Source organism: Bacteroidota bacterium, assembly GCA_016706865.1.
GTDB lineage: Bacteria > Bacteroidota > Bacteroidia > Chitinophagales > BACL12 > UBA7236.
Map to the genome: position 1 here is coordinate 2,400,001 of JADJIS010000003.1, position 57,671 is coordinate 2,457,671.

The 57,671-nt window shown below is 34.5% G+C and carries 65 protein-coding genes (2 of these 65 only partly in view); 31 read left to right on the forward strand and 34 right to left on the reverse strand.

All coding sequences use genetic code 11. From position 1 onward, the window contains the following. Positions 1-611, forward strand: the 3' portion of a protein-coding gene (locus IPI31_19460; protein ID MBK7569991.1) for a 3-phosphoglycerate dehydrogenase. Its footprint begins 310 nt before the window's first position; the window shows 611 of its 921 coding nt (coding positions 311-921); its start codon lies beyond the left edge, outside the window; the stop codon is at positions 609-611. Between the two features lie 72 nt (positions 612-683). On the opposite strand, the gene IPI31_19465 is transcribed toward IPI31_19460, so the two are convergent. Further along, positions 684-1,532 carry a T9SS type A sorting domain-containing protein gene (locus IPI31_19465; GenBank protein MBK7569992.1) on the reverse strand — a complete coding sequence of 283 codons (849 nt, stop codon included), beginning with the start codon at positions 1,530-1,532 and terminating at the stop codon, positions 684-686. A 176-nt stretch (positions 1,533-1,708) separates the two neighbouring features. Between IPI31_19465 and IPI31_19470 the strand changes: the two genes are divergently transcribed. From IPI31_19470 to IPI31_19495, 6 genes are all read left to right on the forward strand, one after another. Beyond that, a complete protein-coding gene (locus IPI31_19470; protein MBK7569993.1) occupies positions 1,709-2,953 on the forward strand; it encodes a DUF1015 domain-containing protein in 1,245 nt (414 codons plus the stop codon). 62 nt (positions 2,954-3,015) lie between these two features. Next, the gene (locus tag IPI31_19475; GenBank protein MBK7569994.1) at positions 3,016-4,155 is read left to right on the forward strand and encodes a cystathionine gamma-synthase; all 1,140 of its coding nucleotides are present in this window, start codon (positions 3,016-3,018) and stop codon (positions 4,153-4,155) included. A gap of 100 nt (positions 4,156-4,255) precedes the next feature. After that, positions 4,256-5,035 carry a PrsW family intramembrane metalloprotease gene (locus tag IPI31_19480; protein ID MBK7569995.1) on the forward strand — a complete coding sequence of 260 codons (780 nt, stop codon included), beginning with the start codon at positions 4,256-4,258 and terminating at the stop codon, positions 5,033-5,035. Positions 5,036-5,043: 8 nt separating this feature from the next. After that, a complete protein-coding gene (locus tag IPI31_19485) occupies positions 5,044-5,829 on the forward strand; it encodes a TIGR02757 family protein (GenBank protein ID MBK7569996.1) in 786 nt (261 codons plus the stop codon). A gap of 29 nt (positions 5,830-5,858) precedes the next feature. Continuing rightward, positions 5,859-6,215 carry a hypothetical protein gene (locus tag IPI31_19490; GenBank protein MBK7569997.1) on the forward strand — a complete coding sequence of 119 codons (357 nt, stop codon included), beginning with the start codon at positions 5,859-5,861 and terminating at the stop codon, positions 6,213-6,215. A gap of 59 nt (positions 6,216-6,274) precedes the next feature. Further along, positions 6,275-7,750 carry a glycosyltransferase family 39 protein gene (locus IPI31_19495; GenBank protein ID MBK7569998.1) on the forward strand — a complete coding sequence of 492 codons (1,476 nt, stop codon included), beginning with the start codon at positions 6,275-6,277 and terminating at the stop codon, positions 7,748-7,750. Here the strand turns inward: IPI31_19495 and IPI31_19500 are convergent. Beyond that, positions 7,726-8,208: a DUF456 domain-containing protein gene (locus tag IPI31_19500; GenBank protein ID MBK7569999.1), complete on the reverse strand. Its 483-nt coding sequence runs from the start codon at positions 8,206-8,208 to the stop codon at positions 7,726-7,728. The two genes, IPI31_19495 and IPI31_19500, sit on opposite strands and share 25 nt — an antisense overlap. 62 nt (positions 8,209-8,270) lie before the next feature. Between IPI31_19500 and fahA the strand changes: the two genes are divergently transcribed. Together fahA and IPI31_19510 are read left to right on the forward strand one after the other, a co-directional pair. Further along, a complete protein-coding gene (gene fahA / locus IPI31_19505; protein MBK7570000.1) occupies positions 8,271-9,545 on the forward strand; it encodes a fumarylacetoacetase in 1,275 nt (424 codons plus the stop codon). Between the two features lie 54 nt (positions 9,546-9,599). Then, positions 9,600-10,472 (forward strand): flavin reductase family protein, encoded by an 873-nt coding sequence (locus tag IPI31_19510; GenBank protein ID MBK7570001.1) that lies wholly within the window; start codon positions 9,600-9,602, stop codon positions 10,470-10,472. 21 nt (positions 10,473-10,493) lie between these two features. Here IPI31_19510 and IPI31_19515 read toward each other — a convergent pair whose 3' ends face one another. The 4 genes from IPI31_19515 to IPI31_19530 form a co-directional block, all read right to left on the reverse strand. Then, a complete protein-coding gene (locus tag IPI31_19515; protein MBK7570002.1) occupies positions 10,494-11,015 on the reverse strand; it encodes a DsrE/DsrF/DrsH-like family protein in 522 nt (173 codons plus the stop codon). A gap of 21 nt (positions 11,016-11,036) precedes the next feature. After that, positions 11,037-11,348, reverse strand: coding sequence for a TusE/DsrC/DsvC family sulfur relay protein (locus IPI31_19520; GenBank protein ID MBK7570003.1), 312 nt, complete (start codon positions 11,346-11,348; stop codon positions 11,037-11,039). A gap of 43 nt (positions 11,349-11,391) precedes the next feature. Continuing rightward, positions 11,392-12,642, reverse strand: coding sequence for an NAD(P)/FAD-dependent oxidoreductase (locus tag IPI31_19525; GenBank protein MBK7570004.1), 1,251 nt, complete (start codon positions 12,640-12,642; stop codon positions 11,392-11,394). A 492-nt stretch (positions 12,643-13,134) separates the two neighbouring features. After that, positions 13,135-13,728: a carboxypeptidase-like regulatory domain-containing protein gene (locus tag IPI31_19530; GenBank protein ID MBK7570005.1), complete on the reverse strand. Its 594-nt coding sequence runs from the start codon at positions 13,726-13,728 to the stop codon at positions 13,135-13,137. An 89-nt stretch (positions 13,729-13,817) separates the two neighbouring features. Between IPI31_19530 and pdxH the strand changes: the two genes are divergently transcribed. The 5 genes from pdxH (at position 13,818) to IPI31_19555 (ending at position 16,679) form a co-directional block, all read left to right on the forward strand. Beyond that, entirely contained in the window at positions 13,818-14,462 is a 645-nt protein-coding gene (gene pdxH / locus IPI31_19535) for a pyridoxamine 5'-phosphate oxidase (protein ID MBK7570006.1), read from the forward strand. Between the two features lie 229 nt (positions 14,463-14,691). Further along, on the forward strand, positions 14,692-14,970 hold the full coding sequence (locus IPI31_19540; GenBank protein ID MBK7570007.1) for an ATP-dependent Clp protease adaptor ClpS: 279 nt from the start codon (positions 14,692-14,694) through the stop codon (positions 14,968-14,970). Between the two features lie 6 nt (positions 14,971-14,976). Further along, the gene (locus IPI31_19545) at positions 14,977-15,690 is read left to right on the forward strand and encodes a leucyl/phenylalanyl-tRNA--protein transferase (protein MBK7570008.1); all 714 of its coding nucleotides are present in this window, start codon (positions 14,977-14,979) and stop codon (positions 15,688-15,690) included. A 105-nt stretch (positions 15,691-15,795) separates the two neighbouring features. Further along, positions 15,796-16,233 carry a DUF4442 domain-containing protein gene (locus IPI31_19550; GenBank protein MBK7570009.1) on the forward strand — a complete coding sequence of 146 codons (438 nt, stop codon included), beginning with the start codon at positions 15,796-15,798 and terminating at the stop codon, positions 16,231-16,233. A gap of 2 nt (positions 16,234-16,235) precedes the next feature. After that, on the forward strand, positions 16,236-16,679 hold the full coding sequence (locus IPI31_19555) for a hypothetical protein (protein ID MBK7570010.1): 444 nt from the start codon (positions 16,236-16,238) through the stop codon (positions 16,677-16,679). A gap of 297 nt (positions 16,680-16,976) precedes the next feature. On the opposite strand, the gene IPI31_19560 is transcribed toward IPI31_19555, so the two are convergent. Both IPI31_19560 and IPI31_19565 read right to left on the reverse strand, forming a co-directional pair. Then, the gene (locus tag IPI31_19560) at positions 16,977-18,263 is read right to left on the reverse strand and encodes a citrate synthase (protein MBK7570011.1); all 1,287 of its coding nucleotides are present in this window, start codon (positions 18,261-18,263) and stop codon (positions 16,977-16,979) included. Positions 18,264-18,455: 192 nt separating this feature from the next. After that, positions 18,456-18,770 (reverse strand): hypothetical protein, encoded by a 315-nt coding sequence (locus IPI31_19565; protein MBK7570012.1) that lies wholly within the window; start codon positions 18,768-18,770, stop codon positions 18,456-18,458. Between the two features lie 165 nt (positions 18,771-18,935). Between IPI31_19565 and IPI31_19570 the strand changes: the two genes are divergently transcribed. Next, a complete protein-coding gene (locus tag IPI31_19570; GenBank protein MBK7570013.1) occupies positions 18,936-19,571 on the forward strand; it encodes a hypothetical protein in 636 nt (211 codons plus the stop codon). An 11-nt stretch (positions 19,572-19,582) separates the two neighbouring features. Then, the gene (locus IPI31_19575) at positions 19,583-20,167 is read left to right on the forward strand and encodes a hypothetical protein (protein MBK7570014.1); all 585 of its coding nucleotides are present in this window, start codon (positions 19,583-19,585) and stop codon (positions 20,165-20,167) included. A gap of 8 nt (positions 20,168-20,175) precedes the next feature. On the opposite strand, the gene IPI31_19580 is transcribed toward IPI31_19575, so the two are convergent. After that, positions 20,176-21,612, reverse strand: coding sequence for a sigma-54-dependent Fis family transcriptional regulator (locus tag IPI31_19580; GenBank protein MBK7570015.1), 1,437 nt, complete (start codon positions 21,610-21,612; stop codon positions 20,176-20,178). After that, complete coding sequence (locus IPI31_19585; protein ID MBK7570016.1) at positions 21,590-22,021, reverse strand: response regulator; 432 nt, start codon at positions 22,019-22,021, stop codon at positions 21,590-21,592. The genes IPI31_19580 and IPI31_19585 overlap by 23 nt, the downstream gene beginning before the upstream one ends. Positions 22,022-22,279: 258 nt before the next feature. On the opposite strand from IPI31_19585, the gene IPI31_19590 reads away from it, so the two are divergent. The 6 genes from IPI31_19590 (at position 22,280) to IPI31_19615 (ending at position 26,186) form a co-directional block, all read left to right on the forward strand. Continuing rightward, positions 22,280-23,965, forward strand: a complete 1,686-nt coding sequence (locus tag IPI31_19590; GenBank protein MBK7570017.1) for a CHASE3 domain-containing protein — start codon at positions 22,280-22,282, stop codon at positions 23,963-23,965. Positions 23,966-24,207: 242 nt separating this feature from the next. Then, positions 24,208-24,483 carry a hypothetical protein gene (locus IPI31_19595; protein MBK7570018.1) on the forward strand — a complete coding sequence of 92 codons (276 nt, stop codon included), beginning with the start codon at positions 24,208-24,210 and terminating at the stop codon, positions 24,481-24,483. Between the two features lie 23 nt (positions 24,484-24,506). Then, positions 24,507-25,043, forward strand: a complete 537-nt coding sequence (locus tag IPI31_19600) for a hypothetical protein (protein MBK7570019.1) — start codon at positions 24,507-24,509, stop codon at positions 25,041-25,043. 35 nt (positions 25,044-25,078) lie between these two features. Further along, positions 25,079-25,525, forward strand: coding sequence for a PA2169 family four-helix-bundle protein (locus IPI31_19605; GenBank protein ID MBK7570020.1), 447 nt, complete (start codon positions 25,079-25,081; stop codon positions 25,523-25,525). 78 nt (positions 25,526-25,603) lie between these two features. Then, positions 25,604-25,819, forward strand: coding sequence for a hypothetical protein (locus IPI31_19610; GenBank protein ID MBK7570021.1), 216 nt, complete (start codon positions 25,604-25,606; stop codon positions 25,817-25,819). Positions 25,820-25,844: 25 nt separating this feature from the next. Continuing rightward, positions 25,845-26,186, forward strand: a complete 342-nt coding sequence (locus tag IPI31_19615) for a hypothetical protein (GenBank protein MBK7570022.1) — start codon at positions 25,845-25,847, stop codon at positions 26,184-26,186. A gap of 123 nt (positions 26,187-26,309) precedes the next feature. Here the strand turns inward: IPI31_19615 and IPI31_19620 are convergent, their stop codons facing one another. The 3 genes from IPI31_19620 to IPI31_19630 are packed head-to-tail and all read right to left on the reverse strand — an operon-like array spanning position 26,310 to position 27,455. Further along, positions 26,310-26,756 carry a hypothetical protein gene (locus IPI31_19620; protein ID MBK7570023.1) on the reverse strand — a complete coding sequence of 149 codons (447 nt, stop codon included), beginning with the start codon at positions 26,754-26,756 and terminating at the stop codon, positions 26,310-26,312. Continuing rightward, the gene (locus tag IPI31_19625) at positions 26,743-27,108 is read right to left on the reverse strand and encodes a phage holin family protein (protein MBK7570024.1); all 366 of its coding nucleotides are present in this window, start codon (positions 27,106-27,108) and stop codon (positions 26,743-26,745) included. Before IPI31_19625 ends, IPI31_19620 begins: the two co-directional genes overlap by 14 nt. Then, positions 27,105-27,455 carry a YtxH domain-containing protein gene (locus IPI31_19630; protein MBK7570025.1) on the reverse strand — a complete coding sequence of 117 codons (351 nt, stop codon included), beginning with the start codon at positions 27,453-27,455 and terminating at the stop codon, positions 27,105-27,107. The genes IPI31_19625 and IPI31_19630 overlap by 4 nt, the downstream gene beginning before the upstream one ends. A gap of 312 nt (positions 27,456-27,767) precedes the next feature. Between IPI31_19630 and IPI31_19635 the strand changes: the two genes are divergently transcribed. The 3 genes from IPI31_19635 to IPI31_19645 all read left to right on the forward strand — a co-directional run bounded on the left by IPI31_19635 (position 27,768) and on the right by IPI31_19645 (position 28,956). After that, positions 27,768-28,385 (forward strand): PorT family protein, encoded by a 618-nt coding sequence (locus IPI31_19635; protein ID MBK7570026.1) that lies wholly within the window; start codon positions 27,768-27,770, stop codon positions 28,383-28,385. 159 nt (positions 28,386-28,544) lie between these two features. Then, complete coding sequence (locus IPI31_19640) at positions 28,545-28,715, forward strand: DUF1328 domain-containing protein (GenBank protein ID MBK7570027.1); 171 nt, start codon at positions 28,545-28,547, stop codon at positions 28,713-28,715. Between the two features lie 7 nt (positions 28,716-28,722). Then, positions 28,723-28,956 (forward strand): hypothetical protein, encoded by a 234-nt coding sequence (locus IPI31_19645; GenBank protein ID MBK7570028.1) that lies wholly within the window; start codon positions 28,723-28,725, stop codon positions 28,954-28,956. A 111-nt stretch (positions 28,957-29,067) separates the two neighbouring features. Here IPI31_19645 and IPI31_19650 read toward each other — a convergent pair whose 3' ends face one another. Further along, entirely contained in the window at positions 29,068-30,225 is a 1,158-nt protein-coding gene (locus tag IPI31_19650) for a DUF748 domain-containing protein (GenBank protein ID MBK7570029.1), read from the reverse strand. Between the two features lie 63 nt (positions 30,226-30,288). On the opposite strand from IPI31_19650, the gene IPI31_19655 reads away from it, so the two are divergent. Together IPI31_19655 and IPI31_19660 are read left to right on the forward strand one after the other, a co-directional pair. Then, positions 30,289-31,236, forward strand: coding sequence for a YihY/virulence factor BrkB family protein (locus IPI31_19655; protein ID MBK7570030.1), 948 nt, complete (start codon positions 30,289-30,291; stop codon positions 31,234-31,236). 63 nt (positions 31,237-31,299) lie between these two features. Next, positions 31,300-31,455 (forward strand): lmo0937 family membrane protein, encoded by a 156-nt coding sequence (locus IPI31_19660; GenBank protein ID MBK7570031.1) that lies wholly within the window; start codon positions 31,300-31,302, stop codon positions 31,453-31,455. 6 nt (positions 31,456-31,461) lie between these two features. Here the strand turns inward: IPI31_19660 and IPI31_19665 are convergent, their stop codons facing one another. Next, entirely contained in the window at positions 31,462-32,955 is a 1,494-nt protein-coding gene (locus tag IPI31_19665) for a hypothetical protein (GenBank protein ID MBK7570032.1), read from the reverse strand. A gap of 142 nt (positions 32,956-33,097) precedes the next feature. Here IPI31_19665 and IPI31_19670 point away from each other — a divergent pair, with 142 nt between their 5' ends. After that, positions 33,098-35,071, forward strand: coding sequence for a T9SS type A sorting domain-containing protein (locus tag IPI31_19670; GenBank protein ID MBK7570033.1), 1,974 nt, complete (start codon positions 33,098-33,100; stop codon positions 35,069-35,071). Between the two features lie 69 nt (positions 35,072-35,140). Here IPI31_19670 and porV read toward each other — a convergent pair whose 3' ends face one another. Together porV and IPI31_19680 are read right to left on the reverse strand one after the other, a co-directional pair. Then, entirely contained in the window at positions 35,141-36,217 is a 1,077-nt protein-coding gene (gene porV, locus IPI31_19675) for a type IX secretion system outer membrane channel protein PorV (protein MBK7570034.1), read from the reverse strand. Between the two features lie 10 nt (positions 36,218-36,227). After that, the gene (locus IPI31_19680) at positions 36,228-38,060 is read right to left on the reverse strand and encodes a hypothetical protein (GenBank protein MBK7570035.1); all 1,833 of its coding nucleotides are present in this window, start codon (positions 38,058-38,060) and stop codon (positions 36,228-36,230) included. Between the two features lie 113 nt (positions 38,061-38,173). Here IPI31_19680 and IPI31_19685 point away from each other — a divergent pair, with 113 nt between their 5' ends. Beyond that, the gene (locus IPI31_19685) at positions 38,174-38,611 is read left to right on the forward strand and encodes a hypothetical protein (protein MBK7570036.1); all 438 of its coding nucleotides are present in this window, start codon (positions 38,174-38,176) and stop codon (positions 38,609-38,611) included. A 366-nt stretch (positions 38,612-38,977) separates the two neighbouring features. Here the strand turns inward: IPI31_19685 and IPI31_19690 are convergent, their stop codons facing one another. Further along, entirely contained in the window at positions 38,978-39,526 is a 549-nt protein-coding gene (locus IPI31_19690) for a hypothetical protein (GenBank protein MBK7570037.1), read from the reverse strand. Positions 39,527-39,696: 170 nt separating this feature from the next. Here IPI31_19690 and IPI31_19695 point away from each other — a divergent pair, with 170 nt between their 5' ends. Then, a complete protein-coding gene (locus IPI31_19695) occupies positions 39,697-41,358 on the forward strand; it encodes a T9SS type A sorting domain-containing protein (protein MBK7570038.1) in 1,662 nt (553 codons plus the stop codon). Positions 41,359-41,407: 49 nt separating this feature from the next. Here IPI31_19695 and IPI31_19700 read toward each other — a convergent pair whose 3' ends face one another. The 3 genes from IPI31_19700 to IPI31_19710 all read right to left on the reverse strand — a co-directional run bounded on the left by IPI31_19700 (position 41,408) and on the right by IPI31_19710 (position 45,553). Beyond that, positions 41,408-43,192, reverse strand: coding sequence for a Xaa-Pro dipeptidyl-peptidase (locus tag IPI31_19700; GenBank protein ID MBK7570039.1), 1,785 nt, complete (start codon positions 43,190-43,192; stop codon positions 41,408-41,410). Positions 43,193-43,361: 169 nt separating this feature from the next. Further along, positions 43,362-45,227: a DUF2075 domain-containing protein gene (locus IPI31_19705; protein ID MBK7570040.1), complete on the reverse strand. Its 1,866-nt coding sequence runs from the start codon at positions 45,225-45,227 to the stop codon at positions 43,362-43,364. Further along, entirely contained in the window at positions 45,224-45,553 is a 330-nt protein-coding gene (locus IPI31_19710) for a nucleotide pyrophosphohydrolase (protein MBK7570041.1), read from the reverse strand. The genes IPI31_19705 and IPI31_19710 overlap by 4 nt, the downstream gene beginning before the upstream one ends. A gap of 246 nt (positions 45,554-45,799) precedes the next feature. Between IPI31_19710 and IPI31_19715 the strand changes: the two genes are divergently transcribed. Continuing rightward, positions 45,800-46,093 (forward strand): hypothetical protein, encoded by a 294-nt coding sequence (locus tag IPI31_19715; GenBank protein MBK7570042.1) that lies wholly within the window; start codon positions 45,800-45,802, stop codon positions 46,091-46,093. A gap of 463 nt (positions 46,094-46,556) precedes the next feature. Here IPI31_19715 and IPI31_19720 read toward each other — a convergent pair whose 3' ends face one another. The 13 genes from IPI31_19720 to IPI31_19780 form a co-directional block, all read right to left on the reverse strand. Then, a complete protein-coding gene (locus IPI31_19720; GenBank protein MBK7570043.1) occupies positions 46,557-46,784 on the reverse strand; it encodes a hypothetical protein in 228 nt (75 codons plus the stop codon). A gap of 29 nt (positions 46,785-46,813) precedes the next feature. After that, positions 46,814-47,161, reverse strand: a complete 348-nt coding sequence (locus tag IPI31_19725) for a hypothetical protein (protein MBK7570044.1) — start codon at positions 47,159-47,161, stop codon at positions 46,814-46,816. A gap of 200 nt (positions 47,162-47,361) precedes the next feature. Beyond that, positions 47,362-48,207 carry a hypothetical protein gene (locus IPI31_19730; protein ID MBK7570045.1) on the reverse strand — a complete coding sequence of 282 codons (846 nt, stop codon included), beginning with the start codon at positions 48,205-48,207 and terminating at the stop codon, positions 47,362-47,364. 20 nt (positions 48,208-48,227) lie between these two features. Further along, entirely contained in the window at positions 48,228-48,773 is a 546-nt protein-coding gene (locus tag IPI31_19735; GenBank protein ID MBK7570046.1) for a hypothetical protein, read from the reverse strand. A 68-nt stretch (positions 48,774-48,841) separates the two neighbouring features. Next, the gene (locus IPI31_19740; GenBank protein MBK7570047.1) at positions 48,842-49,141 is read right to left on the reverse strand and encodes a DUF4062 domain-containing protein; all 300 of its coding nucleotides are present in this window, start codon (positions 49,139-49,141) and stop codon (positions 48,842-48,844) included. Between the two features lie 10 nt (positions 49,142-49,151). Then, entirely contained in the window at positions 49,152-49,646 is a 495-nt protein-coding gene (locus tag IPI31_19745; GenBank protein MBK7570048.1) for an HNH endonuclease, read from the reverse strand. Positions 49,647-49,978: 332 nt separating this feature from the next. After that, positions 49,979-50,869: a putative phage abortive infection protein gene (locus IPI31_19750; GenBank protein MBK7570049.1), complete on the reverse strand. Its 891-nt coding sequence runs from the start codon at positions 50,867-50,869 to the stop codon at positions 49,979-49,981. 407 nt (positions 50,870-51,276) lie between these two features. After that, the gene (locus IPI31_19755) at positions 51,277-52,041 is read right to left on the reverse strand and encodes a hypothetical protein (protein ID MBK7570050.1); all 765 of its coding nucleotides are present in this window, start codon (positions 52,039-52,041) and stop codon (positions 51,277-51,279) included. A gap of 163 nt (positions 52,042-52,204) precedes the next feature. After that, a complete protein-coding gene (locus IPI31_19760; GenBank protein MBK7570051.1) occupies positions 52,205-53,152 on the reverse strand; it encodes a hypothetical protein in 948 nt (315 codons plus the stop codon). Then, on the reverse strand, positions 53,142-53,561 hold the full coding sequence (locus IPI31_19765) for a hypothetical protein (protein MBK7570052.1): 420 nt from the start codon (positions 53,559-53,561) through the stop codon (positions 53,142-53,144). Before IPI31_19765 ends, IPI31_19760 begins: the two co-directional genes overlap by 11 nt. A gap of 385 nt (positions 53,562-53,946) precedes the next feature. Next, complete coding sequence (locus IPI31_19770; GenBank protein ID MBK7570053.1) at positions 53,947-54,504, reverse strand: hypothetical protein; 558 nt, start codon at positions 54,502-54,504, stop codon at positions 53,947-53,949. Positions 54,505-54,634: 130 nt separating this feature from the next. Further along, positions 54,635-57,148 carry a site-specific DNA-methyltransferase gene (locus IPI31_19775; protein ID MBK7570054.1) on the reverse strand — a complete coding sequence of 838 codons (2,514 nt, stop codon included), beginning with the start codon at positions 57,146-57,148 and terminating at the stop codon, positions 54,635-54,637. 180 nt (positions 57,149-57,328) lie between these two features. Next, positions 57,329-57,671, reverse strand: partial view of a hypothetical protein gene (locus IPI31_19780; GenBank protein ID MBK7570055.1) — the 3' portion only. It continues 893 nt past the right edge of the window; the window shows 343 of its 1,236 coding nt (coding positions 894-1,236); its start codon lies beyond the right edge, outside the window — the gene reads right to left on this strand; it ends in the stop codon at positions 57,329-57,331.

Consider the following 57,671-nt stretch of genomic DNA (forward strand, 5'->3'; position numbering starts at 1 on the left):
CAAATGCAGTTGCAGAATGTGCTTTTGGTATGATGATATATATGGCTCGCAAACAATTCAGCGGTAGTTCCGGATCAGAACTTCGCGGAAAAAAATTAGGTATAATTGGTTATGGAAATATTGGCAGATATATGGCGCAAATTGGCCGTGGTTTTGGAATGGAAGTATTTGCATATAAAAGAAATATGGACAGGCTTGCTCTTCAAATTGATGGAGTAACCCCTGCAAATAGTTTTGAGGATATATTTGAACACTGCGAATTTATTTCTCTCCATATTCCATCTACTCCTGAAACAAAAGGTGTAATCGATTATCACTTACTTAAACTATTACCAAAAGGTGGAATGCTTGTAAATACAGCCCGACTTGATGTTGTAAATGAGGATGATCTTTTAAAATTGATGGAAGAAAGAAATGATATTACTTATGTAACCGATTTTGTTCCTAAAAAAGAAAGTGATTTTAAAGAGAAATTTTCTAAACGCGTTTTTTATCCGGCAAAAAAAATGGGTGCACAAACAGAGGAAGCAAATGTTAATGCCGGGATTGCTGCAGCAAAACAAATAATTGATTTTCTTGACAAAGGAATAGATACATTCCGGGTGAATTAAAGAACATTGTTCAATTGAAACAAAAAAAAATGCGAGGTTTTCACCCCGCATTTTTTTTATTTTTCTGATGTATTAATTAATATAAACTTCTTTCGTGCTTACACCATCTTTAGCATCAATTTTAACAATATAATTTCCAGATGTAAAAGCACTCATGTCAACTTGTGTTGATCCGGTATTTAACATTTGGTTAATGATCATTTTACCTGACATGTCAAACACGGTAATGTTTGCATCAAGAATATTTGCATTGTTGATCACATTCAGAGTACTTCCAAAACTATAGATATTTACAGCTCCGGTAGGTAATTCTGTTACCCCAACACCACCACCAGTAGTAGCACCTGATTCAATTGCGATTTCAGGAACACTTTCATACGCGAAATCAAAAACAGTTACAAATACAGTATTTAGATCGCTCTCAAGGCGGATCCAACCGTAATGTAGATTGCCACTTATTTCAAATTGCACTCCTATTGCACCTTCTCCCGCACCTGGGAAATGTCCAAAAACATATCCATAATAATTGGAACCAAGAACCGCAGAACTAACGAAATCTTCATCTGAACCGATATTATCACCGGCATCTAATACACTTGCGTAGTTGTACGCAGCACCCTCAGTTCCCATAACAAGGTTAGAAGGACCACCAACACCTAAAGCTGTTACACTGCCAAAAGCTGTAGCGAATGACCATGTTCCATTAACTCCTGTCAAGCTGGAAGCTGCGATAAGGAAGTCGATAGTTCCATCGCCATCAAGATCAATTTCAAACATTTCGCCAATACCAATGGTGGCATCTGTAATGTCTGTATAAACTACCTCTGCATTCATTGTGGCAGTTCCGGCAGTTAATACAGCAGCCATTGCTGAATATGCCTTTAGTTTTGAACCAGTTAAATTTTTGTAAATCTTATTCATAATATTTTTTTTATTTGATTGCCCAAATATACAATTTTTTTATTATTTCAATTTTGACCACCGCATTTTTTAACAGAATTTAGGATATTTACCCTAATACCACTACTTTTTCACAATTGGCTTCAATTTAAAAACAAAGACGAAACACTTTCTATCTTTGCAAAAAAATTTGATTTATGGCAATCATTAACCCTTTTAAAGGATGGCGTCCTAAACCGGAACTGGCAGAATTAGTGGCGAGTCGCCCATATGACGTTTTAAACAGCGAAGAAGCAAGAGAAGAGGCTGCGGGAAATGCAGTGAGTTTTTTGCATGTTTGTAAACCCGAGATTGATCTTCCGGAGAATATTGATCATTACGCCGATGCAGTATATGCCAAGGCTGCTGAAAACTGGAAACGTTTTCAAACTGACGGAACTTTTAACCAGGACAATAAACCTTGTTTATATGCCTACCGTCAGATCATGAACGGTCATGCTCAAATTGGGTTAGTAGCTAATTCAAGTATTGAGGATTATTTTAACGATATCATCAAAAAACATGAATTTACACGACCTGACAAAGAAAATGACCGCATAAGACATATGTTTGAATTACAATGCCATCCGGAACCGGTTTTTTTAACCTATCCTGATGTGGCTGCCATTGATACTATAATTAATGAGGTTGTAAGTACCAATGCACCAATAAATGATTTTACTGCTGAGGACGGAATACAACATACTTTTTGGGTAATTGATAATGATCAGCATATTGCTGAACTTGTAAATTTATTTCAACAATCTGTTCCATTTACTTATATCGCTGATGGTCATCACCGCAGTGCATCCAGTGCAAAGGTTGGAAAACGTATGGGAGAGGCAAATCCAGATCATACCGGCAAAGAGGAATATAATTTCTTTTTAAGTGTGATCTTTCCTGCAAGCCAGTTAATGATAATGGATTATAATAGAGTAATCATTGACCTGAACGGACATTCCAAACATGATATCATTGCTGCTTTAGAAAATAATTTTATTGTGGAACGAAGTGTTTCTACCTATAAACCGGAAAATCTTCACAACTTCGGAATGTATATTGATAATGAATGGTATAAACTTACTGCAAAAGAAAACACTTACGATAACAATGATCCTATCGCAGTGCTTGATGTTACTATTTTATCAAATCATATTTTAGATCCCATCTTTAATATTAAAGATCAGCGAACAGATAAAAGAATTGATTTTGTTGGTGGAATAAGAGGATTGGGTGAACTCGAAAAAAGAGTGAACAGCGGAGAAATGAAGATCGCATTTAGTTTATATCCCGTTTCAATTCAACAATTAATAAATATTGCAGATTCCGGAAATGTAATGCCGCCTAAAAGTACTTGGTTTGAACCGAAGTTGAGAAGTGGTTTGGTAGTGCATACTTTTTGAAGGAATGAAGGGATGAGAGAATGAAAGAATGAAAGAATGAATACTATAATTTTTAATTAATTATGAAATTTAATACGAAGGTTATACATGCGGGGATAGAACCGGATCCATCTACAGGGGCCATTATGACTCCTATTTTTCAAACATCTACATATGTGCAGAATGCACCGGGTGATCACAAAGGCTATGAATATGCCCGGACACAAAATCCAACAAGGGATGCATTGCAGAAAAATCTTGCGGCATTGGAAAATGGAAATTTCGGGATTTGTTTTGCAAGTGGATTAGCAGCTACCGACGGTATAATTAAATTATTCAGTCAGGGAGATGAAATAATTTCCACCAACGATCTTTATGGTGGATCGTACAGGGCTTTTACAAAGGTGTATGCACGATTCGGAATGAAATTTCATTTTGCAGATCTTACAGATCCGGAAAGTATAATTCCGCTTATCAATCCAAATACTAAAATGATCTGGATAGAAACACCCACAAATCCAATGTTGCGTATAATAGATATTGAAGCAATTTGTAAAATTGCAAAGGCACACAATATATTGGTTTGTGTGGATAATACTTTTGCTTCGCCATATTTACAAACTCCACTTGATCTTGGTGCTGATATTGTGATGCATTCTGCAACTAAATATTTAGGTGGACATAGCGATGTAATTCACGGTTGTGTAATTGTGAAGGATAAAGCGCTCGCTGATCAATTATATTTTTTACAAAATGCAACAGGCGCAGTACCTGGTCCGCAGGATTGTTTTTTAATATTACGCGGAATTAAAACATTGCATTTACGTGTTCAAAGAAGCTGCGAGAATGCCGAAAAAATTGCACATTTCCTCCGTAGCCATTCCAAAATAGAAAAGGTATATTGGCCTGGATTTACTGATCATCCTAATCATGATATTGCAAAAAAACAAATGCGCATGTTCGGTGCTATGGTTTCCTTTACTTTAAAGGGAGATGATTTTACAGAAGCCACCAAAATTTTATCCTCCACACATTTATTTTCACTTGCCGAAAGTTTAGGTGGAGTGGAAAGTTTGATTGGACATCCTGCAAGTATGACACACGCATCCATTCCAAAAGAGGAACGCTTAAAAAACGGATTAGTTGATTCCCTGATAAGATTAAGTGTTGGTGTTGAAGATGTTGAGGATCTGATACAGGATCTCGAGAATGCTTTAAGTTAAAATTGCAACCCGGTTTTCTTGATCTTAAAACCGGAAAAATTATTATTGGGTCTAAATTATTTGTTTATTTTTATTTATTCTTGTTACCTATTTAACGATCATGAATCTAAATACACTTGCACTTTTTTTTCTTGCAGTTGGACCTGCCGCTGCCATTATAATTTTTTTCTATGCAAAGGATAAACACGACAGAGAGCCTTTTGGCGTTTTGTTGCGCAGTTTCCTTGCAGGATGTTTTAGTGTGCTACCGGCAATTGTTCTGGAAAGTGCACTGCCAATGTTTGTTCCGGGAAGTACAGGGCCCTCGTTAATTTCCATTGCAATATATACTTTCATCATAATTGCAGCGAGTGAAGAATTTTCAAAATATATTTTCCTACGCTATTATGCATATAAAAAACCATCTTTTAACGAACCTTACGACGGAATTATTTATGCTGTAATGGTGGGAATGGGTTTTGCCACCGTGGAAAATCTTATGTATATTTTTGGTGCAGACACGCTCGGTGCAGCATGGGGCACTGCAGGATTAAGAGCGGTTACAGCAGTTCCGGCACATGCAACTTTTGCTGCTATCATGGGATATTTTATGGGGCTTGCCAAATTCAACCATGCAAACGAAAAATCATTAATGTTTCGCGGGTTTTTAATGGCAACTATTTTACATGGATTTTACGACTTTTTCTTATTCCAAAATTTAACAGTGGGTTTATATATTGGCGCTGTTGCTTCCCTCATAATTGGTTTGCGTTTTACAATTAGAGCGATGAAATTGCACAAACAAAATCCGAATTCCTTTAAACAAACTACTAATACTCTTGATTCTGTTTTATTTGAAGAACCTGATCGTGGATTTGATTCGCCAACAAGGCCAAAATAGGCGAAAACATGACACATGAAGAACTCAAGGAATTTTTAGATCGCCAATTTAATTTATTTAATAGACCTGATTTTATCATCAATGATCCGGTATCTGTTCCGCATAAATTTACTAAATTACAGGACATTGAGATCATTGGTTTTTGGACAGCAATACTTGCATGGGGTCAACGCGTTACCATTATCAACAAAGCGAATGAACTTATTCAATTACTGGAAAATGCTCCCTTTGATTTTATAGTAAATCATGAGGAAAAACATTTGAAGAGATTTGAAAACTTTAAGCACCGCACATTTAATTATACTGATACTTTATATTTTATTCATGTTTTAAAAAAGATTTATACTACACATAAATCTTTAGAGGAAACGTTCCTGTTTTCCGGCTACGAAAAGGAAATTACTGTGGAGAATATGCTCATAAATTTCCACAAAAACTTTTTTGATGATGCGGTTGCTCCGCACAGAACCAAAAAACATGTCCCGACTCCCGCCTCCAAAAGCACCTGCAAAAGATTGAATATGTTTTTGCGTTGGATGGTGCGGAAAGATGATAAAGGCGTGGATTTCGGTGTGTGGAATTCCATACGTCCAGATCAACTGATATGCCCGCTTGACGTGCATGTTGAGCGAATTGCAAGAAGATTGCAACTCATCAGCAGAAAACAAAACGACTGGCAGACCGCTAAGGAATTAACCTTAAATTTAAAAAAATTTGATGCATCCGATCCTGTAAAGTACGACTTTGCGTTATTTGGAACAGGGGTGATGGAAAAAAATGGCATGATATTTTAACCAATTCGCCAATACAAATCACATTATAAATGACCTCAACAAAAAACTGGATGGAATGCATGATGTACGACATTGCTGAAATGGGCGAAATTGACATCGTGGAAAACACTCTCCAAATTAATGATCAGAATGTATTGCGTACTAAACTCATTGAGGTTATCAGTTACCTGATAGATCATAATTTTGAAAAATTACTTCTTATTTTATACCGTATTGATGTAGATGAAGAAAAAGCAAAAACATTGCTTTCCAAACATCTTCCCTCTGCTGCACCTGAAATTTTAGCAGATCTTATCATCCAACGCCAGATCAAAAAGGAAGAGGTGAAAAAATCGTTCACACAATATGCAGCTGAATTTACCGATGATGAGGATCTGAGGTTGTAAACTTTGTTTTGGATTTTATTTTGGTGAAGGGTATAATTATATTTACCTCACATTTAAAGATGAGATCCTTTACAATCTATCTCCGCTCACATCCATATATAATAGCAATATCCCTAATCGCTATTATCCAAATTTCTATTATATTGATATATGATTTTAATGGATATTTTGGTCAGGACAGTTACGAGTACCTTAAAACAACCCGCGAGTTAATTACCTTTTATAAAAGCGGTATTTTACCTTCCTATTCAGTATTTCCCGGAATGTACCCATTCATTTGCAGTTTGATAGGTTTAGTGATTCCGAATACACTTTTTGTGTTGCAATTTGTTTCCATTCTTTCCTTGTTGATTTCATATATTTTGTTGCGACAGATCGCAATAATGATCTACAAAACTGATAATAATATTGATGTATATTTATTTAGCTTTTTTGCCCTCTCTCCCTACATTCTGCGTTTCGGGATCATAAGCATGAGTGATCTTTCAGGAATTGTTTTATGGTTGACAACACTTTATCTGAGTTTATTATTTCAATCGCGTGGAAAGTTAAAATTTTTATTATTTGCTTGTTTATTTGGAGGATTTGCGGTAATGACACGCTATACTGCGATCGTAATCCTATTAATGCCCGCAATAATATGCATCAGACAGATATTAAAACAAAAAAAATATCATTATTTTTTAATTGCTCTGCTATTTTTTAGTTTAGGAAGTCTGCCTGATTATTTGCTTCGCGGGCGCTTCTTTTTTTGGGAATTAAAAAACAATGGAAACGCATTTCCATACTTCTATTTTGTAGATCAATATTCCATTTCGAATGTATTTAAAAGAGATTTTCACAATTTGGATGGTTGGCAAAATTATAGGTTCCCCAATATTATTCATGTGATCCAGGTGTTTATCCACCCGGCCTTTATATTTGTTGGAACCTTTTTCCTGATTTTTATACGGAAAAAATATCTGCTTATAAAAGAACTACAACTTGCGCTTTTAACAACACTCATTTACCTTCTTTTTTTGGCGGGCAATGCATACCAGAGCAACCGCTATTTGATGTTTGTATTACCACTTATTCTTTTGTTTTATTACGGGGCCTTTCTGGAAATTACAAGCAGGATTAATTTTCAGAATTCAAAAAAAATACTTATTATATTGATGGTTTGTTCTATCCAGCTTTTTCTTTTTATCTATTCTTTCAAAGCAACCTTAGAAATGAACAGGAATGAAAAAGCGATCACCCGTGAAATTTCTAAATTGCCGGAGGGATCCACGATATATTCGTTTTCTATTAATGGAGCATTAACAGCTTATATACCCACAATAAATATTTATGATATCTATTTAAATAAAGTAGAAGACTTATCAATAAATAATGGTTATTTTTTATTTAATTACGAATCCTTTTCAAAACAATTCGAAGGTTTGTTGCCAATGGAAAATTATCAGTTTATTAATTCAAACTACAAGCTTAAAACAGTGTCGAAATTTGAAAATGGTTGGGAATTATATCAAATAATTTCTCTCACAAAATAAAAGGTCATCACTATAACGGTTACCAGTTTTATAAAAGTTCCTGCAAGAAATCCGATAAAACTTCCCCATGCGCTTCTCATAGCTCTTTTTTTATTTTTATTGTCGTGTAATATCTCTCCTAAATATGCCCCGGCAAAGGGTCCAATAATCAAACCTAAGGGTTGTGGAGGAATAAATATCCCTACCAGAGTTCCAACCATAGCACCTTTTTGTCCTGCTTTAGTACCACCATATTTTTTGGTCCCCCAACTAGGAATATAATATTCGAGTATTCCTTGAATTATTACTACAATAGCCCATATAATTAGAAATTCATTAGAAAATTCACCAAATCTGGAGAAATGCAGTAAAATAAATCCTCCATAACAAAGAGGTGGCCCGGGCAAAATCGGCAAAACACTGCCGAGTATTCCCACCAGCATAAAAATTATGGCCAATATCAATAAAACGATATCCAAAGCATTCAAAATTAATAGTTGAAAGCCACTGTTGTTGTATTTTTGTGAAATAAATAAGATTTATGGAAGTGGATTCTAATGACCCAAAACTTTCGTCCTGGGTTCCTGTTGATGCAAATAGTGATTTTCCAATACAAAATCTGCCTTTTGGAATTTTTAGAAAGGAGGATGAACATCCACGTGTTGGTGTTGCCATCGGAAATTTCGTACTCGACCTTTATGCCTTGAATAAGGAAGATTTTTTCGGAGCATTATTACTTGACGATAATGTTTTCTACAACTATTATTTAAATGACCTGATAAAAACCGGGAAATACAAGATCAGAGCATTGCGATTTGCAATTTCACTTTTATTACGAGAAGGAAATACTTCTTTAAAGAACAGAACAGAGGATTATAATAAATTTTTAATTCCCATGGAGGAAGTAGAAATGTTGCTTCCAATAAATCCGGGAGATTATACTGACTTTTATTCCAGTGAACAGCATGCTACCAACATTGGTAAAATGTTTCGTCCCGACAATCCCTTATTGCCAAATTGGAAACATATGCCAATTGGTTATCACGGAAGATGTTCTTCCATTGTTAAAAGTGGAACAGAAATAAGAAGACCAAAAGGGCAAACAATTACCAAAGATGGAGATTCACCCACTTTTGGGCCATCAAAACAGTTGGATTTTGAATTGGAAATGGCATTTATTACACATGAAGGCAAACCTCTAGGTGAAAGTATCACTACCGAAGAAGCTGATGATTATATTTTCGGGATGGTGATCTTCAACGATTGGAGTGCACGTGATATTCAGCGATGGGAATACGTTCCATTGGGACCATTTTTGGCAAAGAATTTCGCATCTTCTATTTCTTCCTGGGTTGTTACACTGGATGCATTGGAACCATATAGAATACCAGGAACAAACCAAGTTCCGGAAGTTTTGGATTATTTAAAATTTGAAGGAAATAAAAATATAGATATTAACCTTGAAGTTTATATTTCTCCCGAATTTACCGAGGCTAGTTTAATAAGCAGTTCTAATTATAAATATATGTATTGGAACATGGCACAACAGCTTGCACACCAAACATGCAATGGATGTAATGTTCGCGCTGCAGATATTTATGCATCGGGTACAATTAGCGGCAATGAACCAAATACTTACGGTAGTATGATGGAACTTACCTGGCGTGGTGAACGACCTATCACAATGAACGACGGAACAGAAAGAAAATTTATTAATGATTACGACACTGTAATTATGAAAGCCTGGTGTGAAAAAGACGGCGTTCGTATCGGATTTGGGGAGGTAAGAAATAAAATATATCCCGCCTTAAAATAAAATTAAGTCAATTTACATCTACAATCATTTATTAAATACTAATAAACTCATCCTATGTTAAGAATAAATCCTTCAGAAACTCCGATGCCAAAAATGCATCAATATATTTTAGGATCAGTTTCACCCCGGCCTATAGCATTTGCAAGCACAATGGATACAGAAGGTAATCCTAATCTTGCACCATTCAGTTTTTTTAATGCAGTTGGATCAAATCCTCCAACTGTTATTTTTTCACCTGCAAGAAGTGGAAGGGATAATAGTACAAAAAACACTTTAGACAATGTGGAAGCAACGGGTGAAGTGGTGATCAATATTGTTAACTACGCCATTGTACAGCAAATGAGTCTCGCAAGTTCCCCTTATCCCAAAGGTGTAAATGAATTTATTAAATCAGGACTCACACCAATAGCATCTGAAATGGTTAAGCCCTTCAGGGTTAAAGAAAGCATTATACAAATGGAATGCAAGGTGAAGGATATTTATTATACCGGGAAAACCGGAGGTGCCGGAAATATTATAATAAGTGAAATCATATTAATGCACATAAACGAGGAAATTCTTGATGAGAATGGCAGAATGGATCCGCATAAAATGGATCTGGTTGCGAGGATGGGTGGAGATTATTATTGCCGAGTAATACCAGAGTCTTTATTTCTTTTACCGCAACCTAAAGATACTTGTGGTATTGGTGTAGATGTTTTGCCATTTTCTGTAAGAAACAGTAAAATATTATCGGGTAATGATCTTGGGCAACTAGGTAGTTTATTAGAGTTACCTGAAAAAGAAGAAGTTGAAAAAATTATAGCTCAATTTTCCCCTGATGCAACAGAAGAGGAATTGCATCAACTTGCAAAAAATAAATTGCAACAAAAAGAAGTAAAGGAAGCTATTAAAATTTTACTTCTAAAAGAATATAAATTTATTTAATAACTTCCATTTATAACAAAACTATACAAACACTATATGTGTACCTTTACCAGCTGCTCTCTGATAAAAATCGCCGATGGTAATTATATCATCTACACCTTCGTATAGATCATCTTTAGTAATTTTAAACATATCGGCTGCTAATTTGCATCCATGTAAGGTTACGCCGGATGCTGTAAGAATATCTAAAAATTCGTGAATTGTTGGCAGATCCATTGCCTCCATTTGTTTTTTCATCATTCTGGATGCATAACTTTCCATACCTGGCAATCCACCTAAGAAAGTTGGAATATGCATTCCCGGATTACCAACTGTTGCTATGTGTAAATGTTCAAGGCGTTTTTTATGTACAGCATCTAAACCGAAAAATGTAAAAAATATTTCTGCTTCAATTCCTTCCATTCTGGCGCCATTTGCCATAATAAAACATGCATATACACTTTCGATGCCTGCTTTTGATAAAATGAAACACATTTTTTTAACGGTTTCCTTTGATTCGACGCCATTTGTTACAGGTGCGTCTTTTATTAATAAGTCTTCCATAAATTTGATTTTATCCGTGAATTAAATACAACTTACAGGTTTTGGAATTCCTGCAATTTTAGATGCTTTTTTTAAAGGGCCATTGGGGAATAACGAATAAAATTCTTTAATATCCGTAATTCCACTTGAACCCACTTTGCGAATTGTTATTGGAACATTATTTTTGTGTTGTTCCTGTAAATAATTGATAACAGCCCAGTGTTTTGTGTCAAGAGCATTTACACCTTCCTGCTTGGCTATTTCTTCTGCAATGGTTTTATTCCATTGTGAGAAATCGGTGAGATATCCTTCTTCATTCACCTTTATTGTTGCTCCATTGATTACCTTTTCCATTGTATTATTTATTAGTTTGTTAATTTATTAGTTTGTTAATTTATTAGTCGTGCACAGGAATATGTTTTCCGGCGGTGGACATTTGAGGATGTATAAAAGGAATAGATCTTCCGTGCATTAAAACATTCCAATATATCCATTTAAATCCAAGTTTTCCCATATGGTTGAGCATGGATTCTTCCATCAGCGACATTGGACCAATTCCAGGGAAAGGGAATGACCCATCCACAGGTTCCTGATCATAATTAAAATCGATCAATAATGCTTTGTGATTTCCTGTTTCAACAAAACAATTCGCATGTCCATCAAAATGTGCTTTTAATTCTTCTCCATTGATATAATGCAGAATATTTTCGGTCAGTATTTCCGATTCAAAATGAGCTACGGACCCGGCTTTTGATGCCGGCAAACTGGTGGCATCGCCGATGGCAAAAATATTATCCTTAATTGTTGACTGTAAGGTAAATTTATTTGTTGAAACATAATTCAATTCATCTCCCATACCTGATCTTGCAATAAATTCCGCTCCTTTATTCAAAGGTACTGTAACAAGCAGGTCGAAATGCACTTCGGTTCCACCATAATCAATCAATTTTTTTGTTTCATTATCAATTTTTTCTACATTAAAATCTGTAACGAGGTTTATATTTTTTTCTTCAATAAGATGACCAAGTTTTTTTGATGCAAAAGGTTTGGTAAATGCACCGCTCAATGGTGTTACATAAGTTATTTCCACCTCATCTCTCATTCCCTTGTGCTTAAAATAATCATCGGCAAGAAATACAAATTCCAAAGGCGCAACGGGACATTTAATTGGTAATTCTGTGATATGCACCACAAGCTTACCTCCTTCCCAACTTTTTAATTTATCATGTAAAGCTTTTGCACCTTCAAAAGAATAAAAATCGAAAATATCTTTATACCATAATGGTCCTTTCATGCCTTCTGTTTCCTCCGGTGCAATGCTGCAACCCGAAGCGATAATGAGAATATCATATGGAATTTTAATACCATCATTTAACAGAACAACATTGTTTTCATGTTCAATTTTTTGAATTTTTGAAGATATAAATTCCACTCCATGAGGAATAAATTTTGTTATTGGTTTTTGAATTTCATGTTCATCATAAATTCCAAACGGAAGAAATAAAAAACCAGGTTGATAATAATGTGTTGTAGCTTCATCTATTATCGTTACTTTCCAATCATGATCATGTAATTTATGTTTGAGGTGATTTGCCATCATCGTGCCGGCAGAGCCTGCACCAAGTATTACTATATTACGAGTTGCCATATTTTTAAATTATACCCCAAAAGTAGTATTGATGTTAGCATAGGAAATATGAGATAAGTTGGAGATTGGGATGATATTTATCACTGTTTGGGAACCTGTAGGTGAGTGGGGAGTAGGGAGGGGTGAATATGCTCCACGAAAGCCGGATTTATTTACTCCTGACTAATGGCTCCTGACAATGGTGTGTGTTGAGTATACTCCAACTTGGAAAAAAGTTTCAGGTCAAAATACAAAACTCCAATGTTAACAGTACCGGGCTCACGCCTCACGATTGACGATTCACGAAAATGAGTAATGAGTAATGAGTAATGAGTAGGTAGTCGAAAGCATTTTAATTTATCCTCCGAAATGAACTTTTAATGTTGAAATCAAGATTTAGATCCACAGTCAAGGTAAACTCATTACTCATAACTCATCACTCATTCAATCATGGCGTAATCAAAATTCCCATCCAAACTCGAAGTTAACTCACTACTCCCCGCTCCCCTCTCACTATTTCCATTCCGGAAGCTTTGCGGGCATATTTCGTTTTCTTTTTTGCCATTGAATGGGTTTTATCACCTCTTCATAAAAGAAAGAAATAGGGTTCATAATTGGAGAAGGAGCTTTAGGAACGGTATCAATTTCACCGGGAGATTTTAATCCGGGAATAGGAGCAACAGTATATTGTCTGTTTTCCTGGTAAGCGAGAAAAGCATCTCTGAAATCTTCCGGACTTGGCCAGGGATATATTTCAACTGCATCCAACGTTATAGTGTCTTTTTTTAGAAACACTGCAATGGATGCGATATTATCGGTTCCGGTGTCAGGAACTATATAATATTTTGGTTTATAGCCTAAAGCAGAAAATTGAATTGTATCCCTGCGGGCAACAACAATGGAAAAAAATCCTTCCATGCTGGCATTCACACCTCTGAACTCATTTTCAACTATAACCGTAGCATAAGATACAGGTATATTTGTTTGTTCATCGGTTATGATACCGGAAAGCTGTATTAAATTATTTTGAGCAGATACAGAGTATTGTGAAAAACAGATCAATAAAATTGGGATCAGAAACCAGGGCCTTCTTGTGTGCAGCGACATTAATTTAGTTAACGAATATTGACGCAAGTTATGATTTGTTAGCGAATATTTGCTAAAATTTGCACAGAAATTAACTTAACTTAACCGATATGGAACCTGTTGAAGGAAATATACATCACCTGAGAGAAAATTATGAAAGTGGGACTTTGGATATCAATAATATGTATCCCTCCCCTTTATTACAATTTGCCTCCTGGTTCGAGGAAGCCGGTAAGGCGGGAATTTCAGAGCCCAATGCGATGGTTTTATCTACAGTTTCGCCGGAAGGCAAACCTTCATCAAGAGTAGTGCTTTTGAAAGAATTTAACGGGAAAGGATTTATTTTTTTTACAAACTATCTCAGTAAAAAAGGGCAGGAACTTTCTCAAAACCCGTACGCCTGTTTAAACTTCTGGTGGGGACCCCTGGAACGCCAGATTAGAATTAGCGGAGTGATCACTAAAATTTCTGAAAAAGAATGTGATGAATATTTTTATTCACGACCGATCGGAAGTCAGGCTGGAGCTGTTATTTCCCCACAAAGCTCAGAGATTGAGAGCAGAGAATGGCTGGAACAAAAATTTATTGAAATTCAACTTAAGGGCGAAATAAAACGACCTGATCATTGGGGTGGTTATATTCTTATTCCCGAAACACTGGAATTCTGGCAAGGCAGAAGTAACAGGTTACACGACCGCTTAGTTTATGATAAAACTGAAAACGGCAACTGGAAAATTAAACGCCTTGCACCGTAACTAAGAATATAGTATTTAGTATATAGTATTTAGAGTGCTCCGGCTCGAACGTAGAACCCTGCTACTGCCTACTGCCACTGCCACTGCCTACTGCCACTGCCTACTGCCACTGCCCACTGCCCACTGCCTACTGCCACTGCCTACTACTCTACCAACTACCACTGCCAACTACTCCAAACCTTCCCTGTTTGGCAAAAATTCAGTACCTTTGCACTAAATTACTGCTACTATGGGAGCAATTTTAACAGACGTACGAATTGATGTTGATGAATTTATCGGTGATATTACCGGTGCAAGATTGGTTGTACATAATGATGATGTAAACACCTTTGAATGGGTGATTGAAAGTCTGGTGGAAATTTGCAAACACACTGCCGAACAAGCAGAACAATGCGCTTTTATCATACATTTTAAAGGAAAATATGCCGTTCAACAAGGAATGCGCGAAATTTTAAGACCAATGCGTGAACAGCTGGTTGACAGAGGAATTAATGCTACAATTGAATAATTTCTTATGCCTGTTTGGCAATTAGATGAACGATTACTTTTTCCTGATCCTCAATTTGCTAATGAGGATGGACTTTTGGCAATAGGTGGAGACCTTTCCAGGGATCGTTTGATACTTGCGTATGTTTCAGGGATATTTCCATGGTTTATTGAAAATGAAGAAGCCTATTGGTTTAGTCCTGACCCGAGATGTGTCTTAATTCCCGAAGAACTTAAAATTTCAAAAAGTATGCAACAGCTGATCAAAAAACAAGTTTTTCGGGTTAGTTATGATCAGGATTTTATTAAGGTGATAAAAAGTTGTAAAACCGTAAAAAGAAAAGGTCAGAAAGAAACCTGGATAGATAAAAATTTTATTGCTGCCTATTCGAATTTATTTAAAGAAGGTTTAGCGCATTCGGTGGAAGTATACGAAAATGAAAAACTTGTTGGCGGACTTTATGGCGTGAGTTTAGGCAAGTGTTTTTTTGGAGAAAGCATGTTCAGCAAGGTTAGTAATGCGAGTAAATATGGCTTTATTTTTTTGGTAAATGCACTTAAAGAACAACAATTCACCATGATAGATTGTCAGGTTTATAACGACCACCTTGCTACCCTTGGTGCAAAAAAAATGGAACGAAATTATTTTCTTCAATTACTAAAAATAGGATTACAAGAAAAAACAATTACCGGCGATTGGAATTTAATTTTGAATCACAACATCAGTCCGGCTGTTCTCTAACTACTAAATACTAACTACTAAATACTAATTACAAAATACTCACGTGTGGGACCACAATTAAATAAAAAACAAAATACATTCAGATCCAAACTCACAAATAAATGGATGTTCAAATTATATCTGTTTCAAAAAATGCCCATTGCTTTATTGGCAGGTTTACAGATAAGAGAATTGAACTTGGAAAAAAGTGTGGTGAGTGTTCCTTTTAAATGGTTTTCCCAAAATCCTTTTAAGAGTGTTTATTTTGCAACGCAGGCAATGGCTGCCGAAATGAGTACAGGGATATTGGGACTGATGGCAATTCAGGGAGCACCTAAAAAAGTTTCAATGCTGGTATTAAAAATTGAAGGTAATTTTATTAAAAAGGCTACTGAAAGGATCTATTTTACCTGCGAAAGCGGAAACGAAATTTTCCGGGCGGTTGACGAGGCTGTTAAAAGCGGGGAAGGTGTCACAGTTAACGCAAATTCAACAGGTAAATTAAAAGACGGCACTATTGTGTCGCAGTTTTCCGTTATATGGTCGTTCAAATCAAAACATTGAGTATGGTAAAATTTTTTTCATGCGTATTATTGCTATCTGGTTTTGTTTTTTTCAGCTGCAACAGAACCACATCTAAAACAGAAAAAGAAGAAGAAGAATATTCTTCCGGTGACTTTCTCGATAATTCAGATCCATCTAATATTACTGAATCGGAACCGTTTAGAAATCAACCAAATGAATTCTGTACCATCATCCGGAAAATGGAAGTTGAATTATATGCTCCCGAAAAAAAATTGGATGAAAATAAATCTTACCCAAAAAAATATTGTCTGCTTGATGTTTGCCTTGATAAAATAACTAACGACGGATTAATAATAAACCTTGGCGACAGCACCCAAACTGCTAATGCTACCTATGCAATAATTAAAATTTTCGAAACCGTAGAAGAAACAAGGGCGTATGAAAATAAGTTTGCAATAAAGGATGTGCTGTATGAGGAGGAGTGAGGAGAAAGGAGAGAGGAGAGAGGAGTTTAAATTTCTTGCGAAATTTTACCGGATTCCACTATTTGTTTTCCTGATACATGATACCCGATACTTGATACTCAAAAGAAAGGAGTTTAAATTTCTTGCGAAATTTTACCGGATTCCACCGTTTGTTTTCCGATACATGAATGCTGATACTCGTTTAATGCATTGGAAATTTATCATGCATTAGTAGATAACCCGGACTCACGATTGACGATTCACGAAACCCGAAGGGTTCCATTCTCAATTATCAATTCTCAATTCTCAATTGCTCCTTCAGCGTATCGCAATATTCATATAATCGCGCTGAGTTTTGCCTGTATAAATTTGGCGAGGGCGACCGATGGGTTCGTTTGCTTCACGCATTTCTTTCCATTGTGCTAACCACCCGGGTAAACGTCCTAATGCAAAAAGCACAGTGAACATTTCGGTTGGAAAGCCCATTGCACGATAAATAATTCCGCTGTAAAAATCTACATTGGGATATAATTTTCTTTCCACGAAATAACTGTCTTTAAGTGCTACTTCTTCCAATTGTTTTGCAATATCGAGAACCGGATCGTGCACACCTAATTTATTTAAAACGTTGTCACAGGCCTCTTTAATAATTTTAGCTCTTGGGTCGAAATTTTTATATACTCTGTGACCAAATCCCATCAATCGGAAATTGTCATTTTTATCTTTAGCCTTTTCAACAAATTTTCCAACATTTCCTCCATCCGATTTAATTATTTCCAACATTTCAATTACTTGTTGATTTGCTCCGCCATGAAGTGGTCCCCATAAGGCAGCCACACCGGCGGCAACACTCGCATAAGTATTTGCCTGCGATGAACCAACCATTCTAACTGTGGAAGTGGAACAATTTTGTTCGTGATCGGCATGTAAGATCAAAAGCTTATCCAGTGCATCAACAACAATTGGATCCGGAGAATATTCTTCGGTGCGCATTCCAAAAGTCATGTATAAGAAATTGGTTACATAATCGTATTTGTTCTGTGGGTACATGATAGGATGTCCTACCGATTTTTTATGTATCCAGGATACAAGTGTTGGCATTTTTGCAAGAATGCGTACCAATGTAAGGTCAATTTCCTCTTTTGATGCATTTGGATTGAGGGAATCGGGATAAAAACTGGATAAAGTGCACATCAAAGAACACAACTGCCCCATAGGATGCGCAAAGGATGGGAAACCATCGAAGAATTTTTTTACATCCTCATGAACCAGGGTATGATTGGAAATATTCTCACTGAAAGCAACATATTGATCGTTTGTTGGCAATTCACCATATAATAACAGATAACTGACTTCAAGAAAATTGGATTTTTCGGCCAATTGCTCAATTGGATAACCGCGATAACGCAGTATTCCCTGTTCGCCATCCAAAAAAGTTATAGCGCTTTTTGTGGCTCCGGTATTTTTATAACCACTATCGAGCGTCACGAAGCCGGTAAGATCGCGTAATTTATTGATATCAATGGACTCCTCTCCTTCGGTGCCTACGTAGATTGGTAATTCAACTTCTTTTTCACCGAGTTTAATAAACGCTTTATCTGACATATTTCTGTTTTGTCGTGATTATAATTGAATGCAACTTATAGCACAAAGATAAATAATGTCTACACACATTTGTAATTTAGACCCTATAGAATGCTGTATTTTTTACAAATAAATAACATGAAGGGCATTCAATTGCTTTTATTGCAAAAAACTACCAAACCCGAAACAACTAAATTAGGAATAAATGAAAACTCACATTGCAAAATGATGCATATTGTCGATCAGATAATAGATCATGATCGCATACAAAACGGCCACAACTGCAAATTTCATCCAGGAAGCGGCATTTTTGAGTAGTTTGTAGGCGAAAACACCACAAATTAAACCCACAACACCATAGGTTATCAGTGCTAATGGATAATATCTGTCGAAAGAAAGGGATTTAGGCGTATAGGGAATCAATACAATACAGAAGAATACGAAAAAGGAAAGATAAATAAACCCTTCCCAAAACATATTGGGATGAAATGGCTGTTCTTCCTGTAATTCCTCTTGTTTATCTTCCATCAGTACAAAGGTAATACAAGGTTTTAAAATAAGTAAAATTGATATAAGGAACTTACCGATTTAATAAAAAATCTGTGAAGAAAGTTACAGCACGCATTGCCTTTTAGGGTCAACACCTTTGCAGGTAGCCTCAAAATAAAAAAATTGCCTTAATTTGGCGCAGATATGAAGGTATGCTTACAATGCAAAAAGGAAAATCCTGATGACTTTAAACATTGCCGATATTGCGGTGCCGAATTGAGTGGTGCTACAAAACTGAATTCGAGGTCATTTTGGAATAGATTGCCTTCCTGGGCGTGGATCCTGATCATTGTTGGAGCATTAATTATCGGAATTGGATTGATAATCGGCTCCTTTGTCGCCCTTGCAACAATAGAAGGTGTTGCAAGTCTTGTGTTACTTACTTTGGGGATGATAGGTTTTGGGATTCTGCCACTCCGCAAACCACAACCCACCGGTGCTATATCCAGAGCAATCGGAATTAGTTTTTTCGCCTTAATGGGAGCAACTGTTGATCAAACGGGAAATTACATTTATAATAAACCTGTGGAGATTTGTTTTTGCAACGATGGAACATCTTTAAACAGGATAGATAATGTTTCTAACCCAATGCCAGGCACTACGATAATTCAACAGGATTTCACCTGCTACGATAAAGCAGGTGCTCCGGTTAAAACGATAAACATGTTTGCAGTTATGGGTATTCGGTTCGTTGAATATGTTTTACTTGGCTACATTTTATTGGGTGTACGACGTTTTCTTTGGAATGTAAAAAATAAGGAAAGGAGAGATTACGTTTGAATAATTTATCTATGAAAAAAATCCGCTTCACACTATTATTTATCATTTTAGGGCAGGTATGTTTTGCTCAATTTATTACTGTGCGCGGTACACATTCGTCGCAAATATTAAACGACAATTTATTTGACACTGATATTTCCACCGTGTATGGTGTGGAATCTTATTACAGTAAATCAATTAATTTTATTCCTCTGCCAATAAATTACAATATTGGACTTGACTATAAATTAAATGCAGAAATTCAGGAATTATTTATTGTTACGGGACTTACCTATGTAACACTAACTCCTTCCGGTTTTAGTGCGGCTAATGCTGAAAGTGTTACCTACACAACCAGCAATTGGTTAAACTATGCAGATATAAATATGTATAATGGATTACGGTTTTCCGATTCCACCATGCAATATAAATTGGCTGGAGAAATCTGTTATAATGTTGGATATGTATTTGGGAAAAGCTTTTTTATTCACAGTGGTTTCGGTGGAAGATATAATTTAATTCCCGCTAATAAAGGAACTGAATTCCAAAGCAGTTCGCTGGATCTTATCCTGAAATTTGGAATTCTTTGGAAATTTAAGAAAAAATATAAACCCTAAAACAGTTGTTAATCTTTTTCTTCTTGTTCTATTCTGATATTATATTGTTTCATTTTATTATAAAGTGTTTTCCTATCCACGTTTAACATCCGTGCAGCTTTGGATTTATTATACTTCACTTTTTTAAGCGTTTCAGAAATTACCTTATGTTCTGCATCAAATGCTGCAGCTTTAAGATTATTGGGTTCTATTGTAGTATTATAGGTATCCTTATCGGTGAAATTATATTTTTCCGAATGAATCAATTCTTGTGGAAGGCTTTCCAATTCAATTATTTTACCATCAGTTAACAACGCCCCTCTCCTAACCACATTATTTAATTCTCTTAAATTTCCCGGCCAGGTATATTTCAAAAATACTATTTCCACCTCTTCGGAAAATGCATGTATTCTTTTATTCAATTCTACACAGGCATTTTTCAAAAAGAAATTTGCAAACTCCATAATATCTACATTCCTGTCACGCAAACTAGGCATTACTATAGTAAATTCATTGAAACGATGATATAGATCTTCTCTGAATTTGCCTTTATTTACAGCTTCCATCAAATTTTCATTAGAAGCCACGATCAAACGTACATCAAGGTCAATATCCTTTACACCACCAATTCTTTTCATTTTTCTTTCCTGCACAACCCTGAGCAGCATGATCTGAACATCATAACTTAAATTCGCTACTTCATCCAATAAAAGTGTTCCACCATTCGCCAATTCAAAACTTCCCATTTTACTATTTAATGCGCCGGTAAAAGCCCCTTTTTCATGTCCGAATAATTCGCTTCCCGCAAGTTCTTTTGAAAGAGCACCGCAGTCAACTGCAATAAATGGTGCATTTGCGCGTTTACTTTTTTCATGAATACGTCGGGCTGCAATTTCTTTTCCGGTACCGCTTTCACCATAAATAATAACACAATAATTGGTAGGACCAACAATATCGAGTTGTTTATAAACCGTAATTGATTCTTTGCTTTTTCCCTCTATATATTTAGTCTCTGCAACACCGGTTTCATTATTCAAAATAGTTTTTTCCACGGGGGTCTCTGCACCTGAAATTGATGTTACTCCTATGCCGCTACTAACATTATGAAATTTATTAATAGCATTTTTTACATTCATTAAAATTTCATCGGGAAGTAAGGGTTTAGTCACATAATTAAAAGCACCTGCTTTTATTACTTCCACTGCTATCTTCACATCCGAATACCCTGTAATTACAATGATCTGCGTTTTGGAATTAATTAATTTAGCGGCTTGAAGCACCTCGCGTGCATCCATATCGCCTAATCTGAAATCGCAGAGAATAAGTGCATATTCTTCAGCATGCAATTTCTTTATACCTGCAGCCCCACTTACGGAGGTTTGTACTTCATATCCATTTTTTGTTAAAAAATGTTTTAATAAAGTACAGGTATCAATATCATCATCAATTATTAATATTTTGTCCATTGTTGGGTTTTATTTGGTCTTTTGTTAACTCAGAAAGGATGTCAATTACCTGATTTTGAGTAAATGGTTTACTGAGGAAATAATTAACACCAAGTCCAAACGCTTTTGATCTGTCCGCTGGTGTATCGTATGCACTAATCATAACGATTATGGAGGATTTATCATCATGTTTAAACTCAGTAATAAAATCCATCCCATTTCCATCCGGAAGATTCATATCTAAAAAAACGATCCCCGGTTCATGATCGCGAACCATTTCTAAACCATTGGTAATATTATAAGCATAATCTACGTTCAAATTAAATTTTATCAATAATCGTCTTAACAATAAACATATATCAGGTTCATCATCCACAATTAAAACTCTTTTTGCCTGCCCGTTAAATAAACTCATTATTACTATATTCAATTATGCATTTTTATCTATGTATATTAATATAAAAATTAATTATTGATAGATATTCAATACAATATTGCAAAAATGAGTCCATCTCGAAAATACCCCTGAAAGGTGATTTAAAGTAATAAAGTTACAGTAATTTAAGGCATTTTTGAGATATTTATAGTCATTTGTGGAATAATTTCCCCATTGTATTGAAGATATCTGTTGCCAGAGCTGGTTACAGGGGAATAATTTTCATGGTATGACTATTGACAAAATTGAGAAATGTCACTAGCAGTCAAAACGTTTAGAAGTGCATCAAAACCTATGTCGAATATCAGGTTGGGGATTATTGTGGCTACGCTAGTGCTTATTGCAAGCTCCATCTTAACATTTGTAACATTTACAATGTCGATAAATGAATCAGATCTTGCCAAACACAATAGATCAGTTGAAAGCAAGTTAGAAAAAGTTTTTGCACTGGTAAAAGATTGCGAAACGAGTTTAAGAGGGTATCTGCTTACAAATGAAGCTGTTTTTTTAGATCAGTTCAAAACTGCTAAATCCAATCTCCCACAGAGCTTTCTTGAACTCGAGGAACTTATTGAAACAAATTCTTCGCAATTGAGCTCCTTGATAAAATTAGAAGACTTGATTACCATCAGGATCAGGGATTTAGATTCGCTCAATAATATATTCCAAACCGGAAGATTAAATGCGGACAACACTCTGGTTTATATGGATCAGGGACGGATCATTATGGAGCAGATAAAAACATCCATCAGCAACATACGTAATACTGAAAACGCGTTTTATGAATCAAAATACAATAACTCCAACACTTTTACCCAAACTGCAAGAACTGTTATCACGATATTTTCTATTTCCTCCCTGCTGATCATAATTTTTACCTTTTATATTTTATTTAAAAATCAAAATGACATAGCCGACAGAGAAATGAAATATCGCAGGATCTTCGAACTCAGTCCGGATATTATTTATCAACTTGATAAAAATTTAGTAATATCCGAAATAAGTCCTGCCATTACCGAACAACTCGGCTATAAAGGTGAAACCCTGATCAACTCTAATCTTGGAGAATTATTTCAAGAGGAAAAAAATACCGAGTTTATTGAAAAGACCATTAAACGCGGATTATCCATTTCAAACATGGAAATAACTTTAAAACATCTGGATGGCAGATCAATAAGTTTTCTATTGAATTTATATGCGGATAATTCCACCAAATCGTTTCAGGGTTCGTTAATAAATATCACTGAAAGAATACGTCGTGAGCGGGAAAAAAATGCCCTTGAAAAATTCGCAGGCATCGGAAAAATTGCAAGAATAATTGCCCACGAGGTTAGAAATCCCTTGACAAATATAAATTTATCTGTCGATTCCTTGAAAAATAATGCGGACCAGACTGAGATCAATGACTTTCTGGAGATCATTGAAAATAACAGCAAACGCATTAATAAACTTATTACAGAGTTGTTATATACCACAAAAGTAAATATCAATACCTCTATTCCTCTTTCTGTTAATGCTGTTTTAGATAATACCCTGGAATTAGCAAAGGATCGCATTAAATTAAAAGGTATAACTCTCCTGAAAAAATATGATCCAGATATTTGTTCCATTGAAGGAGATGAGCAACAATTGCAAATGGCCTTTCTAAATATTATAATAAATGCCATTGAAGCCATGAATGGCAAAGAAAATATCCTTGAGGTCGAGATCAAAAAAGTGCTTGACAAATGCCTCATATCCATTTCAGATACTGGTCATGGTATAAAAAAGGATGATTTTGACAATATATTTGAACCCTTTTTCAGCACTAAAAAGAATGGAACAGGACTCGGATTAGCAACCACACAAATAATCATACTTCTGCACGGAGGAACAATTGAAGTTACCAGCACACCTGAAAAAGGAACTAAATTTATTGTTAGTCTTAATTATCTCTAAACACTTTATTACCAAGTATAATTGCGAGTTATCTTACGCTACGCATTACATTAAAGATTATTTTTTAGAGGAATATTTTCCACAACATGTACAATAATTGCATTAAGTTGATTGCCAGTTAAAAGCAAAAAGACAGCGCTTATCATGTAAATGCGTATATAACAAGACATTCGGGAAAAACCGATGTCGATGGAAAGAATAGCATACAATTTGCAAAATTGTTTAAAGAGAAAATTACAGTTATGAAAACTACCAAAAAGCCCAAAATAAAAACAGGATCAAAATTAGAAAAATCTAAATTGATCGACAGTAAGTCGTTGCCTTTCAATAAGAAAAAAGAAAAAATAGAAGCAGAAAAATCTGATTCGAAGAAAAGGGTTACTGATAAAAAGGAACTCCACAAAATTTCACTTGCAAAACCCACAACTAGTAAAAATAAATTGAATGCCTTAATAGAGGAAGAAAATGGTGTTAGAGATGCAAGCAGAAAAGGAAAGTTAAAGAAGGAAATAAATTAGATCACAAATATAAATACTATTATATGAGAGAATATTATGAATTGCCCGATGCAACAGGAAATACAAGTTCATATTGTGTTTCTGATCCTTCCATTCTCATTTCTAATGTAGTGCAGGACCTGTTAATAAAGGAATGCATGGTTACGCAGGTTAATAGTATTTTATCGGCACATATAAACTTAAATAATTATATAAATTCAATTCTGCCCGAAATTGAAAATACCTATCTGCAGCAACATTTGGAAATTTTTAAAAACGATACCATTTATCAAATACATGAATTAAGTGCATTTGTTGGTGAGATAGAAGATGACCTTATCAGCAACGAATCGAAACATAAGGTTAAAAGTTGGAAAAGGGATCTTTCATTTGTTAGATCAATGCAAATAATGACCGGTTATATTCTCAATTTTTATACTCCGGCAGAAAAATTAGCAGAAAACCTAAATTACAAAACAATTCTTAATGCTATTTCCACATTACACACAACTACTCAGGAATTACACAATACGATAACTCAAATTTCAATACAGTTAATCAATCATAAATTTATAAACTAAAATTTAACAATATGACAAACAAAACAAATGAAGCCATGATAGCCGCATTAAATAGTTTGATAACTATTAATAACGACCGATATGAAGGTTATACCACAGCGGCTAAAGAAAGTAAGGACATGGATTTAGACAAACAATTTTTCGAAAGTGCGGGCAAAAGCAAAATGTATGCTGGTAAACTTTCTCAATATGTGCGTGAACTTGGTGGTGAACCTTCGGAAGGCACAACTAATTCCGGAAAATTATACCGTATCTGGATGGATGTTAAGGCTGCCATTGTAGCAAAAGATCGCGCTGCAATTTTATCCAGCTGTGAATTTGGTGAAGATGCCGCTTTAAAGGCGTATGAGGAGGTAAAAGAAAATACCGACTTGCAATTCCCTGCTGATTATATTACAACTATAAATTCGCAGGAAATGGAGATCCGATTGGACCATGACCGCATAAAAGCAATGCGTGATGCAGCGGTTGAAAGTAAATAAAAAAATATTCAATTTTTTCACACTTAAATTAAGAAATGTTTCCCCGGAAACATTTCTTAATTTATAAAATACAATAAAATGAAAATTATTTCCATAATATTAATCATCGTTGGTATCGCCATGATTTTCATAAATCAGGTAGAATTTACCAAAAAAGAAAAGGTTATAGATCTCGGCTCCGTAGAGGTTAACAAAAATGAAAAAAAGGAAGTGAGTTGGCCTTTATATACTGGAATTATAATAGGTGCCGCAGGGATAGTAATGCTGGTAAGCAGCAAAAAGAAAATAAATTAATACTAACCAAATTAATACTACTTATATGAATAAGACTACAGAAATGACAACCGTGACACACATACTTGAAAAATTGCGTGTGAAACGTTACGACAATGAATTTATTATGACTCCTTCCGGATTTGATGTAGGTAAAGGGAAAGCCTATGCTCCGGAGGAATTAAAAATCATTAAAACCTACAGATTTGAAGGTGATTCAAGCCCTGATGACAGTTGTGTTTTATATGTAATAGAAGCAAATGATGGTTTGATCGGATATACCATGGATGCTTATGGAGTTTACAGTAATCATACTGACGACGGGTACGATGAGTTTCTAACCAAAATACCGGTGGAAAACAGAGATGAGCAGATGATATTTTCCTGAATTACAAAATACAGGATATTAAACTGAGCAAGGTTTTCAAATAAGGCGATTCTATTAACCAAAACTAAAACAGCGAATGATTATCTCATCCGCTGTTTTTATTTATATCCGATCTAAGCAAATTTAAAATATTCCACTGTCGTCATACTTTTCTTGTTTCCGGGCAAATACCCCTTTCACGGAAGCAACATGTTCATCAACATTTTTGGAAACAACATATTTGGTAAACTGACCAAGGCCATATCCTATAAGTGACCTAAGTAACATTTTTTTACCGCGCGCAACTATTAATCCACCGGCTACTAAAGGCAAGGCAACCTTAACTGCAGTATTTAAATAAGTTTTGGGCTCATCATTTTCCTGATGGCCTTCACCACCAATTCCAAGTTTTTCTTTAACCTTGGAAACTAATCCAAATATACGGGTAACAGATTTTACCTTGTCTGCAATTTCCTGATAATGTTCCTTGAGATCAATTTCAAGTCCATCAATTTTTGCACGAAGTTTTGCTCTCTCCAATTGCAAATCTTCAATATTATTTATTGTAGATTTATATTCAGTCGTCATCATTATTAAAATCCTTTATAAACATGTTAGTCAATCCTGGTTTAACACTTTTACTGCTGATCAATTTAAGGATTATTGCGATTAAAATGAAAAAGCCTGCAACTGCAACAAATCCTAAGGCAGTATTATTGAAAATACTCCCTAACCAATAACCTGCAGCAATGGAAACAAAAACAATAAAGAGTAAAACAAAAATTACAACTGCACCGGCTGAAATAAAATTAGCCAATGCAGTTGCGATCTTTTCGGTAATATTAAGACGAATCACCTGAACACGTAAATTCAAGTATTCCTTTGCATCATCTGTCAGATCACGTAAATCAATTTTTGATTCATCTATATTACCGGTTTTCATAATTGTTTTACAGTTTGTTTCGCATCATGATTTAATTTGTTTGCTTCACTGTGAGTTCTTTCAATAAAATCAAGAACTTTTTGTTTTCCTTCTTCTTTCATGTCTTTTAATGCATACATGATCTTGTCTTTTTGCGTTGCACCTTTTTCTTTTAACTCAGAAGCTCTTTCCTTCAATTCTGCAAATTCATTCATCAATTTTTCCTGAATTTCATCACTTACATTATTCAATGCATTACCAATTTTTTTTCTGAGTTTGTCGTTGCGTTCAGATGCGAACCAATAACCCAATGCCACACCGGCACCTACTCCGGCTAATAAAGCTAATACTGTTTTTCCGTTGCTCATAATCGTTTGTTTTAAAATTTATTATTAAAATGTTTATCAGAAGCAGTTATTAAAGTTATAATCTTCTGTTTCTATTACATTTAAATTTCAAATATCAAACCAGCCGGTTTGCAAAGCTTAAAAGCCTTGATATCACAGGGTTTCCAAGATTCACATTGTCAGAAAGTCCTCATTAATATGTAGAAATTTTTCCCTATTATTCATCGATTTTGTAGAAATATATTCAGTTTTTACTAAACCGTTTTTAATGCCTGATTTTTATACATTACCATTGGTATGGAGATTGCCTCTTTCAAGCCTTAAACTGCAACAATGATAAAAAATTACCTATTACTGGTTTCATTCCTAATAATATTAAATTCAACAGCCTTTAGCCAATATGTTACATTTGGTCGTGCATTTAGTTTCGGACATGCATTTATTACAGAAAAGGATGTTCAACATAAATTTTTTTTTAGTTTAACAGGTGGGTTATCAATTACTTATGCAAAAAAAGCTAACTATGGTTTTGCAGCAGATGTGGTTTATTCCACTGAGGGAGGAAAAACAATTTACGATTTAGGCGGAGTAGATACGGAAAATAAGGTTAAATTATCCTACATCCGCATACCTCTCAAAGTGGTGTATTTTCTTGGTGATTATGGCGATAAAATTCGTCCAAAAGTTGTTGCAGGACCATCTTTTGCGTTTTTAGTGGGAGCCGATTCCAATAAGGAAAACTCCTATGATGACTTTAATAAAATAGACGTAGGTGTACATTTCGGAGTTGGAGCCAACAAATTGATATGCGATAGAATTTGGCTCAACACAGATATCACTTATACTCAGGGTTTAGTGGATATAACAGAGGGAAATACCGGAAACGGAATCAATCTAAATGGAAATATTCGAATGAACATAAGTCTGCTTCTAGGAACTAACAGGGACTGATTACATAAATATACATATGGGGAATGTTTTCTACATGAGGAAGTAATTTTTACCCTGATGGCATGAATGGTATTAGTAAAACAAGTTCTATACTCGGTTGGTACATTTATGGAAGTTACCTATCTACAAATTATTAATTAACCTTTAAAATTTAAAATTATGTTACGTTGGGCCCTAATATTTTTCATCGTTGCTATTATAGCAGGTGTATTTGGTTTTGGTGGGATTGCAGCAGGCGCTGTATCCATTGCCAGAATATTGTTCTATATTTTTATTGTATTATTTATTCTCAGTTTGATAGGAGGATATACAATTGGTAAAAAATCGTAGTGAGGTTATGAAAAAGATCAGCAATTCGCTCATCGTTATTTTCCTTATTTTTTCTTTTGGATGTAAACAACGGAGCATTGAGCCCCAGTTAAAAGAAGAACATCAAATTGATTCAGTAATGGAGGAAAGCGGTGAAAAGGTTCGTGATGCAAATGAGGGAATAAAAAAAGGATTTGAGGAATCAAAAGAAGAGCTAAAAGAAAAAACAGAAGAATTGTTAACTGACACAATTCCACATTAGAAAAAAGCTGTATTTTACATTAAAAAAACTGTTTCTTTATTTGAAACAGTTTTTTTATATCCTGATAATTACTCATGCATTATAGATTATTTTAAGCAGAATTTGGTTTGATCAATCAGCTTTCTTTTTATCCTTTCTATCAAATATTTTCTCAATAAATCCCTTTTTTTCCACTTCAGCTTCTTTCACAGTATTTATATTGATAGTATGTTCCAACGAAGGATATAGTGCCTCAATAAAAGCATTTCGCAAAGTTTCACCAATAATATTCCAAACATTAATAGCGGGATCCTTTAATTCTCCTTCAAATTCAATTTCAGTTGCAACCTGATCTTCCGACCTGTTTTTAAATATCCATCCACCCAAGCCAACAACGCTTTCCAGCAATTTTTGCCCCAGCGGATCTTCTTTCTCGTCCTTCCATTCAATAACATCCAGATCCTTTATAATTGGTTTTGTATAACCTATAATTTTTCCGTCTTTTGCGGCCGCTTCTGTATAAACTCCAAAGGTTCCTTTCTGCACATCAAACTTACCGTATGCTTTTAAAAAGTCGTTCACCTCCACAAGATTTAATCCTATCATTTCGGCATTCATATCAAAGGTGGGCGTTTTATTTAAAGCATCCAATTTCATATTCAATTTTGCTTTTCCCCCGTAAATTTCAGCACTGCCTGTAACAGTAGAAGGAAGTAAATTTGTTGAATCGGTTACATTAGAAAGGTTTTCCGCCAGAATATAAATATTTGAAGTAAATACATCCACCTTTGGCGAACTATAATAATCCAAATAGTGAATTTCACCCTCCACAATTTCAAACCTATTAAGTTTTAATGGCATTAATTCATTTACAATATCCTGCCACTCTTTATCAATTTTAGTTTGAGAAGTTTCTTCCGTTGGACCTTTTACAAAATTCAGGATTGGACGTCTAACCTCTATTTCTCCAACCAGGCCGCCTTTAAACAAAGCTTTCCATTCAACCGAAAGATCTATTACTTCAGCAGCAAAAAAAGGAACAGGAATTTTACCGCCGGTTTTTTCCAGTTTAATATCCTTTATTTTATACGACCCAACAATAAGCGCCAGATCAATATCTCTCACATGTCCGGTATATCCGTCGAGTTCTGCTAATTTATTATTGACTACCTTTAAAACAATATATGGTAGTAATATCCTGATAACGATCAGAACCACTATAAGAACAAGTAGGATTTTTTTTATCCTCAGTCTTTTCCTTCCTTTAGATTTGGAAGCTGTTGTTTCCATTGGCTTATTTTTTGAATTCATAATAAACATTTATCATTTAATAGAAAAAAGAATAAAAATACCATGCCATCAAAAAAAAAATACGTTAAAAACATTTGGGAAGTAATTGTAGCAACCTTTAAAGGTTTCAGACAAGATAAGGTGCTAAAACTAAGTGCGTCGCTTGCATATTATACTGTTTTCGCACTACCGGCTCTGGCGCTGGTGCTAATCTCCGTTACAGGAATATTTTTTGGAGAGGATGCAATGTCCGGAATAATTTATAAAGAATTGCATGAACTGATCGGTAAAAATGCCGCTACACAAATTCAGGAAGCAATTAAGAATACACATTTAGCCGGAACCTCGTATGCCGGAACCATACTCGGTGTTATTACTCTATTATTAAGTGCAACAGGAATTTTCGGGGAAATTCAGGATAGTATCAACAGGATCTGGGGTTTGCAGGCAAAACCTAAAAGGGGTATTATTAAATTATTATTGAACAGGATCATGTCATTTTCTCTTATATTAAGTCTTGGTTTTGCAATGTTAGTTTCATTGATCATCAATGGGATATTAGCAGCTTTAAAAGAAAAATTACAAGCTGAATTCCCGGGACTAAATGTTAATTTATTATTATTGGTTGACTATGCAATTCAATTAATTACAATTACCTATCTTTTTGCTATCATTTTTAAAATATTACCGGATGCAAAAATTAAATGGAGAGACGTGACAATCGGCGCATTGGTAACAACCTTATTGTTTTTAGTAGGTAAAAGCCTATTGGCATATTTTATTGCCCGCAACGCCTCCATTGAAGCCTATGGCGCTGCCGGATCGATAATACTTATTTTACTATGGGCATATTATTCCTCAGCTATTCTATATCTGGGGGCTGAATTTACACAGGTTTATGCTAAAAAATTCGGAAGCGATATTCAGCCAAATAAATATGCATCTTGGGTAGAAATACAAACTGTAGAAGTTACAGCGCCTCCAACAGAAAAAGGCAGAAACATAAAATAATATGGAACAATTATTTCAATATAGGAGAAAAATGATTATTAAAACAATTAAACAAAACCTATTATGAATAATTTACTTTATATTATCGCTGTAATTCTTATTATTGGATGGGCCCTAGGCTTTTTCGTTTTTGCAGCTTCAGGATTAATTCATGTTTTGCTGGTCATCGCTGTAATTGCTATAATATTGCGATTGATCCAAGGAAAGCCTGTAGCGTAAACGTATTTAAATAGGCCTTTTATTCTCCAGCCAATATCTGTAATCAAAAAAGGATTGCAAAGCTTGTTGCTCATACATATCCTGAGATGCAGATTTTAGCTGGAGTTTAAGTTTATCGAATTCCTTTTGTAATTGTTTAGGTTGTATATGCTTGAGAATTCGTCTGAAAAAATTGAGTATGATATTCTCTATCTCAAATTTTAATTCCTGTTTAAGCATAAACCGGTAAGCGCTTCTTATGAGTGGAGGCAAAAGCATTGTATTATTCAATTCATAATGGATCAAAATGTTGAGTAGCCGAAGGTGCAGAGGAAATGTTTTAAGTGTATGCGATATTTCTTCATTCAATAACTGGTTGATCTTATCCAATGCGGCATTAAAATTTCCCGTGTGTATATAATAGGCAACCAAACGTATTCTGGTATCGTGATATATTCCCTTTATAGGATGTGGTTCTTTTAAAAACAATTCAGCTTCTGTTACGATTGTATTATTTTCAAAATTTTTACTGAAAATGATCTTGTCCAATTGAAGCTGTAAAAGTAAAGCATGCAGATATCTTTCCTCTGCTTTACTTGTTACAGGCAGTGTTCGCATTTTGTCTAAAACTGCTGAGTAACCAATATAATCTCCCTTATTTAAAAACAATGACCCATAATTATAATGCGCTGAAATAACAGGTATATTACGATTGAGTAATTGTGTATCCAGGTTATCCATAATATCCATGGTCTTTTCCTGAAATAAAAGGGCATTGTCCCAATCGTTCAATAATCGGTATAATAATGAAATTGCAGAATTTCGGGTGTTTCTTCCGCGGTAATTTTGTTTTTCCGTATCCGGAATTTTGAGTAATTCATCCAATAATTCCAATACTTCCTTTTTAATATTCTCGTTGCGCAAAGGAAAATACGTGTTTACAAAATATAAGGCCTTTGTTAATCCTTTTCGAGTGTTATAGGAGTGAATAATACTTTCGGCGGTTTCAGTTATAGAATATACTATTTCTTCTGTTTTCCTCATTTTTTCTTCCTCAGAATAAAAACGCAACATCTGAATTTGTTGTGTTTGAAATAAGATCTGATAAGCCGGAAGTGTAACCGGATCACTAAGTGATATTCCCTTATTAATAATTTGAACACTTTGATCGTATAAACCTTTATCTGCTAAAATTTCTGCATGATCCAACATTTCCCGTAAGGTATATTGTATATTTTTTTCATTGTGAAAAGCGCGCAAACTTTTTAATAACTGTTTATACAAGAAATTGCGCATGCTGTGAATATTGATATTTTTGATCCCTAATTTTTCGCGAATTTCTTTATCAGTTAAAGGCCACTCCTTTTCAAGCATATTAAATAAATTCAAATAATTTCTTTCTGCATGCAGGTCAAATCCTATACGCTGTTTTTTGAAATATCCCTTTTCATTTGGAGTCATACTTTTAATGAGATCGGTCAATTCCTTCCATGCCCCAATTTTAAACTCTGAATTTAGCATTTTTAAGATTTTATACAGCAATTATAACACTTTCAGCCATATTTTTAAAATCCGAAATATCATTTTTTAGCCTTTTTTGTATTGACTTGACCATACTCCTCTCCTACTTTTGTTTTATTTAATTCACAAAAAAACAAACATTATGAAAAAAATTACTTTAGTATTAAACACTCTGATGCTGCTCCAGATCTCTGGCTTTGCACAACTTCAGGATTGGGCAAAAACGTCTGACGCTAACGCCAAAACCGACAATGCGAATGCAACAGACATTGATAACGCCGGCAACCGTTATGTTGGTGGCACTTACATCGATACCTTAAAAATAGAGGGAATTAGCTATCCAAATTATATCAACGATGGAGGTCTTGATGGTTTTATTGCCAAATACGATCCGAACGGCACTTTACTGTGGGTTCAAACAATTAACGGGGTGGGTCAACAGGATGTGAGGTCGCTGAAAGTAAATCGCGTCACGGGCGAATGTTATGTAAGCGGAAGTTTTAATAATGACCTGATTATTGATGGAATAGCACAAAACTCCTATCAGTATGTGTCTGTTTTAGCTTTATCGCTGAAAACATTCCTTGTAAAATTCGATGCGAATGGAAATCTCGTTTGGTCGAATAATACTTATAGTTTAAGCGAGTATCCAATAGACGGAGGACATTCACTCGCAATAGCTCCCGATGGGAACAGCATTTATTTTCATAATGCATATCTCGCTGACTTACAATTTGAATCAGGCGAATCGTATTTACCTTCCGGTTTTGGAGTGCAAGGAATTATATTGACACGCATGGATGCAAGTACAGGATCTGTAATTGCATCAAAAAATGATATAGAACGTTATCTTGTTGATGGTGTTTTATTAGCTTGCGATAAAACAGGAAATGTAATATTTGCGGGAAGTCACAGAAGAAATTGTATGGCTGATATTGATGGTGTTTTTGCACCTTGTGATACTAATCCGGTATATGCAACACCTCAGGGATTTATTTGGAAATTGAGTGCGAATTTCGCAAGTCTTTGGGGGAAAGAAATTTCAGGTACCGGGTTTGAATTTGTTCAGGGAATTGCCACCGACGATAATGATAATGTTTATGCATATGGCACATTTGATTCACCTACCACTTTTGATGCAACCACTCTTACACCTGTTGCATTGAGAGATGATGCATTTGTGGTAAAATTAAATTCTGCGGGTAATTATTCTTATATAAAACAATTAAATGCGAATAATTTATACATGACAAGTTTCCCCGGCGATTTTGAAGCGGGTTTTGCAGTGGATAAAAAAGGAAATGCTTATTTGGGCGGAAGTTTTACCGGCACTCTTACTATGCAAACAACTTCCATTACTACAGAAGCATACCCTTCCGATTTTTATTCCAATGGATTTGTTCTCAAATTAAATCCAAGCGGAAGCGTGCGTTGGGTTGAAAAATATGCAGGAAGCACCGGGCCTTTTGATGCTACAACCACAACAGGTATAGCATTAAATGGAAGTTACCTTTCTGTTTGTGGTGCGTATAAAAACTATCTTGCTTACCAGGGCGATACCATTACTGCAGATCTAAATGCATTTTATTTATCCAGCTTGCAGGATTGTGATGTTAAAGTAACTATTACTGCAACCTCCACCTTTGTTAATGCATTAAATCCCGTAACACTTTCCACACAAAATAAACCGGGTTATACTTTTCAGTGGCAACGAAATAATGTGAATATACCTGGTGCTACATCCAATACATTTGTAGCAACTGCTCCGGGAAATTATAAATGTATAGTTACTACAGGATTATGCACACTTACTTCCAATAAAATAAAATTGTTCCTGCTTGTTAAAGAAGGTGATTTAATAGGTAAAGAGCTGCAACTATTTCCAAACCCTGCGCATGATCAATTTACCATCGTTTTTGATCAAGCCACATCGTTGGAAAATGTAGAAATAAATATAACTGATATTACGGGCAGAAAAATATATTCTGCAGTAAATCAAAATACCGCTGATGAATCACTATTTATTCAATTACCGGTTAATACGGTTCCTGGGGTATACTTTGTTCAGGTAAAAGCAGATGGAATAAACACCACTACATCTATTGTTATAGAATAAAAAGCCTTTTGTGAATTGACCTGCAACAGCGATGTTGCGGGTCAGTTTTTTTTATTGATTTTAATAAAATCACAAAGCCACCGACAGTGTCATCGACAATACTTTTTCTGCAACGAGTTGTTGGGTGTTGTTAAAAAACCGATACGCCACATCTAATTGTATATCACGATAACGGATACCTGTTCCGGCGGTAAAATATTTTCTTGGTCCTTTAAGCGGATTCTCGTAAAAATATCCGGCTCTTACAAAAACGAGGTCGTTGTAAATATATTCCATTCCCGGTGATAAAGTTATTTCTTTAAGTTCTTCATTTATTCCGCCGGGTGCATCATTAAAAGAACTTACCATACCCTTAATTATAGATTGTTCTGATTGATAAATAGTGGGCACCAATAATTTATTTATATCCATAGTGACAGTAAAAACATTCAGATCGTTTATTTGTGTAGTAAGTGCAATTCCCATCCCAAAATTAGATGGTATATATTGTTCGTAAACAGAAGATGTATACGTTATTTTATTGCCTAGGTTGGATAAATTTAAACCGAAGGTAAATACTGCGGGCTTTTGATTAAAAGTGATGTCGTTTTTATAAAATAAAGAAAGGTCGCCTGCAAAAACTGAAGCAGGTGACATTTCCAATCCGTTAACGATCATTCCCTCCAATATTTTAGAGTAGATATATTTTAATGTAGCACCACCTGCAAAATTTTCAGACAATTTTCGGGAGTAGTGCACATCAAGAGAATATTCGTACGAACCAACTGTTTGTAAACCATTATTGGTAGCATAGGTGGAATTTCCCAGATCATTATAACGCAATCCTGCAGACATTGCATCTTTTTCACTGAAGAGTGTATATGCCGACAAACTTAATAATCTGCTGCCACTACTTTTATAATTCAATGCTACGCCGGTAGAATCATCCATGAAATTAATTGCAGAACCATTTAGAAATATAGCATTCGCATTTAATTGAGCAATTCCTGCATCGCCCATTCCACTTATTTTAGCATCCGGGATCGCGCGCAAAAACGGTAGTGATGTGTAGATGGGATTTACATAATTATTTACATACGACTGTGTAAATCCGCAATTAATGCAAATAAAGGTTACAAATAATATTGTTATTAATCGTAAATACATTTATATAATATCAATCAGGTTGAATTAATTCTTCGGTTTTAATTTTCCGCGATCTAAAAAATTTCTGCTCCCGCCAATTCATTTTGTTGTTGATCAAATAATGAATTATTCTTTTTTCTACCATATGATGTAGTGGTAGTAATCCGCACATCAATAATATCTTAATGCCTAGAATTTTCCAGGGTTCACCGTGGGTGAGATGATGTATCCATGTATCAAATAATAATATCAGAAATTCAAAAAAGAAAATAAAACAAACAAAGCCAACCATTTGTATCATTGTTGGCGATACTTTAAATCCTCCCAATATCAATAACAATAAAAATGCAGAGGCAATTATGATTGTAATGGCGGTGTATTGAATATTATTGCGCCTTCTGGTTTCCTCTTTCGATTTCTCTAGACGTTGTTCTCTTAATACTTCTTCATTTTCAATTTCAATAAGTTGTAATTCCTCCTTTTGCACCATGTTGCTGAGACTATCTGCAATATTCCTGTTTGTCTGGCTGTATTTATAGGCATTTAAATAATCACCTTGAGAAAGATAATTCTTTTCCAGTTTGTTTGTTGCATCCAACATAAATTCATAATATGGCAATGAAGATGCAACGGAATAAGCTTTTTGAAATTGTTCATTTGCTTTCTCCGCCAATCCGCGGCGTTCAAGAAAATCGCCATATCGAAGATAAAAACTTGATCGACGCAATTTATCCTTTGAATTGTCAATGCGATAGGCTGCCATTTCATAATATTTCATTGCGGAATCAATTTCCCCGTCGTGTTCCCGGAAAAATGCTTCCAATCGATAATAGGTGGTGGTATCATTAACTTTAATATACTCCAGTTCTTCCGGATAATTTTTGTGGAATAAATTATATAGTTGTGAAAAATCGTTTTGTTTGATCAGGTGAGAACGAAAAATAACAAGTCCGTTTCGTTTAAGCTTCGGAAGATCATTTCTTTTTGCAAAATCTATGATCTTATACAATTGTTTTTCGTTGAGTGTTCTGTTATTAAAAGCAATAACTTCCAGATCACATTTTAAGGTCATGATCCGCAGAGAATCCTGGCTCGTTGCATTTTCCGCAATTCCCAATTCTTTTAATTTATATTGAATGGATTTGTCGTAAGCCTTTATCAGATTATAAAATTTTGACAAATTATTATAACAATCCATTTTTAAAACAACATCCTGCGTAGATTCAGCAATAGTAAGTGCATCAAGAAAATTTCTGATCGATTCAACATTATTATTCATTTTTTGTTGAATATCCCCTACCACAAGATGTGTTTTTGCGGTCATTTGCTGATCTTTTAATTGAATTGCCGTTGTGAGTGCCTGGTAAGAAAAATCCCTTGCCTGCTCCATCTTAAAAATGAGCAGATATCCCTTTGCCAATGCAATTTTACATTTCCATATATCTGCAGGTAGCCGCAACTGACTACCATAGTTTTCCAATTTATCAATTATTTCACTTATGGACGAACTATAACTATAGTCATCCATTATAATTAAATAATTGGAGTAGGCTTCCACTAATTGAATATTATCATATGAAAGTTCTGCCAATTCAATTCCAACTTTCAACAAACTATCAGCAGCAATATAGTTAGCTTCCCAATCTACATAATACGTAGCGAGTTCACCTAAAGCTGCAATAGTTTCTTTTCCCTTGTTTGCAGATTCAAGTTTTTTTTCTAAGGAGCTTTTATTAATTGCCGGCAGGGAATAATGTTCCTTATCATTTGATTCTTTACCCCCAGCATTATTGTCGGCAGTCACCGGGAATATATTGATAAATATCAGGGCAATAAAGACCTGTAAATTAAATCGTACAGTCATATATGAGGTGATTCTTGTGTGTGTTCAAAAGTAAGGCTGTGTTATAGAAAGATTGTTATCTTTAAGCGGTAATCTTATTATTGAAACCAATAACCTCACAAATTTACGTTTTTATGGAAATTACACAAAAGATCAAATGGTACAAGAAGGTGACCATTTTTTTAACTATCAGCACCATTGTTCCAACTGCATTATTGATGATGTCGCTTGCACCTGCGGGTGACGAAAAATCAAGGCCAGTGTCACAATCGGAAGCCAGAGCCAATATCAGCAATTACAGAAACAGCAACGAAGCTGCAGAATCAGGCATTAATGGATTAAGAATTGAGTCAGGTCAACTGGAAGCAATGAACAATGTGGCCAGAACAAATCCCAACACCTCAGCCTATCGTTTGTATTATGCAAAGGACTCGGTAGGCACTGCTGTATCCATTGTAGTAGGAGTAACAGACGATGGTCAGGATAATACCGAAGCTATATATACCACAGCCCGCAACGGATCTAATCTTTGTCCGCCGGTTTGTGATGCAAATAGTCCTTTGACCAATTGATAAGAATTTTTAACAGGTGAATTTTTGTGATCTATATTTAAATCTTTAAACGATTTGAATATAGTTAAAAAATAAATTCGTGTGATATTATCGCACCTGAATTTATATTGAATAATTCGTTGGCTTTAAAAATTAAATAAGTTTTTAGATTCGCTATGCTAATTTTCCAGTTCAGGATGGATTTTGGTCATTTTTAAAGTTTGAGCTCACAAACCTACCATTTTAGGCTCAAATTTTATAATTTTTGAGCTTGAAATTAAAATATTATGAGCTTAAAATGTTTTGAGCTCAATTATTTATAGAATGTGGCTCAAAATGGGTGGTTTTTGAGCTATAATAGAAGACAAAGTGATCCAAATCCATAACTCAATCTTTTTTCAACCCCCATGATTCCAGAAAAACATAAGAGTTCACAACAAATTCAAAATCGGGAATATGTTTCGTGAAAGACTCCGCTTCGGATGTTGCTAAGCTGATCTTGAGACAACCTGTTCCATTACCAATATAGGCGTTGGCTTGCCAGTTTAATTCACCCATCATTAAAAAAGGTGCGAAATAAATAATTCGCGCCTCTTGTCCGCTGCTGAGAATGATTGTAGAATCATGCAAAACCTCAACATGAGTGGCTGAGTTTTCACTGCCCTCCAGGTCACCTTGCACCACTTGCTGCACAGTTTCATAATCTTTTTCATATGGCACATCCAGCGCATAAATAAATCTCTTGCTACTTTCTTTAGTCTCCCCATCCGGGATTAGCAAACTAATTCTACCCGTTTCATACGCCGACTGAAAGAAATACCATCCTGGCGGAGAGGTAAGCTGGTAACGCATGTTGGGAGCGTTTATAGTTGCTACAGTTTGAGCGGGAAGTGAGGGAATAATGAAAATAAACAGTAGAAATGCGAAAGGTTTCATATAACGAATTTAAGGATAATGTGTTTAATATAAAAATAAATTCATTTGTCGTTAGTGTTCGATACAATTTTTAATAAAAACTTTGTCGATGATAGAAAAATATTCATCCCCTAATTGTGGTATGCTCAGTCTGCAAGAATACCTTCAATTTTACATAAAAAAAATACAGGATGAAAAAACGAAATCTACTAAACGTGGTATTGGTATTATTTTCTGTTTCAGGATCTTTTGTTGTGAATGCACAATGGAACCCTGACATTTCAGAAAATAATCTCATCTGTGGAGGTGATCCTATAAAATTTGGATTGCAAACTGCGGAAGACGGCAGCGGCGGGTTATTCATGGTTTGGTACGATGCGCGTAACCTTGCCACCGGAGTTGATAATTATATGCAACATATGGATGCAAATGGAAACAGCCTCTGGGATTCTGCAGGAGAATCAATCCTAATTTTTGAGTTTGACCAAATGCAACCCGAAATAATTCCTGATGGAAATAATGGTTTTTATGTGATCTGGAGAGATGAAAGATTAGGAGAAGATGAGGAGGATTTTTATATGCAACATGTTGATTTTGATGGAAATATTTTATGGGATACCGATGGAGTTCGTGTTTCATCATTAACAATTAATTCAGATAATGATATTCAAAAAGAGATCGTGACTGATGGTGAAGGAGGAGCATTAATTATGTATTACGGCCATACTGTACCGGATGAAACCGACCAAGTGATATATGCTGCCAGGATAAATGAAGATGGTGTTTTACTTTGGAGCGACAATATTGTTTGCAACGACGATGCATCCAATACGCAGGATATTAAAATGGTTACGGATGGTGATGGTGGTGCATTTGTTACATGGCGGGATGACCGTTTGGATAATTCAGCAATTGCAGTGCAACATTTTAATAATGACGGCGATATGTTATGGGCAAGTAATGGAATTCTGATCACAACTTTAATTGATGTGGATATGAATGATCCGGTTGCTGCTTATGATGGAGAGGGCGGAGTATATATTGCATGGGCAGATTGGAGAAATGATATGACCCAAGTTCATGCGCAACATATAGATGCAGATGGAAATATGCTCTGGGAAGAAAATGGTGTAGCTGTCAGTGAACCGGATGATTTTCATACCGAATATAGCATTGTGGCATCTTCAGATGGTGGGGCATTAATTGCGTGGACACAAAATTTTCCAAGCGAGTCGTACGCACAAAAAATAAATGATGCAGGTGTTAGAATATGGGGTGAGCATGGTTTGAATGTTTTTTTACCTGCAGATGATACCGAACAGGAACCCTTTATCAGGTCAGACGGATTTGGCGGTGCGGCTGTCGGGGTAAAAGAAGTGGCGACACCATCATATATCAAAGCAAGAAATATAAAGGCTGACGGCACATTTAACGGCGATCAGGTGCTTGCTGCAAATTCCAGTGAATCTAAATTGTATATCAATATGGATAAAGCCGCCGACAACAATTGGATCTTCAGTTGGATCGAAGAGCGCACTCCTGATGCTTATCATGTTTATGCATCTAAAATTGAATTCACTCCTTATACTACCTCAATTTTGGATAACGGGGGGAAAAATAATATTCATATTTATCCTAATCCAAATACAGGTCAATTCAATTTAATTGTAAATGAATATTCATTGACTGATAATATCATTTCAATTTATGATAATACAGGTAATCTCCTTTTTAAAAAGATTTTGATCGATGAACAAACTGAAATCGAATTAAATAATTATCCTCCGGGGATATATTGGATTCGCTTAAACAGATGGAATAATTTTGAAAGTTATCCTGTGGTGAAAATGTGAAATGAATGTCCAATAAAAATTTTGATGAATTAATATTCATCATTTTTTTTTACTGTCCAGAAACAGATTGCTCATAAGCATTTTGACCACCAACTATTGGTATTGAAATATTCGAATTAAGAAGGTCAATTGTTAATTCCGTACCGGGTTTAGGCCATAAAGTAAATTCTTTATCTGATGAAAATATCAATAAACCTATTTGTTTACCTGCAGGTATTATCTGATCATCGGGCATAAGATCAAAAGTTACTTGGTAATATGTATCCTTTTGTAATACAACACCATTAGTTAAAGAATTAAAATTCTGTGGATCTGCCCAGCCTCTTGTAATAATATTATCATACACTTCCGTTTCCTTTTCATCTTCCCATGGTAATGCAACCAACCAAACCGATAAATTTGCTGCAGCTTTGCTTGATGACAAACGAATGGTAACCTTTGGAATACCTGAAATTCTAATATCTTCTTTTAGTGTTGGAGAAATAAATAATAATCTGTGTTCGTTGTATTTTTCTCCACATAATTCTGCGCCTGAATAATGATAATCATCCGTTAAAGTATCAGGTACACTTCCTTTCAATGGTTGTAATGACAATGCGCCATTATTATTAGAACCATTTTGTAGAAAGAATTTAACATCCATTGCATTTTTATCGGGGTATTCATTATATGCTGTTGGTGTTACCTCGTGTTCTCTTACTATTTGCACCTTAGCATCATTTTCTACGCCGTTTTCAATACCGAACAAATAATGTGTGAACCATCTGTTCATCATTGTAACTGGAGGATCTCCACCGTGATCATCTTGATGATAATACATTTGCACAGGTAAACCTTTTTGTTTTGCTGCGAGATAAAAACGATAACTCTGTTCTGTCATCACATTCCAGTCGTTAAATCCATGTGCCATAATCATTGCCGCATGCATATTATCAATTTTGGATATATAATCTCTCGAAGCCCAAAAATCATTATAATCGCCTGTAATTCTATCCTGATTTTTAACTAAGATACTGTCGCGAATAACCCTATTTAAGTATTTGCGTTTTGATTTTTCACCGGAATTAATAAAATCATATAATACATCCACATCTTCTCCCACATATCCTCCGGGTGATCTTACTAATCCATTGGAACGATAATAATGATAAAACGAAGTAACAGGTGCAACCGGAATAATTGCCTCGAGTCCCTGCACACCGGTTGTTGCCGCAGCAATACATAAAGTGCCGTCGTAAGATGTGCCTGTCATACCAACCTTCCCACTGCACCAAAATGCTTTTACTTCTTCATCTCCATTTCTAGTTGTGAAAGCTTTTCCTCTTCCGCACAACCAGTCGATAACTGCTTTTGGAGCAAGTGCCTCATTATCTCCGCCCACTGTAGGTGCTCCATCAGATAATCCCGTGCCGGGAGAGGAAGAATACACCATAACATAACCTCTTGGCACCCAGGTGGTATTCATATAAAAAGACATAAAAGGCCATTTATCGCGTGTGCCCAATTTTCCATGTTTATGCATTTTCGGCAATTCCCCTAGTTCGTTTTTAACATTCCAAAACCTGTTTTTATCGAACAAACCCAATAGAGCCCAGAGTTTAAGTCCGTAATAGGGACTTGAAGTATATACAACCGGCAATTTTAAATTTCCCGAAGCCGTTTGTCCCGGACGCGTAATAAAAGTATGCATCCTATCCAACCTTCCATCCCCATCAGAATCAAAATTCGTCTCCACCCACAGCTCTTCATTTATCCAAGTTTCCTTATCACTAAATTCAGGGACAATTTGGGCTTCGCCATTTGAAAATACAGGTTGGGGAGTTTGCGCGATCATTTCTTTGCAGAAAAAAGGGATAAAAATGGGAGGATGATGTTTTTTGTGAAGGACATAATTTTTAATTAAATGAGGGGTTGAAGGTAGGGAATGTTGGGGAAAACATATTGATTTGATTTGGGTTTAAAGGGAGCAACAAAATATAAGATTCGAATACCAAATATCACAATCAATTTGAAGTTTCTAATCGCGATCTTATCCATTCTTCCGTTTCCTTATCTACACAATATATATAACATCCCTTCATGCCTCTGGTCATCAGAGTTCGGTAAGTATTTTTGACAATAGCGTTTAATGTATCCATTCCTCCTACCTTATCACCTTTTATAATATTTTTCCATCCTCTTATCGACATGTCTGTTTTTGCTCGTTTTGTTGGATCGATTATGATTTCACCATTTCGAACAACCATATCTGAACCAATAATAACTCCGATATACTCCACCTCAAGTCCCTGACAGGTATGTATGCAGCCAATTTGGTGAACTGAATTTGGTGAATTAATATATAAACCACCATCTGCAGATAAATTCCATTGTTTTGAAAATTTAAATTGCGGAAATTCAATATCCATTAATTCCGGATTCTTTTTACTTATCCAATTCCAACAATATCCTGCAACCAACCTGGCACTATTCTTTTCTTTGTTTTTCTCATAAATGGCTTTAAATAATGCATTTGGATTATCAAAGATTTTAAATTCATACTCATTTTTGTATAAAATACTATTTGCAGTTTCTCTTAACTGAAGTGTATTATCCAACCATAATAAATATGCGTTGGATCCTCCACATCTGAATTGTGACTTTAACTCTAATACTTCTACATCGGCGTTATAAAATTCTGCCCACTTTTTTATCTCTTCCTCAGTACCAATATCCTTTAATGTAACTTTTTGATTTTCGTCAAGAAAGAAAATTGTGCAATGAGCTGTATTGATCAATTCTTTCACCTGATTTTCACCAAGATTTCCAAATAAACCACTAAATTCATTTAACCGGTGTGCTTCATCTACGATTAGTGTTTTGTATAAATTGGATTTCAATTCATGGTAACCACCTGAACCTTTAAATAATCCCCCGACATAATTCTTTTTATACTTTCCCAATAAACTTTCCGAAAACACAGCTCTGGGTGCAGCATTTTTGGTTACATACTGCGCCATTTGTCGTTCACTTATCATTTTTACCAGCAGATTAATTGCGACAACCGATTTACCTGTTCCTGGACCTCCGTGCACTATCAAAACCTTTTTTTTGGTCTTTGTAGATTCTTTGATCAATTTAAGAGCTTTTTCATATACAATTTTCTGATCGTCAATTAAAATAAACTCTTTATTTCCTTTTAAAAGAGCGTCCAGTGTTTCTGCGAGTATTTTTGAAGGTTTTAATTCACTATTTTCAATTTTGTTTAAGACATTTTTTTTGTCTCCGGTTTTAATATTCTTTTTAATAAAATTCTTTAGATCCTCGCCTTGACCTTTGCCGTATAATGGTGCCTTTTTTATATATTCATCATATACTGAATTGTTAATATTTCCATCCAATTTGTAATTGTGCATATAAACGCAGGGATATATACCAACTTTATTACTATATATATAGGTATTATATCCCTCCAGAAAAGAAGCATAAGACCATGCTTGATAACTTGGGTGCACATGTTCGGAATAACCATGTTGAAACCATGTACCAATCATACCATCCATTTGCAAGACTTTAATTTTTTCCCACTGTTTGAGTTCCACCACAATTAAACTTCCATTTTCATCCTTATCATAACCGGAAATAAGCATGTCTATCCTATTACTTGTTCGTGGAATATTGTATTCTACAGCAATTCCAGAATCATTCGGAATAGATGCATCATTTAAAACATGATACATTCTTTGTAAAGAATTTTCCCAGCTATTATATTCTGACTTTCCGGTTTTGCGTAATAATATACTTTCAAGTGCTTCATCAATAATATCAGCAATTAATCCGCTTTCCACATCCTTTAAAAATTCCATTTTCGTTTTGTGATATACAATCATAGGTCAGTATATTTAGTAGCGTTCCCTTTTGACTTTGCAACAGGATACTTTTCATCATTTTCTTTAATTTTCGCCAATACTATTTCACTCACATCCAATCTGAGTTTATGTGCCAGCAAAAAGCTGAAAGAAAGCACATCAGCCAACTCACCTTTTAGTTTTTCAACCGATGCATCTGAGGCATCCTTCCAAAGAAATAGTTCCAAAAGTTCACCTGCCTCAATACTTATGGCCAACGCAAGATCCTTTGGATTGTGAAATTGAGCCCAGTCACGATCATCCCTAAAGGAGATTAAGGCGTTGGTGAGGGTTTGGATATCATTCATTGTGCGGGTTTTAATAATGCAAGTATAAAACTAAATTTGTATAGGATGAAGGTCATTTGGGCGTTTGTCATAAATTTAAGGGCGGGGGCTGCGGTTTTGGAGGATTTGTGTATGGGTCGAATTTGGAAGGTTACTTCCAATAAAGAATGTGAAGTGGAAAGATTTGAATGTGGTAGTTGGTGTAGGTCAATCGTGGGATAAGAACAAAAACTTTACAGTTTTACAATAAATTTGTACAAAAAAATTATGACTCTAAATGAAGCTCGAATAGCAAAAAATAAACAACCCGAGATTAATGAAATGCATTGTGCAATTTTGTTCATTCTTCCAGTTGAGGAAACGGCACAAAATGATTTTAGAAATCGATTAATAATGCGACTAAATAATAATGAGTCTTTGGAGGAAATTGCAGATCAAATTGATTATTTAAATCAATTATATGAGGACAATTATCATGAAAATACCTTCGAACTTAGGTACTTGAGGGCGATGATAAATTTCATTGATGAATTTGATTTAGATGGCAAAAGGATTAATTAAGTCTCATTATTATTTAATTAATTCTGTCTCTGAATCACTAGGGAAGATTCCATTTCATCAAATGTTTTCGGAAACACGTTTTACCCTAAACGTGAGACTTTGAATTTTGGTCGTGAGATAATTCAACTCCTATTATTCCAAACTTTTTACGAATAATGAAAATTTGTTTTTTTTTTCAAATCCAATTTTAAAACAAAAAATTAGTTTTTAAAGTATAACTTTTTTATCATAGATTTGCAAGCATTGTGCCACTTATGATTTTTCAATTTCTTTCCTGATTTCATAATGGATGAGTATGGAAATTATTATAAGGTAATATAGATGCAGGGCGATTTTGGAGTGCTACTAATTTAATAACAACGAGAAGCGGACAAATAATAATGATTGAAAATCGCGATCTGGGTAACTACAATATTTGATGAAAAGTGAAAGGACAAATAATTTAGAATGATAATTTATAGCATTACATTAATTCAGCATACTGAAGATTAATGTTTTTTTTACTAAAAATTACTTTAGTATTTCCATTTTGATCAAGTTCAAAAGGATGGAATATTTCTTCAATACTTACTTCGAATTTTTCATTTGTTTTTCTTATTAATTGATTATCGATTAAGTCCTGAAATATTTCTTCACTCTTTTCACTTGAGTGAAACTTAGTAATAATTTGTTGAATTACTTCAACGGTCAAAGGTTTTCTGTAAGCCCAAATATGAGAAATTATTTGATTATATTGGTACCCAAAATAATTTCTTTTTTATTAACATTTGCTTCCTTCCTTTTTTCCTTTAATATAGCAATGTCAATTTTTTGCTTTATTAACTTTTGCTCTTCGACATCATTTGACAGGTCACGGAATATCTTATCAAGTTGTTTTTTATTTTCTAGGCTAAGGTTTCCTGTTTCAGAGACAATCTTCCTAAACTTTTCGGAATTTTTGATATAATATTTCCATAATTCAGCTCTCTCAAGCTTACGCGCACTTTTTATTTCTTCAAAGTAAAATATAAGCCAAATTCCTAAACCAATTAAAGCAAGACGACCTAACCAGTAAATAGCATCTTCCATAGAGGTAAAATTTTAATTCACGAATTTAAGTAAAGTAATTGGATTTCTTTGAAAAACCTGTGCAACTGAATATTCAGGTCCACAAAATAGCTTCAGAATTCTTTGGGTAGTGGATTATTTGTATATCATATCCTAATACAGAATGTGAGAGGCATTGATTTTAAAGGATTTTGAGGGGGTGGGGTATAATGGGGAACAAACTACTTCAATTTTGCCATCTCCTCCAACTCCTTTCGATAGGATTCAAAAACATCAGGCGTCCTAATATTACAGGTTGAAATTAATAGACCTTTAAGGACAACTTCAGCAGTTTTATTAAAATGTCTTAATGAATCATCATTGAAATTCTGACGGATGTTTTTCAATTGACTAACATATTCGAAAGTACAACCTGACATTACTTCCTCAGTCCAGATTAATTCATAAAGTTTAACATCCAAATTCTCTTCATTTATAGTTATGGGGGCAATATATAAATTACAGGGGACATTATGGTATACAAATTCAGTCACTTGAAATTCGTAATTATTTTTTTGAAATTTTGCTAATTCCAAATCCTCAATCACTTCCGGCGAAATTATTAATCTCATTCCTGAAATTTTTGATTTCTCGGAAGTCCAATATGCTCTTGCAACTCCAAGCCCAATAGGATTTGAGCCTTCCCTATTTGTAACTAAATCACCTAAGTCCTTAAATCTTATTGTCCAATCTTTAACAAATCCTCCACGGATTAATGGTGTATATTCAGTGTCAGGTGGAAAATTTGAATAAAAACCGAAAGTATCATTAAAAATACGCTCACAACAAAACATTAATGCTACTGGGTTTTTACCTTCCAAGTAAAAACAGTCGCTAAACGATTTGATAAATATTTTATCAACTATTTGACTATTAATTTCATTAATTACACCAAGAAGTGAGGATGCAAGATTTGAATAAATGCTGTTCAAAGCGGTAATTTTTTGCAAATATGTTTTACTTGAGTCGCTCACGAGTGAACCGTAACCAAGAACATCAATAAAAACACAATAATTAATATTCTCCATAAGGAATTGATTAAATGAGTTTACTCGGAGAGTAATTTATCAGTTACGTAATTTGAGAAAGCAATACCATCTTTGGATAACATATATCTCTGACCACCGGATTCCTTTTTAATGTCAACTAAACCCTTGCCGACTAATTTATGTAAAAGATTTTCAGAGCTATGAATAGTTGACGTCCATGTATTGAGCCGCTTTCTTTTTACAATAAAATAATGCAACATATTTATATTAGTGTCACCAAACTTTTCCTTTATTTGCGCCAATTCATTGTAGTCATAATCTCGTTGATTGTCTTTAGACAGTTGAGTTTCTATATTTTCTGCTTTTAATTGTTTTACAAGTACATCGGGTTGTAATCCAGCGATGGGAGGTGATAAACTGCTTAACTGTTTTTTTAAATTGATATTTTCACTGCTGAGTGAATCGTAGTTCGCAAGTATTGTTGCAAAATTAATATTTCCTTCTACCTTAATCCAACCGGGAATGTCATCCCTTAATCTGAAATCATCTAAAGCCTTATCGATCCCAATTTTAATATCTTTATAATCCTCCCAGTAATCAATCATATTAGTTTTCGCTTTGGCTCGTAGTTCGTTAAAATTTGGCCTATCCTCAAACTGGTCAGTTTTCTCAATTATTGTAAAATTGGTTTGCCGAGCCTTTCCGCTTCTTCGTATTCTAAATGAATATAGCTCTTATCCGAGCCAGGTGCTACTTGTCCGTATCGTTTACTAATGATTAAACAGAAAACATCGGCGGCTTGTATCCATCTATAGATTATTTCAAGCGGGCGTTTATCAGATGCCGCAAACCATTCCATCCCGGCAGGTATATGTCCTGAAGTAAGGATTGCCATCAATGCCGCTTGTCGCTCTTTTTCGAATCCATCGAAAACTGAAGATATAAACACTTGATACTTTTTTTCTTGTGCCATTGAAATTAAATTAATTATTATTTATGGATTTGAAGATTTCCCACCTATATTTTAAACTTTGAGAATTTGGTAAATATTTATCTATTCGCTCGGCAATTCTAATACCTTTTAAGGACTGATATTCACTGCCAATTAACTGAATACTAATCTCAACTTGTAAAGTTGTGGGATTAATTCCAATGAGAGATGCATCAAATAAATCATGTATATCAGATCGTAGAAGAAGGGCATTAGTGGAATGATTATTTCCTGATTTTGTAAATTCAAAAATATGGCAAGCATGTAAGACGTCTTTGACTTTGCAACCAGTTATACAGCATGTATCACAGTAGACAATAAAAAGGTTTTCACGAAGTTTGTTTTGTCCTCTCCTGATTCTTATATATCGTGCAATTCTTTCTTGAAGATTATCATTAGTAGCCTCCTCAATTATAGGGTTTGAGGATCTGTCTGAATAATTTATATCCTCTATGATATTTTCAATATTCAAATCCCAATCTAACATCTGTGTTAATTCTACAATGGCTACCCGGATTGCTACTGGATTTGCGAAAACCTCCTTACTTACAGTTCCTTTATTCTCATTTACGACTCTAATGTAATTGGCGTGGTTTTCTTTAGTGATAACTTCGGTAGTTTGACTTTCTACACTTAATCTTTTAATAACAATTCTGTTAATCTCTACTTCGGTAACACGGTATTCTGCTTGTCTTTTGGTGAATAAAAAATTAATTCTTCATCAAAATAATATTTTGCATTTGAAATAAAATTATTCCATGCAGCTTGTGGGTTAATCATAGTTCAATTTAATTATTTTCTATATTTTTTAAATACGAGTTAATGATTTATTATTTCAGTTCGCCATCTTAATTCAATACTTTCATACAATCTCAAATGATTTACATGATCTGTTAAATCATTAATTGCTAAATTTTTGATAATTGAATATTTATTTATTAGAGTTTCCATTTTTGCGAAACATAATCCATTGTAAAATATCATTCTAAGTTCTCCAGAAGTAAATTTAGACTGCAGGATGCCAGCATAACGACTTTTGTCAATTTCACTAATGTCAGATTCGTCAATAAATTTTAATATGTAATATAAATGCCTAAAATAATTTCCAAAATAAACATGATATATTTCGTAAAATATTTTGTATTTAAATATTATTCTCGTTAATGGCTCGTCCATAGCAGGGGTATCTTCATTTGGGTCTTCTATTAAAAAAGCATCGTAAATACTCTGTATTTCTCTGGAATGAAAACTTACTTGATGAACGCCGCCATATTCATCATACCAAACATCCCAATCATTTGCAGCTACTTCAAAAAAATTGACACCATTAACTACCCCATTTTGATATATACCAGAATCTGCAGGATGGATGTTGAGCCAACAGAATACTTCTCTAAGTGGAAAGGAGATTTTATCAATAATTTTGTCTTGATTTTCGAGTAAATTGAAGAATGCACTCTCAAATTTTTGGTCGGTGTTTAAACGACGACTTTCTGAAAGTTCAGTCCTCTGATTTATATAAGTTATATATATTAAAATAATTGTGATGCATGATAAAATTGGGTTTAAAATTCCACCTATGGTATCGCCTATTTGACCCGTTGTCGAATAATTAAATGCCTCAATTATTGCAGGTCTGGTTAATACCCAAGGCATCAGAAAGGATAGAAAAATTAATCCTAAAATAATTAGCAATAAAGTTCGATTCATGTTAGAATATTTTTAAAATTAAATTTTATTTAAAAATTCAGTTTCAAGTTTTCAGTTTCAAGTTTTGATTTCCTTCTTTCAGTTAGAAAAGTTTCATAAATGAAAATTATTGTTATTAACGACACAAATGGGCCAAGTATTCCGCCAATTGAATCACCAATAGGTCCATATCTGTTTGGATCAATCTTTAAAAATTTGTAGAGATATACAATTGAAATCAAAACTGTAAACATCACAATAATTATAATCCAAGAAATTCGAGACAGTTTCATATTAACAATATATATATTTTACATAAATAATTTTTAATTCGCCCAATATTCATCAAATATAAATAATAATTAAAATGATTCTTAATATTTTTTATCAAATAGTTTAAATACTTAAATCCAGGATGAATTGCAGTTTTATTTTTTAGAATATAAGGATTTCAAATTTTTGCCAATGAGCTCATCATAACAAGCAGTTTCGCACCTAAAGCATTTGCCTTGTCTGTAATATGAAAATTCAGGCAACCATCCTTCGCCACTGCACCTACTACAAAAAGTTAATGTTTTATCCATGCCATATATCGGCACCTTCCGATTTGCGTGTAACTCATTATGACAAACTCTACACAAAGTTCTTAGTGCTTCCTTGGGATATTCCCAAGGTAACTGTCCTACCATATAAAAATTATGATGTATATGTAAACTGGATTCAACATACTTTTCATTTTCCCAAATTGTTAAATTAGTATCAGCTTCATAAATGCGATTGAAGATAAGCGGATATGAAATGTTATTGGGGTCAGTTTTAAAATATGAGGCGTGCACTTTTTTACCCGGAATCAAATTACTTAAACTACTTGGAATTTGCTTCGTGGTTATTAGCAATTTAGAAGAAATCTGCTCTAATTCAATATCCCAAATACTAATATCATTACTATGCTCCGTCATTTGTTTTACAAATTCTTTACCCTTCATCGCTTGGTATAATACATCAAGATTTGAATGAAGGTAGGTGACTAAACCAATTGTTAAATCATTATAAGTTTTGGAATTTTTGCAATTTGTACAAATATTACGGTCAACCTCCAAAGTTTCTCGTCTTTTGGATTTCCACTCTGTTGTTGATAATAAATCACCATATGTAAATTTTTCCTTATAAATTAATAGTTCTTGGTAGGTCATATAAATTTGTTACTTATGATTTCACGAATTCAATCTTCCGCTTTACGGGATAATAATTATTAGTTTGAATATACCACTGTAATACAAAAGGTTTTGAGACTATATCCTGAGGATATGAGTTATTGTGAATTAATCTTCGATATGTGAGCATTTGTATTCAATCTTACCAAATTTTTTCTAGAAATTTGGTGAGTCCACTATTCGTATTCTTAACAAACTCTACGACAGTTTCTTTTGTTGCTGTTGCAGTATTGCCCCATAATGCAATTTGGTTCTTATTCAGGACATTCAGTATAGAATAGTTTAATTCATCAGAATACTTATTACTAGCTCCGAACTGAATTATTTTGCGGCTTAGGGCATTAGCCACCTCATCACCAATACTGATAATCGGCTGGAATTGCAAATTATAATGCTCCAAATCATATTCTGTTATTTGATTATTCCTACTTTCATCCGTATCTGCAAGGAATTGTCTGTCTCCCATAATTATAGCTCGTTTCCCAAATTTATAATCTCCGCATAGATCTATTTCCTTCTTCAAGTATTCTGCTACTGGTCGGTCTAGTAATTCGCAGAACAGGTGACAGCCTGTAACAATAATAACTGTGTTTTTATTTAATAATTTATTTAGCTTCCACATTCCCTCTGCGGATAAAAGGTCCTTTTCATAATATGGATTTGATTGTTTATTAACTTCGTTATTTTGGAGAAAAGATCTTAAAGCATTTGGAGGATGAACTTTTGTAATAAAGTCTATAAAATTGCACATTGCGCCAATTCCAAATTGATAGGCAAAATCATCAATGGTCTTTCCCTCGAAAGAATAGATTAATTTATCGGAATGATGAGTAGAATTACTTAAATTTAACAATTGATGTAAATGCTCATATATGTAAAGTGGAAGTTCGAATTTTTCATTTACTTTATCAACCATTTTCTTTAAACCTAAATCTTTATGCAACAACTGAAAACATATTCCTTCCAGTTGAATTCTGAGCTGAGCAACTTTGTCCCTATTGGGAATGTTAGAATTGTGTATCTGCAATAATTGGTTGTAACAATCACTTGCAAATAGATTTTGAATTGGAACTCTCATTTTAAATGTCAATTTTTGAATGTTCAAATAATTGCTTTAGATACTTTATTTCATTTTTACCGTGTTTCCAAATAAATCCACTGCTTTTAAATAATTTTAATGAGCTATCAATTAGGATAACTTTTGACATTTTTCCGGTTTTATTTTCTGAAGAAGTTGCAAATATAGTCTTATCGCGATCAAAATAATAATCCCACCAAACGTCACAGTTTTTAAATTTCATACCAAGCATCTCAGCATAAATTTCATTTCTGTTGAATAAGTGTGACCTATGAATCTGTAACCCAGGTTTATATTTAAAATCATTATCTTTAAATTTCTGCAATGCTTTTTCAGTAATCCCTGTAACTCTCCACATCTCGGGGTGTGAAGTAAATATTGTGGTCATCATTCTAATCTTATACTTTATATCTGATTTCATTTTGCATATCAGATTGTAATCATAAAACATATTCTCGACACTCATATTAAATGTTTTTTAAAAATGAATTTAATATAATTAGGGTGTTATAATAATATTACCTTCATAGAATCTCCAAACTGACTAACCACCCTCATCACGACATTTGTCCTTTTTTCTTAACCTCAATTGGGTGATTTACATGTCCATAAAGCCACTCAAACACCTCCGCGCCAATTTCAATCTTCAATTTACCCTGTAATTCCTTTTTGCTTGTTGTGTGTCTTACGTAAATAACCTAGTCCCTTTTTCAATTTCGCAACTTCACCTTTATCACCACCGCAAAAGAAAATTTGTTTGCCAAAAAGGTTCTTTCTCTGTCGTTGTGCACAAAGGCACAATATTTTTAATAATCATAATAACTAGAAGTTCTTTTTAAAGCAGCACTTACGGAATAAGTTTTTATTGCACTATAAATATCGTTACTCATTTCCGTTTTACCATTATAAAAATATTGTGTAATGGTGGAATTGTTAGCACCAATTAAGCCTGTAAGTTCCTCTGTGGCAACTTTTGTTGAATGAATGACATATCCAAATTCATCTAAGAAGCGAACTGTAACACTTCCCGTTAAATAATTATCTTTAAGATCATTAAGTCCGAAAATATTCAAATTGAAGTAGAGGAAATTACCGCGATAAGATGCATCTAGTGTTGCAAATGCTCCTTGCTTTACAAAGCTTAGATCAGATTGACCAAAATCTCTTTTAACTGGTTTTATAACCTGAAATTCTCTTATTGAATCTGATTTTAAATCACCAATTACCGTAACTTCATTGTCAATTATTCTATATACAATGTTTTTATGAACAAATGTATCCTCAGCAACTTGGGTTGTATCAGAGTTCTTTCCGCATGAACAAAAAAGAATTATACAGGGGATTAAAAGCCATAAATTTTTCATATTGGTGGTTTTTTTAAGTGTGTGATTAAATATTTAGCATATATTAAATTTTATTTTAATCGATATTATAGCCATTACAATACTATCACCTTCATCGTTTCCTACCCAAACTGACCAATCCCCCTCACCGCTACCTTCTGCCCTTTTTCTTAACCTCAATTGGGTGACTCACATGCCCATAAAGCCTATCAAATGCTTCCCCATCAATTTCTATTTTTAATGTGTCTTGCAATTCCTTTTTACGCTTGTTTCTGGACTCACTTAAATCACTTAGTCCTTTTTTCCATTTTGCAAATTCATCTTTATCGCCACCGCAAAAGAAAACTTGTTTTACGATAAAATTACTGCCGTCATAATCATCATCCACCATCCAGTATGCAATATCGTGAATATTGCGGGCATTTACCATATCTTTTATTGGATCATATATATCGAGACCTTGAATTTCAATTGTGACCTCATTCCCATTTTTATTTACTGCTATATCAGGTTCTCCTATCGTAACAAAACTTGCGGCACTTTTGGCAGGTTTTTTCTTTAAACCCTCTTGTAGCAAATCATCATGAATCCTTGCTTTCGTTACTTCAAAGGTACCCATACTTGTAGTTTGCGTGGTTCCTTCAATATCACTTTCAAAACTGAAGCCAAGTATAACTAACCAATTTGCATCTCCGCGGTTGCGACATTCTTTTATTGCATCGTTAACTTGCAACCTACTAACCGTTCCAAATTTTGGTCCTATGAAAAAGTAAGCTTTCTTTTCTCCTTCGCCATTTTTATAAAATCCTTCACCATGTATTTTCTCACTGCTCAATAATTCTACTCGGCTGAAAATGACCATTTCATTTTTTCTGCCGTTTTTTATTCCGGCACTGATCAAATGTTGTTTTATTACTTCTTCAAAAGCACCATCATCTTCACTGGTTATAATTTTGTCATCTAATTCTGCCGGGGAAAATGGTTCAAAGTTTTGCAAAGTTTCTACTGTGAACGGACCGCTTACTCTTAGACGTTTGTTATCAATTTCAGGTTTATCAAAAAGAGTTTCGTCAGGAGAGGATTTATTCTGTGCGATTGAACCGAGAGTTACATGCAGGACAGATTTGTACTTAAACCCTTGTCTAATGTTACCATTTGTTTCATCATATAATTTATAATAAGGAAAAATGGAAGTCATTAATCGTTGCTTCGCTATGTTCAAGGCAATTCTACTTGTGTCAATTGTTATCCATCTTCTTCCAAACTGTTCTGAAACAAATGCAGTTGTTCCGCTTCCGCACGTAGGGTCAATAATTAAATCTCCTGGATCGGTTGTCATAAGCAAACATCTTTCAATCACTTTTGTCGAAGTTTGAACTACATATCTTATATCTGAAGCTCCGTGAGTATCATCCCATAAATTATGTATTTCTTGGACAGGAAAATCATTATAATATCTAACATATGTTGGAAGATTTCCGGGAGCCATAATTCTCTTTTCTTTAACAAGGTTAGCCATACCAAGACTATTAGTTTTCCAACTATATTTCTGAGCTTTAAAAATTCTTCCGTCTATTTCAAAATCATAAAAGCAAGATTGCGTATATCCCGAAGACATCAGGTTATCAAGAAAAAACGGTTTACTATTTTCTGGCAAAACTTCGGGATTTTCTCTTTCTTCCTTTGTCATTTTTCTTCTTGAACCATCGGACAATTCAAGCCAAGTGTAACCTGTCCCCTTTCCAAACTTCTTTTCTTCATAGAGTTGACGATATTTTACTTTTTTGATGTCTTTTGCGTACCAAATAATGTAGTCGCTTACAGAAGCAAGCCCTGATGAACCAAGCGGAAGTGATTTCTTAAAGGTAATTAAAGAGAAGAAATTTTCGCTTCCAAAAATCTCATCTAACAGATTTCTTACAAGATGAACATTTTCATCGCTGATTTGCACGAAGCAGCTTCCGCTTTCATTCAACAATTCTTTTGCAATTATTAAGCGGTCTCTTAAATATGAAAGATATGAATGAATGCCTAACTCCCAAGTATCACGAAATGCTTTTATCATTTCAGGCTCGCCTGTCAAAGCTTCATCACTTCCATCTTTTACTTCACGATTGTTCAATTTTACCTGCCAATTACTTCCGTATTTAATTCCATATGGTGGATCAAAGTAAATTGTCTGCACTTGGGCCGCCATTCCTTCCCTCTCAAGTAAACTTGCCATAACTAAATGACTGTCGCCTTGTATTAATCGATTTGTCCAACCATCTTGGTGTTCATAATAATCACTTACTTTTTCAAGTTCATCTTTTTCAAGTGCATTACCAAATAATTCATTTACATCAAACAAAGAGCCTTGTGCCGATTTTTCTTCAGTTACCTTGTATAAATTTTCAATCAATGTTTCGGGAGCAATATGTTCATGGCGGTATAAGCTGCGTATGTCAATCTTTAAAAGATCGTCACGGTCGTCGTTGCCGTATTTGTTCAACCAGAATAGTTCAGGATCCTGCCCACGATGAATAACAGGGTTTTTTGGTAATTCAATCACCTTTTTGCCCTTTTGCACCTTAGGGTTTGCATCTTCATAACCAGCTTCTTCCCTTGAAGGGATGTGAACCCGTTTGTCTGTTGAGTGTTTTATCGATGAAATTTTTTTAGCCATTTTAGTTATTAAATTTTGGAATTTAAAAAAATTTTAGGAATCGAATTAAGCTAAAAATTGTATACTTACTTTCCGTCATATAATTAATATTTTGCTCTTTCCAATTTTTAATTACATAAATTATTTTGGTTTTTAATTCGGTCAATTTAAATTATTCAAATTAATAAACATAATAAAAATTTAAGTAAAAGAATCTACTTTAGATTTTGTGCGTACCTTTTCACCTTCAATTTGCCATCTTATCAAGGCAAAGGAGATAAATTTATTTTCTCTTATATCATTAATTTTAGAGGATAGGTCTTGAAAATATTTACGAGTCCTTCTTCTTTCGCCATCTTTGTCTAAATATTCTGAAGCTTCTTTAAGTATAATCTTTAATTCAGCAACTTGAACCATTTCAAGAGATCCGTGATTTTTGGAATTAAAATCATTTAGCTCCTCAATCTTTAGTGGAATATCATTATCAGAAAGAGATTGATTTGAATTTAAGCCAAGAAGGGCAAAATTACCCAGTCTGCGTTTT

Coding starts and splice junctions, on each gene's coding strand:
- IPI31_19715 (MBK7570042.1), top strand. CDS start 45,800: ATGACTCTAAATGAAGCTCGAATAGCAAAAAATAAACAACCCGAGATT.
- IPI31_19490 (MBK7569997.1), top strand. CDS start 5,859: ATGACCTCAACAAAAAACTGGATGGAATGCATGATGTACGACATTGCT.
- IPI31_19605 (MBK7570020.1), top strand. CDS start 25,079: ATGATAGCCGCATTAAATAGTTTGATAACTATTAATAACGACCGATAT.
- IPI31_19765 (MBK7570052.1), bottom strand. CDS start 53,561: ATGAAATCAGATATAAAGTATAAGATTAGAATGATGACCACAATATTT.
- IPI31_19480 (MBK7569995.1), top strand. CDS start 4,256: ATGAATCTAAATACACTTGCACTTTTTTTTCTTGCAGTTGGACCTGCC.
- IPI31_19710 (MBK7570041.1), bottom strand. CDS start 45,553: ATGAATGATATCCAAACCCTCACCAACGCCTTAATCTCCTTTAGGGAT.
- IPI31_19540 (MBK7570007.1), top strand. CDS start 14,692: ATGGGAGCAATTTTAACAGACGTACGAATTGATGTTGATGAATTTATC.
- IPI31_19485 (MBK7569996.1), top strand. CDS start 5,044: ATGACACATGAAGAACTCAAGGAATTTTTAGATCGCCAATTTAATTTA.
- IPI31_19600 (MBK7570019.1), top strand. CDS start 24,507: ATGAGAGAATATTATGAATTGCCCGATGCAACAGGAAATACAAGTTCA.
- IPI31_19630 (MBK7570025.1), bottom strand. CDS start 27,455: ATGAGCAACGGAAAAACAGTATTAGCTTTATTAGCCGGAGTAGGTGCC.
- IPI31_19510 (MBK7570001.1), top strand. CDS start 9,600: ATGTTAAGAATAAATCCTTCAGAAACTCCGATGCCAAAAATGCATCAA.
- IPI31_19550 (MBK7570009.1), top strand. CDS start 15,796: ATGTTCAAATTATATCTGTTTCAAAAAATGCCCATTGCTTTATTGGCA.
- IPI31_19625 (MBK7570024.1), bottom strand. CDS start 27,108: ATGAAAACCGGTAATATAGATGAATCAAAAATTGATTTACGTGATCTG.
- IPI31_19680 (MBK7570035.1), bottom strand. CDS start 38,060: ATGACTGTACGATTTAATTTACAGGTCTTTATTGCCCTGATATTTATC.
- IPI31_19570 (MBK7570013.1), top strand. CDS start 18,936: ATGAAGGTATGCTTACAATGCAAAAAGGAAAATCCTGATGACTTTAAA.
- IPI31_19530 (MBK7570005.1), bottom strand. CDS start 13,728: ATGTCGCTGCACACAAGAAGGCCCTGGTTTCTGATCCCAATTTTATTG.
- IPI31_19690 (MBK7570037.1), bottom strand. CDS start 39,526: ATGAAACCTTTCGCATTTCTACTGTTTATTTTCATTATTCCCTCACTT.
- IPI31_19640 (MBK7570027.1), top strand. CDS start 28,545: ATGTTACGTTGGGCCCTAATATTTTTCATCGTTGCTATTATAGCAGGT.
- IPI31_19495 (MBK7569998.1), top strand. CDS start 6,275: ATGAGATCCTTTACAATCTATCTCCGCTCACATCCATATATAATAGCA.
- IPI31_19770 (MBK7570053.1), bottom strand. CDS start 54,504: ATGAAAAATTTATGGCTTTTAATCCCCTGTATAATTCTTTTTTGTTCA.
- IPI31_19730 (MBK7570045.1), bottom strand. CDS start 48,207: ATGGAGAATATTAATTATTGTGTTTTTATTGATGTTCTTGGTTACGGT.
- IPI31_19700 (MBK7570039.1), bottom strand. CDS start 43,192: ATGATCGCGCAAACTCCCCAACCTGTATTTTCAAATGGCGAAGCCCAA.
- IPI31_19565 (MBK7570012.1), bottom strand. CDS start 18,770: ATGGAAGATAAACAAGAGGAATTACAGGAAGAACAGCCATTTCATCCC.
- IPI31_19735 (MBK7570046.1), bottom strand. CDS start 48,773: ATGATTGATTACTGGGAGGATTATAAAGATATTAAAATTGGGATCGAT.
- IPI31_19695 (MBK7570038.1), top strand. CDS start 39,697: ATGAAAAAACGAAATCTACTAAACGTGGTATTGGTATTATTTTCTGTT.
- IPI31_19660 (MBK7570031.1), top strand. CDS start 31,300: ATGAATAATTTACTTTATATTATCGCTGTAATTCTTATTATTGGATGG.
- fahA (MBK7570000.1), top strand. CDS start 8,271: ATGGAAGTGGATTCTAATGACCCAAAACTTTCGTCCTGGGTTCCTGTT.
- IPI31_19515 (MBK7570002.1), bottom strand. CDS start 11,015: ATGGAAGACTTATTAATAAAAGACGCACCTGTAACAAATGGCGTCGAA.
- IPI31_19475 (MBK7569994.1), top strand. CDS start 3,016: ATGAAATTTAATACGAAGGTTATACATGCGGGGATAGAACCGGATCCA.
- IPI31_19545 (MBK7570008.1), top strand. CDS start 14,977: ATGCCTGTTTGGCAATTAGATGAACGATTACTTTTTCCTGATCCTCAA.
- IPI31_19740 (MBK7570047.1), bottom strand. CDS start 49,141: ATGGCACAAGAAAAAAAGTATCAAGTGTTTATATCTTCAGTTTTCGAT.
- IPI31_19655 (MBK7570030.1), top strand. CDS start 30,289: ATGCCATCAAAAAAAAAATACGTTAAAAACATTTGGGAAGTAATTGTA.
- IPI31_19560 (MBK7570011.1), bottom strand. CDS start 18,263: ATGTCAGATAAAGCGTTTATTAAACTCGGTGAAAAAGAAGTTGAATTA.
- IPI31_19620 (MBK7570023.1), bottom strand. CDS start 26,756: ATGATGACGACTGAATATAAATCTACAATAAATAATATTGAAGATTTG.
- IPI31_19755 (MBK7570050.1), bottom strand. CDS start 52,041: ATGACCTACCAAGAACTATTAATTTATAAGGAAAAATTTACATATGGT.
- IPI31_19750 (MBK7570049.1), bottom strand. CDS start 50,869: ATGAATCGAACTTTATTGCTAATTATTTTAGGATTAATTTTTCTATCC.
- IPI31_19580 (MBK7570015.1), bottom strand. CDS start 21,612: ATGGACAAAATATTAATAATTGATGATGATATTGATACCTGTACTTTA.
- IPI31_19520 (MBK7570003.1), bottom strand. CDS start 11,348: ATGGAAAAGGTAATCAATGGAGCAACAATAAAGGTGAATGAAGAAGGA.
- IPI31_19645 (MBK7570028.1), top strand. CDS start 28,723: ATGAAAAAGATCAGCAATTCGCTCATCGTTATTTTCCTTATTTTTTCT.
- pdxH (MBK7570006.1), top strand. CDS start 13,818: ATGGAACCTGTTGAAGGAAATATACATCACCTGAGAGAAAATTATGAA.
- IPI31_19775 (MBK7570054.1), bottom strand. CDS start 57,148: ATGGCTAAAAAAATTTCATCGATAAAACACTCAACAGACAAACGGGTT.
- IPI31_19685 (MBK7570036.1), top strand. CDS start 38,174: ATGGAAATTACACAAAAGATCAAATGGTACAAGAAGGTGACCATTTTT.
- IPI31_19705 (MBK7570040.1), bottom strand. CDS start 45,227: ATGATTGTATATCACAAAACGAAAATGGAATTTTTAAAGGATGTGGAA.
- IPI31_19650 (MBK7570029.1), bottom strand. CDS start 30,225: ATGGAAACAACAGCTTCCAAATCTAAAGGAAGGAAAAGACTGAGGATA.
- IPI31_19615 (MBK7570022.1), top strand. CDS start 25,845: ATGAATAAGACTACAGAAATGACAACCGTGACACACATACTTGAAAAA.
- IPI31_19595 (MBK7570018.1), top strand. CDS start 24,208: ATGAAAACTACCAAAAAGCCCAAAATAAAAACAGGATCAAAATTAGAA.
- IPI31_19525 (MBK7570004.1), bottom strand. CDS start 12,642: ATGGCAACTCGTAATATAGTAATACTTGGTGCAGGCTCTGCCGGCACG.
- IPI31_19555 (MBK7570010.1), top strand. CDS start 16,236: ATGGTAAAATTTTTTTCATGCGTATTATTGCTATCTGGTTTTGTTTTT.
- IPI31_19725 (MBK7570044.1), bottom strand. CDS start 47,161: ATGGAAGATGCTATTTACTGGTTAGGTCGTCTTGCTTTAATTGGTTTA.
- IPI31_19635 (MBK7570026.1), top strand. CDS start 27,768: ATGATAAAAAATTACCTATTACTGGTTTCATTCCTAATAATATTAAAT.
- IPI31_19610 (MBK7570021.1), top strand. CDS start 25,604: ATGAAAATTATTTCCATAATATTAATCATCGTTGGTATCGCCATGATT.
- IPI31_19745 (MBK7570048.1), bottom strand. CDS start 49,646: ATGTTAGATTGGGATTTGAATATTGAAAATATCATAGAGGATATAAAT.
- IPI31_19470 (MBK7569993.1), top strand. CDS start 1,709: ATGGCAATCATTAACCCTTTTAAAGGATGGCGTCCTAAACCGGAACTG.
- IPI31_19670 (MBK7570033.1), top strand. CDS start 33,098: ATGAAAAAAATTACTTTAGTATTAAACACTCTGATGCTGCTCCAGATC.
- IPI31_19575 (MBK7570014.1), top strand. CDS start 19,583: ATGAAAAAAATCCGCTTCACACTATTATTTATCATTTTAGGGCAGGTA.
- IPI31_19665 (MBK7570032.1), bottom strand. CDS start 32,955: ATGCTAAATTCAGAGTTTAAAATTGGGGCATGGAAGGAATTGACCGAT.
- porV (MBK7570034.1), bottom strand. CDS start 36,217: ATGTATTTACGATTAATAACAATATTATTTGTAACCTTTATTTGCATT.
- IPI31_19590 (MBK7570017.1), top strand. CDS start 22,280: ATGTCACTAGCAGTCAAAACGTTTAGAAGTGCATCAAAACCTATGTCG.
- IPI31_19465 (MBK7569992.1), bottom strand. CDS start 1,532: ATGAATAAGATTTACAAAAATTTAACTGGTTCAAAACTAAAGGCATAT.